Source organism: Rhodococcus qingshengii JCM 15477, from assembly GCF_023221595.1.
Lineage (GTDB): Bacteria > Actinomycetota > Actinomycetes > Mycobacteriales > Mycobacteriaceae > Rhodococcus_F > Rhodococcus_F qingshengii.
This window is the reverse complement of sequence record NZ_CP096563.1, coordinates 519,044-576,714: the sequence shown is the minus strand read 5'-3', so window position 1 is coordinate 576,714 and position 57,671 is coordinate 519,044. Positions and strand designations below refer to the sequence as shown.

Sequence of the window (57,671 nt, the reverse complement as noted above, 5' to 3'; positions counted from 1 at the left end):
CGCGTTCACGCTGGACGATGACGCGAGTGGCCACCGACTGGACGCGGCCGGCCGAGAGCTTCGGCATGACCTTCTTCCAGAGAACCGGGCTGACCTCGTAACCGTAGAGACGGTCGAGGATGCGGCGGGTTTCCTGAGCATCGACGAGGTCGGTGTCGAGTTCGCGGGTGTCTTCGGCGGCAGCACGGATTGCCGGCTCGGTGATCTCGTGGAAGACCATTCGACGAACCGGAATCTTGGGCTTGAGAGTCTCGAGGAGATGCCAGGCGATTGCCTCGCCCTCGCGGTCGGGGTCAGTTGCGAGGAAGAGCTCGTCGGCGTCCTTCAACAGAGACTTGAGTTCGGCGACCTTGCCCTTCTTTTCCGGGCTCACGACATAGAGCGGCTCGAAGTCGTGATCGACGTTGACGCCGAGACGGGCCCACGACTCGCCCTTGTACTTGGCCGGAACGTCCGCTGCGCCGCGCGGGAGGTCGCGAATGTGACCGACCGATGCCTCGACGACGTAGTCCTTACCGAGGTAGGGAGCGATTTTGCGCGCCTTGGTCGGTGACTCGACGATCACGAGGCGACGAGGGTTACCGGACGCTCCCTGACCGCTGCCGTTGTCCGCTTTAGCCACCTGCTGCCCGAGCCTTCCTTTGGACGTTCACTGCCGTCGGCAGATCTTCAGAACTAGACGTGTGGAGCAAGTTATACCCCGTGTCTCTCTTTACAGAGTGACATACCCGCAAGACATTCGTGCAGATCAGTACAGTATGGGCTCCGTCCGACACGCGGCATCAGCACCGTTGGACACGCGGCATCAGCACTGTCAGACGTGTGGCCAGGCGACCGAGGTGTCGACGTGTTTCGGCGCCTCACCGAGGTATTCGACGAGCTTTGTCAGTCTCTTCTTTCCCGACACACGGAGCCCCGGACCCGGTGTCCGGTTACCCAGTTGAGTCGGCGCGATACCAACCCTCATCAAGGCCTGAGCCAGCGGTGCGTGTGTCTCCTTCGCATGGGGGTCGAGGCCGAACACGAATCGTTCACCGCCTTCTTCGAGTCGGCCGGCGGCGACGGCCCACACTCGGAGTTGGCGAGAATTAGGAACCCACCCGACCGGCACCGCCTTCACTGCTCCCTTGGTCCATTGCACGGACAGCGGAAGGAGTGCGGGCGTCGACTGAGTTCGGACGAGTGGGCTGCCTTCTTCGCTACGCGTCACCTCGGCCCCGAGTCCGCACTGCGCGATCAACTCGGCAACGGCCTGTGCTCTCCAGTCCCGATCCACGACGATCGAGATCCGCGCGCGATCCTCCGAGGTCACGACCTGCCCCGGTCCGGCCAGCATTCCGGCAAGGTCCGTCACGGCAGGTGGAATCGACTCGGCAGAGAAAAAGGACAGTTGGCTCACAGAGTGAAACGTAAGCCACGAAGGTATCGACGGCATAGACGACCGGCCGTGGCCGAACAGCTGCGTGCATTCACCTCGGACAGGGAAAGTACTAACTCAGCCCGAAAAGATTTGTCCCCCACCGCACGGATGCGATGGGGGACAAATACTGTCCGAACTATTCGCTCAGCAAGTGAGCGGAAAAATCAGACCGCGCGAACGCCGGTAGCCTGGGGACCCTTGGTGCCCTGGCCGACCTCGAACTCCACACGCTGGTTCTCCTCGAGGGTACGGAAGCCGTTGCCCTGAATTTCGGAGTAGTGAACGAAGACGTCTGCGGAACCGTCTTCGGGAGCGATGAAGCCGAAGCCCTTTTCAGCGTTGAACCACTTCACAGTGCCCTGTGCCATGCTTTTCCTTCTCTTTCTAACACCGGATTCGGTGAACAGCCCTTACAGTCCACCGGGCCGGTTCCGACCGCTGTACGTCTTTATTTCCCCCTCAGGAAAGGCAGAGCACCGCGCCCGCAACAACGATCCTGCGAGCGTGCACTTTCTCAAGCCTACGAACACAGAAGCTGCGACCGATTGTCAGTCAACCATGTTCTCCGCGTGCACAACAGTCGAAAAGGGAACTAAAAACGTTAAAAGTTCGCTACGAGAAAAACAGCCCACGATCGTGGTTTCCCGCGCGCGCCGAGCACCCGGTTCCACCAAGACCGCCGACCGTTGCGTATCATCAAAACTGCAGGTAGCGACAGTTTCCGATTGCCGCCACACCCCAACGCCGAGCCCGGAGAGTCACGTGAACGCACCTTCCCCGACTCCCGCCCCGGGAGGGAAGCCTGGCGAGACCTACGGGCAGATGCTGCTCGATCGGGTCGTCGCCGGGGTCAGTGGAAGCGAAAAACCACTGATGTTCACCGCGCAGTTACCTGCTCGCGTAGCCGAGTTCACCGAATGGCCGGAGTGGGTGCACCCCAGCGTCGTACGTGCGCTCGCCGAACACAGCGTGCGGTCCCCGTGGATCCACCAGAGTGAGGCCGCCGACCTCGCTTACGCGGGAAAACACGTGGTCGTGGCCACCGGTACGGCGTCGGGTAAGTCACTGGCGTACCAACTCCCGGTGCTGACGGCCATGGCGACCGATCCGCTCGCAACTGCCCTGTACCTCTCCCCCACCAAAGCGCTGGGCTCGGATCAACTGCGAGCAGTGCTGTCCCTCACCGACTTCGACGTCGAACTTCGCAGCACGAACGCCAGTGCGTACGACGGCGACACTTCGCAGGAACTCCGCACTTGGGCACGTGAGAACTCACGCTGGCTCTTCACCAACCCCGACATGATCCACATTTCTCTGCTCAGAACCCATCAGCGATGGGCACACTTCTTCCGCAACCTGAAATACGTGATCATCGACGAATGCCACTCCTACAGGGGAGTCTTCGGATCCAACGTCGCGCTCGTGATCCGGCGACTACGCAGAATTGCAGCCCGTTACGGCGCCGAACCCACCTTCATCCTGGCGAGTGCGACCACAGCAGATCCCGGCGCAGCGGCATCGCGGCTGATAGGCGCACACTGCACCGAGGTCACGAAAGACGGATCGCCGCACGGCCCACGCACCGTCGCCCTGTGGGAACCACCGCTACTGGAGGCATTGACCGGCGAAAACGGTAGCCCGGTACGACGTCCCGCGGGCGCGGAAGCCGCGCGGATCATGGCCGACCTCATGATCGAAGGCGCCCGCACTCTCACCTTCGTCCGCTCCCGCCGCGGCGCCGAGCTGACCGCGATGGCCACCAAACGTCTACTCGCCGAGGTGGACCCGGACCTCGCCGAGCGAGTCGCGTCGTATCGCGCCGGATATCTGGCCGAGGACCGTCGCGAACTGGAAGCTGCGCTCGCCGACGGCACGCTGCTGGGCGCAGCCACCACCAACGCGCTGGAGCTCGGCGTCGACATCGCAGGCCTCGACGCCGTTGTCGTGGCAGGCTTCCCGGGGACCGTTGCCTCGTTCTGGCAGCAGGCCGGTCGCTCCGGGCGACGCGGCGAGGGTTCACTCGTCGTGTTGATCGCCCGCGACGATCCACTCGACACCTACCTCGTTCACCATCCGTCAGCGGTACTCGACAAACCCGTCGAGGCGACGGTGACAGATCCCGGAAATCCGTACGTCCTGGGACCACAACTTCTCTGCGCTGCAATGGAACTCCCACTTTCCGATGCCGAGGTGGACGCGTTCGGGGCTCTCGAGGTTCTGACGAGACTGTCCGAGGAAGGCAAGATCCGGCGCCGAAAGCACGGATGGTTCGTCACCGCCGATTCGAACCCCCACGGCTCTTTGGACATTCGCGGCGGCATCGGAACTCAGGTGGCCATTGTCGACGGTGAATCCGGCCGGATGCTGGGCACTGTCGACGCGGGCCGCGCTCCGGCCACAGTTCATCCCGGCGCCGTGCACATCCATCAAGGCGAGACCTACGTCGTCGACGAACTGGACCTCGACGTCGGACTCGCACTGGTGCACACCGAGAATCCGGACTGGACCACCTCGGCTCGCGAGACCACCGAAATCACGATCACCGAACAACTCGAGCACAAGAACTACGGCGACATCGCCGTCGCTCTCGTCCAGGTCGAGGTGACACATCAAGTCGTCGGGTACCTACGACGGTTGACTTCGGGTGAAGTCCTCGACTCGATCGAACTCGACATGCCCGCACACACTTTGCCCACCAGGGCAGTGATGTACACGGTCACGCCGGAAGTCCTCGAATCAATCGGGGTCCCGCCCGAACGGTTCCCCGGATCACTGCATGCCGCCGAACATGCCGCAATCGGCCTGCTGCCACTGGTGGCGATCTGCGACCGCGGAGACATCGGCGGAGTGTCCACCGCGATGCACGCGGACACCGGACTCCCGACCGTCTTCGTCTACGACGGTCATGCCGGCGGCGCCGGGTTCGCCGACCGAGGGCACAGCGAACTGTCCCGATGGCTCACCGCGACGCGCGACGCCATACTGTCCTGCGAGTGCGCTCACGGTTGCCCGTCCTGCGTCTATTCACCCAAGTGCGGCAACGGAAACGACCCACTCGACAAAGACGGCGCGGTCAAGGTTCTGACCGCCGTGATCGACACGATCAGCTGACCGGACCCGCACGCGCGTAAGCCTGCGCATCCCCGATCCCGAAGCCCGACAACAACACCGGTGCGCGTATCTCGACCAATACATCCCACCCCTGCACCTCGCACTCCGCGAGCACCGTACGCATCCGCTCCGCGATCACCGCGGACATCTCACACGCCGACTCGTCGCCGCCGTCCAAGGCGCCCGCACCGCCGAGAGCCGAAAGATCAGCGGCCGACTGAGCCGTGTGCCGAGCCACCACTGCGGAACCGACATGCAGCATCCCACCGGTCACCATCACGATCGCTGCCAGAACGCAGCACGCCAGAACCGTGGCAACACCTTCGTCGTCACGTAGGTTCACCCCTCCTCCACTCCCGACTCCACTGCTGCCACCGCCTCGGAAGAAATGTCGACCAACGGCAGCAACGCACTCTCGGCGCTGACAACGGCCACCGCAAAGCCGTCCACGATCTCCACCGAGATCGACGCATCTTCGGGTGCGATCCGGCGGGCCGTGGTGACCGCAGACTCACGATCACCACGTGCCACCAACCGCGCGGCCTCACGAGCGGCGTCGACACACCGAACCTGCATCGACACCGCCAGGACTCCGCCGATACACAGCACGACCACCGTGACGATCGAAGCCAGAGCAATCGCGGCCTCCACCGTCACGGCGCCGTCGTCGGCTTGCCGAATACCTCTCGTGGACAACATCACACAGCTGTCTTGAGCGCCTTGTCAATGATGCCTGTCAGCGCCGAGACAATGGAGTCGCCAGTGACAACCGTGTACAGGACGGCACCGAATGCGGCAGCCGCAATCGTGCCGATCGCATACTCCGCGGTGGACATGCCGTCGTCCTCCGTTACCAAAAGCGCAAATCTGGCCGACACCGTCCTCAACGTCTTCGAAATCATTTCTCCCCCTTCAATCGAAACCTGCGGCAGCACCTCTGCCGCAGGAGCTTTCACTCGGATCCGGCTCACAGCAGGCCGTTACCGAGCACAGTCGTGGCAAGCCCGATCACCACCGGGACGATGCCCAAGGCGATGAACGCCGGCAGGAAACACAGCCCGAGTGGACCGCTGATCAGCACTCCCGCGCGTTCGGCTGCGGCAGCAGCAAGATCCTCGGCGTCACCTCGACTGCGCTCGGCGAGTTCGGCCATGGACGAGGACAGCGACGAACCCGAACGGGCGGAACGCCGAGCCATTCTGGCGAGCGCCTCGGTATCGGGATCGAGAGCGGCTTCGCTCCACGCGGCGTCCGGATCGGCACCGAGCGCCAGAAGGTCGGCGACGCGACGAAGCGAGTCGGCCATCGGTTTCGGTGCCGTCGACGCCATCGCTGTGATCGCGGCGGAGACGGGAAGCCCCGCTCGTAGGCAGGCCCCGAGAAGGTCGAGACTTGCGGCAACTGCGAGTGGATCCGGCTTGTCCGGGACTGGAACCGAATCTTCTGTTGTTGTGTCCGCGAAGAGAATTTCTGCCGCCCTGGCCGAAGCACCGCGACGAGCGGGAATGATCGCGAACGCCAACGCCATCATCGCCACGGATGCCCAACTCACGACGTGACCTTCGCAGTTATCCGGTCGGTCCAGAGCAGACCAGCTGAGACACAAGCGGTTCCGATCACCAGGAGCACGCCGCCGAGCCCACCTCCGAACAGCACGCGCAGCGGCGAAGCACCCGTCAATTGCCCGAGACCGATCCCCAACAGCGGGAGAAAGGCCAACACCGCAGCGGTCGCCCGAGCGCCCGCCAACCCGGCCTCGGTACGCTGACGAAAGCGTCTACGTCCCAACATGTCCGTCCGGACGGCGCCGAGCAGTTCCGCCAGTGCCAGCCCGTGTTGGTCGGCGACCCGCCAGACGGATCCGATGCGGGAGAACTCACGCTCGATGCACGAATCCGGTACCGCGAAGGCCGCTGCGGCAGAACCACCGAGACGCGCCCTGGCCCCAGCGGAACGGAATACCGCACTCACTTCTCCGGTACATTCCTCGCCTGCAACAGAACTGGCCGCTGCAGGATGCGCGCCGACGCTCAGCTCGGCGATCAGCACCTCCAGACCGGAGAGCAGCATCTTCTGTGAGAGATCCCGGGTTTCGGCTGCATTCGCGCGTCGGCCACGGAGGATCAGGGTCCCGGCGAGGACGACAGCCGCACACCCTGCCGGAAGACCTCCGAGGATCCACGCGGCCGAAATCGCGAGAAATGCGGCAACGAACTGCCACGGAATCTGCCGGGAGGGCTTGCGGACGCTCGGGGTGTAGGTAGCGAGCCGAGCACGTGAATCCCGCACCGGCGCAATCGAGACCGCCAGTGCGAAGGCCAAGAGGGAAACTGTCACGTCCCGACCTCCCGATTGCGAAGCCGGAACATCCGCTCGAGCCGCTCACGACCCGAACCGCCGTCCGGCCACGCCTGCATGATTTGTACGTACCCGTCCGCACCGCGGTCGATGACACCGATCTGTTCGAGACGCCTCGATCCGTCAGCCAATCTGTGCACGTGCAGGATCACTTGAACCGCCGCGGCAAGTTGACTGTGCAACGCGTGGCGATCCATACCGCCGAGCGCCGCCAACGCCTCGAGTCTGGCCGGCACCTCTTCGGGCGAATTGGCGTGAACGGTGCCGGCGCCGCCGTCGTGGCCGGTGTTCATCGCCGTGAGCAGATCAGTCACCTCTGCGCCGCGGACCTCACCGACGACGATGCGATCGGGACGCATTCGTAGTGCCTGCCGAACCAGATCGCGCACCGTCACCTCTCCGACGCCCTCGACGTTGGGAGCTCTGGCGACGAGGCGGACGACGTGTGGATGCGGCGGCGCCAGTTCGGCCGCGTCCTCGACACAGACGATTCGCTCGCGCGGGTCGACCGCGCCGAGCATGGCGGACAACAACGTGGTCTTTCCCGCACCGGTCCCGCCGATCACCAGAAAAGCCAAGCGACAAGAAATGATGCGATTGAGGAGCTCCCGCGCGTCCGGTTCCACGGCGCCGTGGGCGGACAGCGCGTCGAGACCCTGGGTCGCGGGCCGCAACACTCGCAGTGACACGCAGGTTCCACCCTGGGCCACGGGTGCGAGTACGGCATGAAGTCGTACCCCGAAGTGCCCGTCGCCGACGCCCCGCAGGCGGCCGTCGACCCACGGTTGGGCGTCGTCGAGGCGTCGACCTGCCGACAGTGCCAACCGCTGCGCCAATCGACGCACAGCTGCCTCGTCGGTGAACCGCACCCCTGACCTTTCGAGGCCGACCCCGCGGTCCACCCAGACCTGATCCGGCGCGGTCACCAGTACGTCGGCGACCCCGGGTTCGTGCAGCAGAGGTTCGAGCGGCCCCGCGCCTGTCAGTTCCGTCTGGAGCACCCTGACGACCTCCAACAGATCCGTGTCCGCCAGAACGCCCGAGGACTCGGCTCGCACGGCATCGGCAACGGTGGCCGCCGTCGGCTCGCCGACCGACGACGCCGTCAATCGCTCGCGAACTCGGTCGAGCAGTTCGGCCGTGACCAACGCACTCATGCCGCAGCCCTGCGCGGGCGTGCGCCGGATTCGACGGCGTCGAGTGCCGCTGTTGCCGCCACACTCAACGGACAACCGCGGGTCAATTCGAGGCCACCACGCTCGAGCATCGGCGCCAGCGATCGGTGGCCGCGCATCACGGCCGTCAGGGGCAGGCCGAGCATGTCTGCCACATCGGTGCCGCGTAGGCCTCCCGGTGCCGGCCCACGCACGACGAGCCCGACGTTGGAGTTGTGTCGCACCACCCAGGCTCCGACCTTCTCGGCCGCGACGCATGCGGCCACGGTGGCCGGAACCACCACGAGCACCGAATCCGACATCTCCAACACGGCCTGACCTACCTCGCTGGGATGACGTGGCACGTCGCAGACCACGAGCCCGCCGGAACTGCGACCTGCGTCAAGCACGGCGCGAACGGCGGTCACTGTCGGACCGTCGATCTCCCGGCGACTGCTCGCCAGAACCCTCAGAAACTTTCCCTTCGCCGGCAGTGCATCGCGCAGCGCCTCCGGGGACAACCGCCCGCCCTCGACGGTCAGTGCACCCCAACGTAATCCGGGAGCAGTCTCGATACCCAACAGCACGTCGGCGCCGGAACCGAGTGCGTCGACGTCCACCAACAGCGTCGGGACGTGACGTGCCGCCGACGTCAACGCGACTGCCGCAGCAGTTGCCGAGGCTCCGCCGCCGCCACAACCACCCACCACGCTCACGACGGTGCCGTCACCACTGACGTCGACGTGGTCGGCCAGAACTGCGACCAGCGCGTTCTCTTCCTCGGGCAAGGACAGAACGCTGTCGGCTCCGATCGCGGTGGCGCTCTTCCAATCGTCGACGGTCGGTGTGCCGTCGCATACGAGGAACACTCGCGTTCGCTTGGGGGAACGAGCCAGAGCATCTCGCGCCGCCGACGCGTCCAGTACCACCGCCGAGGCCCGGTTCCACTGTTGCCGGGACACGGGATGTTCGGCCTCGTCCAGCCGGCGGTCCACCGCGGCAGCGACGCGTCGCACGCTCGCGAGGATTTTCGCGTCGTCGACGAGAACCAGAATGGGAGCCCCGGTTTCCTGAGAGCTGATCGTCGTGTTCATGACTGCAGAGCCTGAACGAGCACCGGCACCGAAAACAGTGGGCCGAACAACCCTGTGGACAACTGGGAGGTTGGGGAGAAACAGGCCTGAGACAGAGGACGACCCCCGCCAATGGGGGGAGGAGGCGGGGGCCGTCTGAGTTCAGCCCCGGGGGGTCGGGCTGAACTAGTTCGAACGAATCGAACAGCAACGATCTTACACCCGCCATCGGCGAGAAATGCAAGCCTGAGCTGCACTGAACTGCTGTTTTTCGCCGAAAGAGGACGCTTGCCGAAGAGCACACGAACCGCCTGTCGGACTATCCTCAATCCTGTGACCGACAAGCCTGCGAACGGACTGAATACCGGGCGGACAGCCGCTTTCTTCGATTTGGACAAAACGATCATCGCGAAGTCGAGCACCCTGGCGTTCAGCAAGCCATTCTTCGCACAGGGTCTGATCAATCGACGCTCGGTTCTCAAGAGCAGCTATGCGCAATTCCTGTTTCTACTGTCCGGCGCCGATCACGATCAGATGGAGCGCATGCGCGAGCATCTGACGGCGATGTGTGCGGGCTGGGACGTGGAACAGGTGAAGGCCGTCGTCGCGGAGACTCTGCACGACATCGTCGATCCACTCGTCTTCGCCGAGGCGGCCGATCTGATCGCAGATCACAAGCTGCGTGGACACGACGTCATCGTCGTGTCTGCTTCGGGTGAAGAGATCGTCGCACCGATCGCCCGCGCCCTCGGCGCCACCCATTCCGTCGCGACGTCGATGAGGGAGGAAGACGGCCACTACACCGGCGAGGTGGACTTCTACTGCTACGGCCCCGGCAAGGTCGAAGCCATGGAAAAACTCGCCGCGGAGTACGGTTACGACCTCGCCGCCAGTTACGCCTACTCCGACTCGGTGACGGATTTACCCATGCTCGAGGCTGTCGGACATCCGACCGCAGTCAACCCCGATCGAGCGTTGCGCAAGGAAGCGGCCGTAAACGGTTGGCCCATACTGACTTTCTCGAATCCGGTCTCACTTCGTGCCCGATTGTCGGCCCAGTCCACGACCACGGTGGCCACTACCGCTGCGGTGGGAATCGCAGCTCTGGTGGCCGGCGCCATGACCTTCGGGCTACTGCGCCGGAAACGCTGAAATCCAAGGCCCACAAACAAAAATTGGTACTTGCTGTGAGCCCGGACACAGGGTACAAAGGAGTTACGGAAGAACGGAAGGCCAGGAACGGCTCGGAAGAGAAGGACCGTTTCCCCAACCGAAATTCCTAGCACGGGCACTAGGGCACCCACGCGGAGCACAAGCCACTATAAGGGCAGAAGCGTTGTGGGCCTGCGAGATTCGTTCAATTTGAGCGAGGACCCCGCACAGGTTGCGGGGACGACCTCAGAAAGTGCGATCCCTCGCCGAGGCCACCCACACAACCCACCGAGCACGCTTGGTAACGAGTAGTCCGTGCTGACGGGCGGCGAAGTCGATTTATCGGCAGCGCCGCCCGTTCGTTATGTTCCGGCAGGGGCAATTTGCCGGACTATCCGGTAGCGGCGTCGGCAATCGAAGTCGCCTCTCGCGCACCGGCTTCGAGAGCACCACAGCACAGAATCACCCAGCTGCCGACGCCCGCCGGATTTCCCGAAGCGAATCCTGCCGCGCCGTCCGTGTACGCCTGTGGCCGCCGAAGCCAACTGACCTCGGGGACCCCGAGATTGTGCGGATCCAGCCCCGACGAGACCGCAACCAGACGCGAGGCCGCGCGGGCGACGATGCCGTCAGCGGTGCCGAACGGGCTCAGCGCCAAGAGTTCTCCGTGTACGACGGCCGCCAGAACAGGTGCCGGTGCACTGGTTCCGCCAGTAACGAGTTGGGCGAGAGCGTCCAACCGCTCCCCCACTCCGCGATCCGACCGTGGCCGCCCCAGTTGATCTGCGTCCTCGACGAGATCCGCCGCGGCCAACAGGTGCAGCCGGGCCAAAGCCTGAAGTGGGGCTCGCTTCCACGTCGACTCCATGAGCGGAAGGCTGTCGCCGTCGAGAGCCTGAGCCACGCGCAGAGCACCCGCGAGAATCGGATCACCGGCCATGCCCTCGGCCGGCAATTCGGTGGTGCCACCGGCCAGCGATGCAGAAGCGCGCGCAGCGCGAACCGCGGCTTCAGCGGCAGTGGTGGGCCAACCGCGACGGTTGGTCTTGTGCCGATGAACCTCACCCAGAGCATCGCGCGCATGATCGGCGGCGGCGCGTACGCCTGGAAGATCGACGAGGGGCTGCAAGGGGTCCGTCACGATCAACGACGGTACCCTTGCAGCCCCTCTGCGGACTTGCCTACCTACCTGTTGCGTCAGCTTCCCAGCTTGATGGACCCACCGGGAATCGCGTCGAGCAACTTGCGGGTGTAGTCCTGCTGCGGATTGCCGAACACGTCGTCGATCGGTGCCGATTCGCCGATCGAGCCACGCGACATCACCAACACGTTGTCCGCGATCTGACGAACCACGGCCAGGTCGTGCGTGATGAAGAGATACGTCAACCCGAACTCTGCCTGCAGGTCGTTCAGCAGGGTCAAGATCTGATCCTGCACGAGCACGTCGAGAGCGGAGACCGCCTCGTCGCAGATCACGACCTCCGGTTGCAAGGCCAGTGCTCGCGCGATCGCGACGCGCTGACGCTGTCCACCGGAGAGTTCGTTCGGGAACCGACGCATGACCGACTGCGGTAGACCCACCTTGTCGAGAAGTTCGCGGACGCGAGCCTCACGCTCGGCTTTGGTCCCGACCTTGTGGGTACGCAGCGGCTCCTCGATCGTGCGGTAGATCGAGTACATCGGGTCGAGTGTGCCGTAGGGGTTCTGGAAGATCGGCTGCACTCGTCGACGGAACGCAAATGTTTCCTTCGCACCGAGTTTCGCCACGTCCTGACCGTCGAAGACCACGTTGCCTGCAGTGGGCTCGAGCAGACCGAGGACCATCTGTGCGACCGTCGACTTACCGGAACCCGATTCGCCGACGATTGCAGTCGTGGTTCCGCGGCGGACCTTGAAGGACACGTCGTTCACGGCTGTGAAGTCGGTGGTCTTGCGGAAACCCTTGCGCAGCTTGAACACCTTGGTCAGATGATCGACGACAAGAACGTCGTCGGTCACCTTGCCGAAGGACTCTGCCGCACTTTCCTCGGCCTTGACCGCTTCGGCGACCTCTTCCGCCTGTTCGCGAATCTCGGCGCGCGCCACCGACGAGCTGAGCCGCTTCGACGCCAACGACGGCGCAGCCGCGACCAGCTTCTGCGTGTACGGATGCTGCGGGCGCTTCAGAATCTCCAGTGCCGGACCGGATTCGACGATACGACCCTTGCTCATCACGATCAGATGCTCGGCGCGCTCGGCGGCCAGGCCAAGATCGTGAGTGATGAGCAGAACGGCGGTGCCGAGTTCCGTAGTCAGACCGTCGAGGTGGTCGAGGATCTGACGCTGGACGGTGACGTCGAGCGCCGACGTCGGCTCGTCCGCGATCAGGAGCTTCGGACGAGCGGACAACCCGATCGCGATGAGTGCGCGCTGACGCATACCGCCCGAGAACTCGTGCGGGTACTGGCCCAACCGGCTCTCGGCTTCGGCGAGGCCGGCCTCCTCGAGCAGTTCGGCGGCCCGAACCTTGGCTGCCTTGCCCTTGGCAATTCCGTTGGCGGCCAGTGCTTCCTCGATCTGGAAGCCCACTTTCCACACGGGATTCAGATTCGACATCGGGTCCTGCGGAACCAAACCGATCTGGCTTCCCCGGATGTGGACGAAGTCCTTCTCCGAGACCTTCGAGATGTCCTTGCCGTCGAAGATGATCTCGCCTGCCGTCACCTTGCCGGTGCCGGGAAGCAGATTGATGATCGAGTGGGCGGTGGTGGACTTACCCGAACCCGATTCGCCGACGATCGCGACCGTCTGACCCGGGTAGACGGTCAGGCTGACGCCTCGAACTGCCGGAACCGGACCGGAATTGGACTGGAAAGACACCTCGAGATCACGAATCTCGAGCAACGGAGTTTCCTCCGAGGTGAGAGTTTCCTTGGTGGTCATCGTGCTCACCGCTTCCGCGACTTGGGATCGAGGGCGTCGCGCAGAGCGTCACCCATCATGATGAATCCGAGAACGGTGATCGCCAAAGCCGTTGCCGGGTAGAACAGAATGGTCGAACCCTGACGCAGCGTCACCTGAGCGTTGCTGATGTCGCCGCCCCACGAAACCTCGGTGGACGGAAGACCGATACCGAGGAAGGACAGCGTCGCCTCGGCAACGATGTACGTACCGAGCGAGATGGTGGCGACCACGATGATGGGCGCCAACGAGTTCGGGATGACGTGGCGGATCAGTGTCTTGAGCTTCGAGACACCCAACGCTTCCGAGGCCATGACGTAATCGTTGTTCTTCGCCGAGATCACCGCGCCTCGAGCGATTCTTGCCATCTGCGGCCAGCCGAAGAGCGCCAGCACGCCGACGACGGTCCAGATGGTGCGATCGGTGAACAGCTGCATCAGGACGATGGCAGCCAGGATCAGCGGGATGCCGAAGAAGATGTCGGCGACACGGGAGAGGATCGAATCGGTCCATCCGCCGTAGAAACCGGACAGCGCACCGAAGATCACGCCGATCACCAGCACCGACGCCGTGACGCCGACGCCCACGAGTACGGATGCGCGAGCACCGTAGATGGTGCGCGAGTACACGTCACAGCCCTGGCGGTCGAAACCGAACCAGTGCCCTGAGGTCGGCCCCTGCATGCTGTAGGTCAGGTCGCAGAACCGCGGATCGGTGCTCGTGAACAAGCTCGGAAACGCTGCGATGACGATGACCGCGAGGATGATGATCGTCGAGATGATGAACAGGGGGCGCTTGCGTAGGTCGCGCCACGCATCGGTCCACATGCTGGTCGGCGCCTGATCGAGTTTGACGGCGTCCGTCTCCCCCGGTGCCGCAACTTCGGGCGGTGCCACGAAATGACTTTGCCGGACTGCGCGTCCGGTCTTCACGGTCTCAGACATAGCGGATCCTCGGATCGAGCGCGGCGTACAAGAGGTCGACGAGCAGATTCGCGATCAGGTAGATCACGATCAGGATGGTGACGAACGAAACCACCGTCGGCGCTTCACCTCTGGTCACGGCCTGGTAGATCGTGCCGCCGACGCCGTTGATGTTGAAGATGCCCTCGGTGACGATGGCGCCGCCCATCAACGTTGCGAGGTCGGCACCCAGGAACGTGACCACGGGGATCAGCGAGTTGCGCAACACGTGCACGCGAACCACTCGTCCACGGGAAAGTCCCTTGGCGGTAGCGGTGCGGACGTAATCGGCAGTCAGATTCTCCGCCACGGACGTTCGGGTCAGTCGCAGTACGTACGCAAACGAGACCGAACCCAGAACCAGGGCAGGGAGCAGGAGATTGGTGAAGCTGGTGTTGCCACCGACCGTCGGCGGGACGATGCCCCATTTGACGCCGATGAAGAACTGAGCCAGGAAGCCGATCACGAAGATCGGGATGGCGATGAGAACGAGGCTGAACAGCAGGACGGTGCTGTCGAAGAATCCGCCCTTACGCAGGCCGGCGATGAGGCCGAAGCCGACACCGAAGACGGTCTCGACGATCAGTGCCATGAAGGCAAGTTTCATCGTGATCGGAAATGCCTGTGCCAGAACTTCACTGACAGGTCGTCCGGAGAACGACGTGCCGAAGTCCAGCGTGAAGATGCCCTTCAGGTACAGCAGGTACTGCTGATAGAAGGGGAGATCGAGGTGGTAGCGCTCCCGAAGCTGTGCTGCCACAGCCGGACTGAGCGCCTTGTCGCCAGCCAACGCGGCAATCGGATCACCGGGAAGCAGGAAGACCATGGCGTAGATCAGAAGAGTGGCCCCGAGAAAAACCGGGATCATTTGAAGCACTCGGCGACCGATGTACCAGAGCATCGGATCACCTCCTTGTCGATGATCGTGTACGTCAGCGGACAGTCCGGTGTGAACACGAGTTCGGGACGGCAGGCAGGGCGCCTGCCGCCCCGAACTCACGTTTCAGATGCGGATCGTTCTACGCGTCAGTTCTTTTCGATGTCTTCGTAGACCGGAACACCGTTCCAGCTGATGGTCACGTTGGAAACGTTCTCCGACCATCCACTGGCAGCGTTGCGGTACCACGTCGGAACTGCGGGCAGGTCCTTGAGCAGGACTTCCTGGGCCTGATCGAGCAGTTCCTGAGCCTTCGCCTGATCGGTCTGGCCGGCCGATTCGCGCAGGAGGCGGTCGAACTCGGGGTTGGAGTACTCACCGTCGTTGGAGCTGCCGCCGGTCTGGTAGTTCTGCGCCAGGAAGCCGTACTGCTGCGGGTAGTCGCCCTGCCAACCGGAGCGGAAAGAGCTCTGGATGGTGCGGTCGGTGGCTTCGGTGCGGATCTGAGCGAAGGTGGCGTACTGCTTGCCCTTTGCGTCGATACCGAGGGTGTTGCGGATGCTGTTCGCCGTGGCATCGACCCATTCCTGGTGTCCGCCGTCGGAGTTGTAGGCGATCTCGAAGCTGCCGGACCACGGTGCGATGGCGTCGGCCTTGGCCCAAGCAGCCTTGGCCGCCTCGGGATCGAACTTCACGTTGCTGTTACCGGTCAGCGAGTCGTTCCAGCCCTTGATTGCGGGGCTGGTGAAGTCGAGTGCAGGCGTCCTGGTCTTGTTGAAGATCTGCTGGGTGATCTGATCGCGGTTGATCGCCATCGAGATCGCCTGACGGCGGAGCATGCCCTCTTCGCCGCTGAAGTGCGGCAGGCGACCCGGGATCGTGAACGTCTCGATGGTTGCCGACGGCTGGTTGACGGTGCGTCCGGGCAGGTCCGACTCGAAGGTCGTGACGGCGCTCGGCGGAACCTGGTCGAGAACGTCGACGTTGTTGGCCAGGAGATCGGTGTACGCCGTGTCGAGGCTGTTGTACATGATGAAGTCGACGCCGGCGTTCTTCGGCTTACGGTTGCCGTTGTAGTCCGGGTTCACGACGGTGTCGATGCGGACGTTGTGCTGCCACGCGCCGGTTCCGTCGAGCTTGTACGGGCCGTTGCCGATCGGGTTCTCACCGAAGGCGGTCATGTCCTTGAACGCGACCTCGGGCAGCGGGTAGTACGCCGTGAAGCCGAGGCGATCGGGGAACGCCGACTCGGGCTGCTTGAGTTCGATGGTGAAGGTGGAGTCGTCCACAACCTTCAGACCCGACATGGTCTGTGCCGTCGGAACCTCGGCGGCAACTTCGTCGTAGCCCTTGATCGGATCGAAGAACGATGCCTGAAGCTGAGCGTTGGTGGAGAGGGCGCCGTAGTTCCACGCGTCGACGAACGACTTCGCGGTGACGGGGGTGCCGTCCGTGAAGGTCCAACCGTCCTTGAGCTTGACGGTGAAGTTCTGACCGTCGGTGCTCTCGATGGACTCGGCAACCTCGTTCTCCGTACCGCCGTCTGCGGTGTACGAAACGAGACCGGAGAACAGCGAGTCGAGGACGCGGCCGCCCATGTTCTCACTCGTGTTCGTGGGGATCAACGGGTTCTGAGGCTCGCCCGCCCAGGCGTTGACGACGCCACTGGACGATCCGCCCGACGAATCGCCGGACGAACATGCCGTGATCAGCACTGCCGTCATTCCGAGCGCGACCGCGCCCGTCGCTATGCGTGAGATACGCAAAGGAATTCCTTCCACATCTAAGTGACCCCGAGCATGCTCGCGGCCTGCCGACAGCCGTAACTGCCGGCGTCGTGTCGCCTACAACTGAAAGTGAACGTGACTTCGAGTTGTGGTCGAATAATGGTTTGACAATAGACACATCCGACGCGGGGCGCGCATCGCACCCATTGTCCGCAATTCCGAGGGAAATCTGTCCGCGCCCATTCACTCGTCGGCGGAAGCGACCACCCGTCGCATCAATTCGACCGATCGTCGCAGGACAACGGGTTGCAACGTGATGCAACGGTGCGTTTACGCGAGCTTGTGACTACCCTCACACGGAGTCAGAAAAGTGTCGATCAAAGTGGAAAGAAGGCCGTCAGCCATGACAAGCGCAGCCGAAACAGACGTCCCCCAGGCATATCCGCCGAGCGCAGAGTTCGCTGCGGCCGCCAACGCGGGACCGGAGTTGCAGGCTGCCGCAGATACCGACCGCCTCGCTTTCTGGGCGAATCAGGCTGAGCGCCTTCACTGGCACGAGAAATGGACCGACGTCCTCGACTGGACCGACGCCCCCGTCGCCAAGTGGTTCGTCGGCGGAAAGCTCAACGTCGCCTACAACTGCGTCGACCGCCACGTCGTCGCCGGCAACGGCGACCGCATCGCCATCCACTTCGAAGGCGAACCAGGCGATTCCCGCGACCTGACCTACAACGACCTCCTCGCCGAAGTCAGCCGCGCCGCAAATACTTTCACCGACCTCGGCCTCGTCGCCGGTGACCGCGTAGCGATCTACATGCCGATGATCCCCGAAGCGATCGTCACCATGCTCGCCTGCGCCCGCCTCGGCCTGACCCACTCGGTCGTCTTCGCCGGATTCTCCGCCACCGCCCTACGCTCACGCATCGACGACGCCCAAGCCAAACTCGTGGTCACCGTCGACGGGCAGTGGCGACGCGGCGCAGCAGCACCCATCAAAACAGCGGTCGACGAATCCGTCGCCGGCGCCGAATCCGTCCAGAACGTGTTGGTGGTCAACCGGACCGGCATCGACGTCGACTGGACCGACGGCCGCGACCTGTGGTGGCACGAAACCGTCGCACAGGCCTCACCCGAGCACGAGGCGCAGGCCTTCGACGCCGAGCATCCCCTGTTCATTCTCTACACCTCCGGCACCACCGGAAAGCCCAAGGGCATCATCCACACCTCCGGCGGCTACCTCACCCAGGCCTCGTACACCCACCACAACGTCTTCGATCACAAAGCGGGACAAGACGTCTACTGGTGCACCGCCGACATCGGCTGGGTCACCGGACACTCCTACATCGTCTACGGACCCCTCTCGAACGGCGTCACCCAGGTCGTCTACGAAGGCACCCCCAACTCCCCGAACGAGCACCGCCACTTCGACATCATCGAGAAGTACGGCGTCTCCATCTACTACACCGCACCCACCCTCGTGCGCACGTTCATGAAGTGGGGCCGCGAGATCCCCGACGCCCACGACCTGTCCTCGATCCGCCTCCTCGGATCTGTGGGCGAGCCCATCAACCCCGAAGCGTGGCGCTGGTTCCGAGAGGTCATCGGCGGCAACAAAGCCCCCATCGTCGACACCTGGTGGCAGACCGAGACCGGCGCGATCATGATCTCCCCACTCCCCGGTATCACCGCCACCAAACCCGGATCCGCCATGGCACCACTGCCCGGCATCTCCGCGAAGATCGTCGACGACGACGCCAAGCCCCTCGGCCCCGGCGGCAACGGCTACCTCGTCCTCGACGAGCCGTGGCCGGCGATGCTCCGCGGCATCTGGGGCGACATGGACCGCTACCGCGACACCTACTGGTCCCGCTACGCCGAAGAAGGCTGGTACTTCGCCGGTGACGGCGCCAAGTACGACGACGACGGCGCACTCTGGGTCCTCGGCCGCGTCGACGACGTCATGAACGTCTCCGGTCACCGCATCTCCACCTCCGAAGTGGAATCAGCACTGGTGAACCATCACGGAGTCGCCGAAGCCGCCGTCGTCGGTGCCGCCGACGAGACCACCGGACAGGGCATCGTCGCGTTCGTCATCCTCCGTGAAGGCGTCGAGAACACCGGCGACGTCCTCATCGCCGAACTCAAGGCTCAGGTCTCCACCGACATCAGCCCCATCGCCAAACCGCGTCAGATCACGATCGTGCCGGAACTGCCGAAGACCCGATCCGGCAAGATCATGCGCCGCCTCCTGCGCGACGTCGCCGAAGGCCGCGACCTCGGAGACACCTCGACCCTGGTCGACCCCAAGGTATTCGACGCCATCCGCGGCAAGTAGGACCTTCGGCCCCTGTGCGCCTTTTTGGTAGTCCCCACTACCGGAAAGGCACACAGGGGCGAAGCCCCTCTCGCAACTTCACTTCCTCTTTCGACGTCAGCCAGGACTCCTCGGCTACGCGAATGTCTGCGGCAACCCGCTTGTGCAAGGACTTTCCGCGCGAGGAGAGAAACACGCGTACCTTCCGGCGATCGTCCTCACCGACCTCGCGGTAGATAAGCGCCAGCGAGACCAACTTGTCCGCAACTCGCGTCAGCGTCGGAGCCGGTGTTCCCGTTCGATCGCGCAGCTCAGCCATCGTCAGCCCCTCGGTCGACGCCAGGGCTTCGAGCGTCATCCAGTGATCAAGAGTGAGATTCTCTGCCGCCAGCGCCTTCTCCGCCGCTGCCGCGGCCATTCGAGCTGCTCGGACCAGCGCAGTCGTCAGCGACGCATCAAGAATTCCGGAGTCACTTTTTCCCACTGATCGCTCCCCCGCTGTTGCGCAGTTCACACTTCTCGGGCAATACTTTCAAATGAAATGATAGTAACCCAGGCCAGGCCGCTGACTCCCGATTCCGGCGGCGACGCATGAGCGCTACCGGCGCGCTGGAACGCGCGCGCAGCGCGGTGTGGCGCCTGGGCATGGTGCTTCCCCTTCAGGGGCCGGCCGGACTGTTCGGCCCCTCCTGCGAAGCAATCAGCGAATTGGCCGCCCGCGACCTCAACAACTCCGGTGGCGTACTGGGACGCGAAGTCCAGATCGAAGTGATCGACGGCGGCGCGACGCCGAGCGTCGTCGCCGCCCGCGTGGGACAACTACTCGACGCCGGCGACATCGACGCCGTCAGCGGTTGGCACATCTCCTCGGTCCGCCACGCACTCGCACCGGTGGTCGCAGGCCGTATTCCGTACTCGTACACCTCGCTCTACGAGGGCGGCGAGGTCAGGTCCGGCATCTACTGCTCGGGTGAGACACCACGTCAGCAGATCGCGCCGGCGCTGAAGTGGCTGCGCGACAACGTCGGAGCGCGTAAGTGGTTTGTCGTCGGGGACGACTACATCTGGCCGCACAGCTCTCTCGGAGCCGTGAGGCAATTCGCCACCGAACTCGATCTCAGCCTGGTCGGCGGTTCGTTTGTCGACCTCGGGCGCGGAAACATGAAGCAGTTGGTCGAGACCGTCTCGAACTCCGGTTGCGACGGCGTGATCATGCTCCTCGTCGGCCAGGACGCCGTCGATTTCAACCGCGCCTTCGCCCGCCGCGGCCTCGACGAGTCGATGATCCGGTTCAGCCCGTTGATGGAAGAGAACATGCTGCTCGCGAGCGGGCCGAGGGCAACCCGCAACCTGTTTGCCTCCGCCGCGTACTTCCGTTCGATGGTCGACGGCAACTCCATGGATCTTCTCGGGCGCTACGTTGCACTGCACGGCGCGCACGCTCCGGCGCTGAACAATGCCGCCGAATCGTGTTACGAAGGGATACATACCCTTTCGGCCCTGGTTCGACGCGCCGACAGCACACATCCGCGTGACCTGGACGCCGTCGTCGAGGGTGCCGCGTACGACGGGCCTCGCGGAACCGTCGAGTTTCGTGATCGTGTTGCACGGCAGAAGATTCAGCTCGCCGTCGCCGACGGACTCGACTTCTCGATCATCGCCACCCTCTGAAACCTTCCCCTGAGATCCACCTCTTGACTTCTGTGGCGCGCATCACTTAGTTTCATTTGGAATCATTTCATTTGAAAGTAACCGTCCCGAAGTAACCGGAGGTGCCCGATGGGCAGTGTTGGTTTGCTTTACGTGGGAGCCGTCCTCTTCGTCAACGGACTGATGCTGCTCGGCACAGTTCCCGTTCGATCCGCCTCGGTCCTCAACCTCTTCGTCGGCGCACTTCAATGCGTCGTCCCCACCGTCATGTTGATTCAGGCTCAGGGAGATTCGAGCGCTGTCCTGGCGGCCTCAGGGCTCTATCTGTTCGGATTCACCTATCTCTACGTGGGCATCAGCAATCTCGCCGGCTTCGAGCCGGAAGGAATCGGGTGTGGTTCTCGCTGTTCGTCGCGTGCGCCGCGCTCGTGTACTCCTTCCTCTCTTTCACAGTGAGCAACGACCCCGTCTTCGGGGTCATCTGGCTCGCATGGGCAGCGCTGTGGACGCTGTTCTTCCTGGTACTCGGGCTCGGCCGCGAGAATCTCAGTCGCTTCACCGGCTGGGCAGCGGTCCTCCTGAGCCAGCCCACGTGCACAGTCCCCGCATTTCTGATCCTGACCGACAACTTCCACACCACACCCGCCGTCGCGGCCGGTTGGGCCGGAGCGCTTCTGGTTCTCCTGGGCCTGGCCAAGATCCTCGCTGCACCCAAAACCGCAGTACCCCAATCCCGTCCAGTCTTCAACTGATCGACACAACCAAGGAGTGAAAGACAATGCGACACGGTGACATCTCCTCGAGCAACGACACGGTCGGCGTAGCAGTGGTCAACTACAAGATGCCCCGCCTGCACGATCGCGCCGGTGTCCTCGAGAACGCGCGCAAGATCGCCGACATGATGATCGGCATGAAGACCGGCCTCCCCGGAATGGATCTGGTGGTCTTCCCCGAATACTCCACGCAGGGAATCATGTACAACGAGGAGGAGATGTACGCGACAGCAGCCACCATCCCGGGCGACGAGACCGCGATCTTCTCCGCAGCGTGCCGCGAAGCCGACACGTGGGGAATCTTCTCCATCACCGGCGAACAGCACGAAGACCACCCGAACAAGCCCCCGTACAACACGTTGATCCTCATCGACAACAAGGGCGAGATCGTTCAGAGGTACCGAAAGATCCTGCCCTGGTGCCCCATCGAAGGGTGGTACCCGGGAGACACGACGTATGTCACCGAAGGCCCGAAGGGGCTGAAGATCTCGCTCATCATCTGCGACGACGGCAACTACCCGGAGATCTGGCGCGACTGCGCGATGAAGGGTGCAGAACTGATCGTCCGTTGCCAGGGGTACATGTACCCCGCCAAGGACCAGCAGGTGATGATGTCCAAGGCAATGGCCTGGGCCAACAATTGTTATGTGGCAGTTGCCAATGCGGCCGGATTCGACGGCGTCTACTCCTACTTCGGACACTCCGCGATCATCGGATTCGACGGCCGGACGCTGGGTGAAACCGGCGAAGAAGAATACGGAATCCAGTACGCGCAGCTTTCCGTCTCAGCCATTCGCGACGCACGCGAGAACGATCAGTCCCAGAACCACATCTTCAAACTCCTCCATCGCGGCTACTCCGGTGTCCACGCAGCAGGTGACGGAGACAAGGGCGTCGCGGACTGCCCGTTCGAGTTCTACAAGCTGTGGGTCACCGACGCCCAGAAGGCTCAGGAACGCGTCGAGGCCATCACCCGAGACACAGTGGGTGTAGCGGATTGTCGCGTCGGAAACCTGCCGGTCGAGAAGACAATCGAAGCGTAAGGATCTCACTGTGCCTTATATCACCGACATGCTCCATGACCGGAACAGTGCAGCAGCACCACCGCCGGCCGAGGAACGAACCGAACCCGTACCGGTCGGGGCCTTCGACGCTCGCAAGCTCTCGAAAGCCCTGAGTTCCAAGATCGTCGGACAACAGGCCGCCGTCGACGCAGTGGTTCGTGCGATTTCGATCGCGCATGTCGGTGCCACGGATCCGACGCGTCCGCTCGCCAACATCCTTCTCGTTGGCCCGACCGGCGTCGGCAAGACGGAATTGGTGCGGCGCGTGGCCGCAGAACTACGGTCAGGACCCGATGATCTGTGCCGCATCGACATGAATGCTCTTGCGCAAGAGCATTATGCGGCGTCGTTCTCCGGGGCTCCACCTGGATATGCCGGTAGCAAGGAGTCCTTCACGCTGTTCGACAAGAACACCGTCGAGGGCGATCCGTACACCCCCGGAATCGTCCTGTTCGACGAAGTGGAGAAGGCCGACCCCACCGTGCTGCGTGCGCTCCTGCAGGTCCTCGACAACGGCGAACTCCGGTTGGCGAACGGTCAGCAGAAGATCTCGTTCCGCAACAGCTACGTGTTCCTGACCTCGAATCTCGGCTCTGCTGCGGTGGCAGAACGTCGGCGATCCCACCTGCGGCAGCTCGCCGATCGCGTCCGGATCGATCGACCGCGCCATGGTCATCATCTGGTGCAACGCGCGTTGGAGAAGTTCTTCGACCCCGAATTCTTCAACCGCATCGACGAAACCGTGATCCTCGACGAGTTCGACGAACAGACCGCGGAACAAGTGACCCGTCTCGAGATCGAACTGATCACGACTCGGTTGGCCAGGAGAGGCATCGACGTCGAGGTGGAGGACTGCGCCGTCGCCCTGTTGCAACGGCGCGGGTTCGACCCGGTGTACGGAGCACGTGGCCTGCGCCGCACCATCCGGAACGTCTTGGCCGACCCGGTGGCCGCCGCCGTTCTCGACCTTCGGCCGGTCGGGACGCAACCACTCGCCTTGCAGGCGCGGGCAGTTGGTGATCAGATACAGGTAAAGAAAGTCCCATGAGTGCTCGCTCACGTTGCGGATCGAATCCGCAACGTGGGCGACACATTTCAAACATGTCCGCGTAACGCCACCTCCCTAGGTTGGGTGCCTGCACCACAAAGTGCACATGCACAGGCACCCAGGGGAAGTGACGTCATGACAGCAGTGAACGAGCAGGTGTCCGCCGGCGCACCGGACAGGGCAGATCTCGGTGAGAATGCCGCACTGAAGGAGACTCTGGAGGACTACACCCTCCGATTTGCGCCACGCAGCTACCGCAAATGGGGAACCGGCGTCGTCGCGACCTCCGCGCTCGGCGGAATCGCGTATCTCGCAGACTTCTCGATCGGCGCCAACATCGGCATCTCGTACGGCACCGGTAACGCATTGCTGGGCATCGCCGTGTTTGCCGTCGTCATCATGGCGACCGGCTTCCCACTTGCCTACTATGCCGCGCGATACAATATCGACCTCGATTTGATCACTCGCGGAAGCGGTTTCGGCTACTACGGCTCGGTGGTCACCAACGTCATCTTCGCGACGTTCACCTTCATCTTCTTCGCGCTCGAAGGTTCCATCATGGCCCAGGGTTTGAAACTGGGGCTCGGGATCCCACTCTCGATCGGCTACGCGGTCTCGACCCTGATGGTCATTCCACTGGTCATCTACGGAATGAAGGCTCTGGCAAAGCTCCAAGTGTGGACGACGCCTCTGTGGCTCGTCATGATGGTGCTGCCGTTCCTGTATCTGCTGTTCAAGCACCCTGATTCGGTGAGCGCGTTCTTCGCCTTCGGCGGTGAGGACGGCGCAAACGGCAAGGGCGTCAACTTCGGATCGGTGATGCTGGCCGCGGGTGTCTGCTTGTCGCTGATCGCACAGATCGCCGAGCAGATCGACTACCTACGCTTCATGCCGCCCAAGACGCCGGAAAACACCCGCCGTTGGTGGGCTGCAGTAATTCTCGCCGGCCCCGGCTGGGTGATCTTCGGCGCGTTCAAGCAGATCGTCGGACTGTTCCTCGCCGTGTACATCATCGCGAACGTCGTCGACGGATCCTCGATCGCCAACCAGCCCGTGCACCAGTTCCTCGAGATCTACCAGGACATGATGCCTCACTGGCTGGCCATGACGCTGGCCGTGATCCTCGTGGTCATCAGCCAGATCAAGATCAACGTCACCAACGCGTACTCCGGCTCACTGGCCTGGACCAACTCGTACACCCGCGTCACCAAGACCTACCCCGGACGCATGGTCTTCGTTCTGGTCAACCTGGCGATCGCACTGATCTTGATGGAAGCCAACATGTTCGACTTCCTCAACACGATCCTCGGGTTCTACGCCAACTGCGGTATCGCCTGGGTCGTGGTCGTCGCCTCGGACATCGCGATCAACAAGTACTGGTTGAAGCTCTCCCCGAAAGTCCCCGAGTTCCGACGCGGGATGCTCTACGACGTCAACCCCGTCGGCTTCGTGTCGATGCTGCTGGCCGCGGGCATTTCGATCCTGGTGTTCTTCGGTGCTTTCGGTTCGGCGATCAAGCCGTTCTCCCCGATCGTCGCAATCGTCATCGCACTGGTGATGCCGCCGATCCTGGCCGTCGCCACCAAGGGAAAGTACTACCTACGACGCACCGACGACGGCATCGATCTGCCGATGTTCGACGAGTACGGGAACCCCTCCGGTGAAACGCTTCTGTGCTGCGTCAGCGGAATCGAATTCGAGCGTCCCGACATGCTCGCGTCGAACGTGCCCGGCCCGAACGGCGAGAAGCAGTACATCAGCTCCCTGGCCTTGAGCACCGACAAGACCGGTGAGCACGTCCTGCCTGCTCAGCTTCCCTGACAACTGCTGTGCGCCTTTATTAACCGCCGGGGGTTAATAAAGGCGCACAGCAGGGTTATGCCCCTACATCGTCGAGCGACTCACCCTTCGTCTCACGCATGACCAGCAGCGCGACAAAAGTCAGCGTCGCCGCTACGAGAAGATAGATGCCGACCCAACCGACGCCGTAGTTCTTCGCGAGGTAGACGGCGATGAACGGCGCCACCGCTGCGCCCAGAATACTGGCCGTGTTGTACGCGATTCCCGAGCCCGTGTAGCGGACGTTGGTCGGGAAGAGTTCCGGGAGAACGGCACTCATCGGGCCGAAGGTCAGGCCCATGAGCAGCATGCCCACGATGAGGAACGCCAACATGCGACCGTCGTTCATTCCGTCCGGTTCGAGGAAGACACCGAAGGTCAAGCCGAACACCATGATCAGACCGGTGATGATCAGCAAGGTGATACGACGCCCGTAACGGTCGGCGAGCCAACCCGAGACCGGCACGGCGGCAGCGAAGAACACGACTGCGATCAACTGCAGGACAAGGAAATCGGTGTACTTGAAGCCCGCACCGGTTCCACCGTCGGCCGCCGTCTTGCCGGTTCCGTGGCTGAGCACCCAGGTGGTCATGATGTAGAACAGCGTGTACGTCGCGAGCATCACGAACGTACCGATGATCAGCTGACGCCAACTGGTCTTGAATACCTCGGCGACCGGAGTCTTGACCTTCTCGCCGCGCTCGACTGCGCGCGCGAACACCGGGGTTTCCTCAAGCTTGAGCCGGACGTACAGGCCGATCATCACCATGATTGCGCTGAGCAGGAACGGAATTCGCCATCCCCAACTCAGGAAGGCACCCTCGAGGTCCGGGCTGGAATTGTCGTGGTTCATGAACAACGTGATGATCAGGAACAGTCCGTTGGCCATGAAGAAGCCGATGGGCGCACCGAGTTGCGGCCACATCGCCGCCCAGGCCCGCTTGCCTTCCTTGGCGGTCTCGGTCGCGAGCAGCGCCGCACCCGACCATTCGCCGCCGAGCCCGAGACCCTGGCAGAAACGCATGAGCGCCAACAACGCCGGGGCCAGCAGTCCGATCTGGTGATAGGTCGGCAGTAGTCCGATGAGGAAGGTCGCTATGCCCATCGTCAGCAACGAGCCGACCAGAGTTGCCTTGCGTCCGACGCGGTCACCGAAGTGTCCGAAGAGAATCGAACCGAGGGGACGGGCGACGAACGCGAGTCCGAACGTCGCCAACGACGCGAGAAGCGCGGTGGTGTCGTTGCCCTTCGGGAAGAACAGGTGCGGGAACACCGATACTGCCGCTGTTGCATAGATGTAGAAGTCGTAGAACTCGATGGACGTACCCACCATGCTGGCGACCACGATTCGGCTGCGCGGCACTCCGGCGACGGTATCTGCGTCGCCGCCCTCCGGCTTGGGTGGATTCTCACTGACTGACGTGCTCAAAACATGCTCCTGCGCCGTTATACGAAAGATGTCCAATTGGTGGGATAGAGTCCCAATCAGTAGGAATTGAACACCCGCGGGGTTTTCCGACGCAAATTCGGTTCGCGAATTCGGCTCAGCGGGCAATCCGCGATAAAATTCCGTAAAGGTGAGCCGGGAAGTCTGGTCGGCACGTGCATTCGATGCGTCACAACGTCGATCACGTTCATGTCTGTTGCATCCGAATTCGGTTGCACGAACAAAGGTCGTCCCCACGCGTGATCTCCACCCTGCGTTCCGAACTGTCCCGCTACCTCCGCACCGAAACGGTGGGCGGATCGATCCTCCTGATCGCTGCCGCCCTCGCTCTGATCTGGGTGAACTCTCCTTTCGGTGAGAGCTACATCGCACTACGTGACTTCCAGATCGGTCCGTCCGCACTCCATCTCGACCTCAGCTTGGGCACGTGGGCGCAGGACGGACTGCTTGCCGTCTTCTTCTTCGTCGCCGGCCTCGAACTCAAACGTGAACTGGTGGTCGGCGAACTCGCGGACCGCAAAGCCGCGATGCTCCCGATCATCGCGGCGTGCGGCGGCGTCCTGGTTCCCGCGATCATCGCGGCGTCCATCGGTTTCGGTACGCCCGGCATGGACAAGGGCTGGGCCATTCCCGTCGCGACGGACATCGCTTTTGCCCTCGGCGTGCTCGCGCTGACCGGCTCGAAGATCCCGGCGAGCGCCCGAGTTTTCCTGCTCAGCCTGGCCGTCGTCGACGATCTGCTCGCGATCATCCTCATCGCCGTACTGTTCACCGGTTCCCTCGCGATGTTGTGGCTGCTGACCGCGGCCGCAGCCCTGGCTGCCTACGCCTACGCCCAACACAAACGCATCACGACGCCGTTCCTCTACGTCCCGCTGGCACTACTGACCTGGTACGCGATGCACGAAGCGGGGATACACGCCACACTCGCGGGCGTCGCGCTCGGCTTACTCACCCGGGTGAGGCGCGATCCGGACGAGGAGTACGCGCCCGGTAGCCGTCTCGAGCACCGTATTCAGCCCTACTCTGCAGGCTTCTGTGTCCCCGTCTTCGCACTGTTCGCCTCCGGTGTTCCGATCAACGCGGCGGTGCTCGGCGACATTTTCACCGACCCCGTCGGGCAATCGGTTGTCGTCGGTCTTCTGGTCGGCAAAACCGTCGGAATCTTCGGAATTTCCCTGCTCGCGATCAAATTGGGGATAGCAACCAAACCCAAGACACTGGAATTGAGAGACATGTTTGCCCTCTCAGTTCTCGGTGGCATCGGGTTCACCGTTAGCCTGCTTGTAGCAGACCTCGCATTGGACGGGGTCGGCGATGGCAGCGAGGCCGAGATAGCGAAGGCCGCAGTTCTCGTGACATCGTTGGTGGCATCGCTGATCGGATCAGCGCTGCTGTGGCGACGTGGACGAGTTCATGCGGCTCGAGACGACGCTTCCACCGCCATTGCCACGGACGCGAGAGAACTACCTGGAGAGGTCGACAAGTGAGCTTGACCAACGGAGAGAGCCAGCGCTTCACCGGAGATGGAGTACCGAACACGGTCTCTTCCATCCCTCTCACCGATGTGGACGCCCGCACGCCGGGCGAGGCCACCATCGGGGCCCTCGTCAAGGACGCGACCGCACAGGTCTCCACCCTCGTGCGCGCCGAGGTCGAACTTGCCAAGGCCGAGGTGACGGGCGAGGTCAAGAAGGGTCTGCAGGGCAGCGTCTTCTTCATCCTGGCCTTCACGGTTCTGCTGTTCAGTTCGTTCTTCTTCTTTTTCTTCCTGGCCGAGATGCTCGACACCTGGGTGCCGCGCTGGCTGGCGTTCCTCATCGTCTTCCTGATCATGGTGGTGACCACCGCGATTCTGGCGCTGCTCGGTTATCTGCGCGTGCGCAAGCTGAGGGCTCCGGAGAAGACGATCGAATCGCTCAAGCAGGCCAAGAACGTCATCCCCGGCAGCCATGACGACGCAAAGCCGTCGGTCGATTTCAACGCGCGCCGGTAGCGAGTCTGATCGAAAGTGGCAGCCCCAGATCCATCCACCGTCAGGTTCGACGGCCCCTGGATTCACCGGGACATTCACGCCAACGGCATCCGGTTTCACGTCGTCGAGGTAGGCGACGCGGAGCCGGATGCTCCGTTGGTGGTCCTGTTGCACGGATTCGCCGATTTCTGGTGGTCCTGGCGCCATCAGTTGACGGCACTGTCCGAGCAGGGATTCCGCGTCGTCGCGATGGAACTTCGTGGGTACGGCGATTCCGACAAGCCCCCTCGTGGCTACGACGGTTGGACGCTCGCCGGTGACGTAGCCGGCCTCATTCGTGCGATGGGTTACGGCAAGGCCACGCTGATCGGTCATGCCGACGGCGGGTTGGTGTGCTGGGCGACCGCGCTCCTGCATCCACGCCTGGTGCGGTCGATAGCGCTGATCTCGTCACCACACCCGATGGCGCTCAAGAAAGCAGTCGTCCGCGACCCCTATCAGCGCCGCGCGCTTTTGCCCTCGTTCCTGGCCTATCAGGTACCGCTACGCCCGGAACGTCGGTTGACGGCCGACAACGGCGCCGAAGTGGAGCGTCTGGTTCGCTCGCGGTCGGGCCCCACCTGGCCGCAGCAACCCGAATTCGCAGATGTCATGAGCAAGATGCGGTCCGCGATCCGGATCCCGGGCGTCGCGCATTCCACCTTGGAGTACCAGCGTTGGGCCTTCCGCAGCCAGCTCCGCCCCGAGGGCCGACGTTTCATGCGTTTGATGGATCAGGTTCTTCGCATTCCGATCGTCCAGATTCACGGCGAACTCGACCCGTACGTGCTCACCCGTACCGTGCGTCGCGACAAGCACTGGGCTCCCGGCGAGAAACTGCGCACCATTGCCGGAGTCGGTCATTACGCGCATCAAGAAGCCCCCGAGCGCGTCAATCGCGAACTCGGGGACTTCCTCCTTACGGAGACGTGACCGCTACAGGATGCACGCGCCCGTCGGTACGGGCGTCGATGCCGAGGCAGCCGCGTTCAACTGGCGCGAGACTTCCTGCGCGGTGAGGACGAATCCGGTGTCACTGTCGTCGACGGCAGCACCGAACACGACGCCGAGGACCCGCCCCTGATCATCGACCATCGGTCCACCCGAGTTGCCCTGCCGGATGGATCCGCGGACGGTGTAGACCTCACGCTGGGTGGTTCCGGCCTTGTAGATGTCCGGCCCGTTCAGGTTGAGGACCTCACGAACGCGGGCTGCGCTGGCCGTGTACGGACCACCGCCGGGGTAGCCGAGCACCAACGCGTTGTCACCGGTCCGAGCCTGCTCCGGAGCGAACGGCAGCACCGGCGCGTCCAATCCGGGAACCGCCAGAATCGCGATGTCCACGGCGGAGTCGAAGAGAACCACCTGCGCGGGCAGTGCGCCCTCCATGGTGTCCACGGTGATGCTCTCGGTTCCGGCAACCACGTGGGCGTTGGTCATGACGCGTTCGGGGGCGACGATGAATCCGGATCCCTCGAGCGCGCGCTGGCAACTCGGTGCGACGCCGTTGATGCGGAGAACACTCGGACGCAACTGCGCCGCCAACGGACTGGCGAGAACGCTCGCGTCGGGTGCTTCGACCTCGGTGATGGGCGTGCGCCCGAACGGGCCGATGACGTCCGGCAGGCCGGAGGTGTCGAGCAGCGCCGAGAACTCGGTCGGGATGCGGCGCAGCCACTGCGGCGCCACTTCGTCCACGCTGGCGAGAACGTCCGAACCACGAACAGCGGCGGCAATGTTCGGCTGCGACGAGGAAGTGAGCGGAATCGCGAGCAGCCACGCCGCGACCACGACAGCCACCGCCTGTAGACCCGCACCGATGACGCTGTCGACGGATCGCGCCGTCGGACTGTGCATTCCGCTGCGCGCCGCGCGTCCGAGCACCATGCCGGCGACCTCGCCGATGATGACCAACACGACGATCAGCGAGATGCCCGCGAGGATGCGCAGCTTGCCTTCGGTGACGTGCACGAGCAGGTGCGGCGCCAACAGAATCCCGGCGACGGCACCGAGGATCACGCCGACGAACGCCAGCGCCGACGCCACCGCTCCCTGACGCCATCCGGACGTGGCCGCGATGAGGGCGACCAGAACGATCGCGATGTCCACCCAACGAGAACCTGTCATCGCGGCACCGCCGAATCCTCGACACCTTCACCGAACTCGGACAGCGCTGTGTCCAGGTCTCTCACGTCCTCGTAGTTCCACGGAATCTCCCAGCCCGACACCGTGAACAGCGCCGCGAGGATTCCTGCTGTGAACCCCCAGACCAGCATGCCGTCGGCGCGGAACGCCGGGCCCTGGTACCCGAGGGGATGTCGAACCTGAAACCGGTTGTCGGGGTCGAGCAACGTGCGCAGCGGCACCCGGGCCACCCGTCCGACCTCGCCCTCGTCCTGAATGCCCACCGTCGTCGGCTGCTCCCAGTAGCCGAGCACCGGCGTCACGTCGAAACCCGACGGCGGGATGAAGATCTCCGGCAGCACGGTGAGCGGCTGAACTCCGCTCGGATCGAGCCCGGTCTCCTCCTGCGCTTCACGCAGCGCGGTGCCGACGGGGCCGTCGTCGCCCGGATCGGCGGCGCCGCCAGGGAATGCGACCTGTCCGCTGTGCTGACGCATCGTCGACGCCCGTTGGGTCAGCAGGACGTCTGCGCCCTCCGGCAAGCCGCCGACGGCGAGAGGGTCGGCCTCACGCGGTCCGCCGAAGAGCACGAGCACCGCGGCCGGACGCGTCACGGTGCCGCGCGGCGCGCGACGCTCGAGGACGGGGTTGATCCGATGGGGATCGGTGGGCTGGGTGCTGGCGACAGCGCGCAACCACTCGGGAACCGGTGTACTCATACGACGACTCCCAGATATTGCGCCGCAGCGGCGGCGATCTCGTCCGCACTGCGGAAGGGTTGGGGCAAGACCTTGGCGACTGTTCCATCCGCGCGCACGAGCACCGACACCGGCAGCACCGGCGGTGCGCCCACTGCGATCCGTACCTTGCCGTCACCGTCCTGGACGCCGGGCAAACGCACCGAGTAGTCGATGAGTCGCGTCAAAGCGTTCTCCTGATTCGGATCCGAATGCACGGTCAGCACGTTGATGCTGCCGTCGGCGCGCTCCGCGAATTCCTGAAGGTACGGAAGCTCTTCGGCGCATGGCGCGCACCAGTACGCCCACAGATTGAGCAGAGTCGGCTTTCCGCCCACCGCTGCGGCAAGGTCGACGGGCGCTCCGTCGGAGACGCAGTCGAGGGTGATTCCGGCGAGAGCCGAGCCGGCAGGCGCTTCGCCGGTCGGAGTCGGGCAGGAGGCCAGAGCCGCCTGGCTACGGAGTTGATCGAGCGATTCCGACGACGGAGTGAACGTCGGCGGCTGATACGCGGACGAGGACGGGCCCGTCGAGGTGGGCGTCGTGTCGTCTCCTCCGCGCGGCCAGATCGCCACGACGAGAGCCGCGACGACCACGAGCGCAGCGAGAGACCATCTTCCGGCACTTGTCATCGGCGATCACAACCCTGCCAGGGCGAGCAGATGATCGGTCTCGGGGCCTTTCACCAGGGCCGCGGCCTCGGTTTTGTCGGTCGGGCCGAGACCGTACGACGGGCAGTCCTTGGCCAGAACACACACACCGCACGCGGGCTTGCGCGCGTGGCAGACCCGTCGGCCGTGAAAGATCACGCGATGCGAGAGCAGAGTCCATTCCTTACGTTCGATCAGTGCCCCGACGGCGTGTTCCACTTTGACGGCATCTTCTTCCTCGGTCCACTTCCACCGACGCACGAGCCGACCGAAGTGGGTGTCGACGGTGATTCCCGGAATGTCGAAGGCATTGCCCAGCACGACGTTCGCGGTCTTGCGTCCGATGCCTGGGAGTTTCACCAGATCTTCGAGCTTGTTCGGGACCTGCCCGTCGTGGCGTTCGAGTAGCGCCTGACCGAGTCCGATCAGCGACGTCGTCTTGTTCCGGTAGAAGCCGGTGGAGCGGATGTACTCCTCGAGTTCGGTCCGATCGGCTTCCGCGTATGCCTTTGCGTCGGGATAACGGGCGAAGAGTGCCGGCGTGACCATGTTGACGCGGACGTCGGTGCATTGCGCCGACAGGATTGTCGCCACTGCCAGTTCCAACGGAGTCGTGAAGTCGAGTTCGCAGTACACGTGTGGGAAAGCCACAGCGAGCTCACGATTCATCCGACGCGCCCGGCGTACCAATCCGAGGTGTGATTCTTCCTTCCGCGCACCCCCCGAACGCGGTTTCTTCCGCTGCTCTGAACTGCCTGTCGGGGTGGTCTGCACTCAGACAACTGTACGGATACGACATGAGTGGAGACTCCGTCGTGTCGATTCTGAGACCTTCGACGTGTTTACTTCCCCCTATGCAAGGACTCGCAGTAATTCTCTTTCCGCTACTGCTTATGCTCTTTGCCCTGGCGATGGAACGAGTCGAAGGGCGATTGCGTCGGCTCTCGGTCCAAGAGCATGAAGTAGAAGACTTCCTCGACCAGGCAAGTCACGACGACGTCGCCCGCCTGGCAAGCGATGGGTTTCCCCATGCGTTCGCCCGCTTCCACCGGAAGCGTAAGGGCCGTCAGTCGGAGGCTCCCGAGAGCGCCAGCCTGGGCGAAATCCGGACACAACGGGCAAGTTGACGGCCATACAAAGTAGTCACCGCAGCAGATTCCGGAAGAATTTTCGGCTCTTACGTGGCATCAATCACTCGTCGCGAGCTAACGGGACGTAGACTTCGATGCCGTACCTGTTGCATTGAACACAGATTGCATTGGACACAGTGTCTCACTCATGAGGGCTGAGCCTGTGTACGACGGTTTGTGCGCAGCGAGGGTACAAAGATAGATAGCGCAAAAATGACACCACAAACGAACAAATCCCAACAAGGAGCGCACGTGGACGACGTCCTGGCAAGAGCCGGCATCTTCCAAGGAGTCGAGCCCTCAGCGGTAGCGGCGCTGACAAAGCAGCTGCAGCCCGTCGACTTCCCCCGTGGACATGTCATCTTCAACGAAGGTGAACCCGGTGACCGCCTGTACATCATCGTGTCCGGCAAGGTGAAGATCGGTCGACGCTCACCCGACGGTCGCGAGAACCTGCTGACGATCATGGGCCCGTCCGACATGTTCGGCGAACTGTCCATCTTCGACCCCGGCCCCCGCACCTCGACGGCTACGACCGTCACCGAGGTTCGCGCCGTGAGCATGGACCGCGACGCTCTCAAGGCATGGATCCAGCAGCGCCCCGAGATCGCCGAGCAGCTTCTGCGCGTTCTCGCCCGCCGTCTGCGTCGTACCAACAACACCCTGGCCGACCTGATCTTCACGGACGTTCCCGGCCGTGTCGCCAAGGCGCTCCTGCAGCTCGCGCAGCGCTTCGGCACTCAGGAAGGTGGCGCCCTGCGCGTCACTCACGACCTCACGCAGGAAGAGATCGCCCAGCTCGTCGGCGCTTCCCGCGAGACCGTCAACAAGGCGCTCGCTGATTTCGCACACCGCGGATGGCTTCGCCTCGAAGGCAAGAGCGTCCTGATCTCGGATTCCGAGCGCCTCGCTCGTCGCGCGCGCTAGCTCTTCCGGTTCGACTCTTTCGGCCGCTCCCGCTTCGGTGGGGGGCGGCCGAAGTCGTTCACTGGACTCTTGTTGTACCTATCGGTAAAGTCTGTACCGATAGGTACATATCTGATCGAGAGGCCCCGCAATGACCGTCCGAGCACCGATTCCGCCCTTCACTCACGAAACTGCCGTCCAGAAGGTCCGCCTCGCCGAGGACGGATGGAACTCCCGCGACCCGCACAAGGTGTCACTGGCCTACACGCCGGACAGTTGGTGGCGTAATCGGTCGACGTTCGTCACCGGCCGATCCGAGATCGTCGAACTTCTGACCGAGAAGTGGACCCGCGAACTGGACTACCGGTTGATCAAAGAGTTGTGGGCACACAGCGACGACCGCATCGCAGTGCGATTCGCGTACGAGTGGCACGATCACGACGGGCAGTGGTTCCGCTCCTACGGCAACGAGAACTGGGAATTCGACGCCGACGGACTCATGCACCACCGTCATGCCAGCATCAACGACGTTCCCATCGAGGAGTCCGAGCGAAAGTTCTTCTGGGATCCGACCGGACCACGCCCGCACGATCATCCGGGCCTGAGCGAGTTGGGTCTGTGATGAAAGGATGAATCCATGGCCAGACAGGTAGCTGAACGCTCGGACACGATTCCCGCTCTCGCGAACGTATTTCGAACCTACGGGTTCGACGGAGCAAGCCTGGCCGTGATCACCGAACACACCGGTTTGGGCAAAGGCAGTCTCTACAACTTCTTTCCGCGCGGGAAGGAAGAGATGGCCGAGGCGGTGCTCGACGAGGTCGACAGATGGTTTCGCGCCGAAGTCTTCGAACCTCTTCGAGCAGAATCGGTTCCACCGAGGCAGCGCATCCAGAGCATGTTCGCTACCGCGGGCGACTACTTTCGGTCAGGGCAACGCATTTGCCTGTTCGGCGCATTTGCACTCGGTGAAGAGCGAAACCGCTTCGGCGCCAGGGTCCGAACATACTTCGACGAATGGACAGCGGCTCTCGAGGCGGCACTCGTCGGTGCCGAAGATTCCATCGGACTCGCCGAAGAAGCCGTGGCCGGGATCCAAGGGGCGATCGTGATGTCCCGGGCACTGGACGACGGTTCCGTATACAGCCGAGTGACGACGCGACTCGAAGATCGACTGGTACAGGCACTCACGCCGTAACGCATACCGCACGACCACAAAGGCATTTGTGCCGCGGCATCCACCTGGCATGCTCGAAAAAGCATGCACAAGAAGAAAGGAACCCATGCCCTCGTTCGAGACGGTGATCGCATCCACCCCTTCGGGGAAGGTCCGCGGCCGAAAGCGTGACGGTTCCTACTACTTCGGTGCGATCCCCTACGCCAGCGCACCGCGCTTCGAGAAGCCTCGACCGGTGGAACCGTTCTCCGACGTCTTCGACGCCACAGCGCTTGGAACGGTCTTCCCCCAACCACCTTCACGACTCGAACGCATCATGGGGCCACCGCTCCCCGAACCGGAGCACAGCGAGGACAGCTTCACCGTCACCGTCACAACCCCGTCGCTGACCGGTCATCGCCCGGTGATGGTGTGGCTTCACGGTGGCGGGTACTCCAGTGGCGGCGGCTCACTCCCCTGGTACGACGGCGGCGCTTTGTCAGCCGAGGGCGACGTCGTCGTGGTGTCGGTCAACTATCGCGTCGGCGTGCTCGGATACCTCCTCCTCGACGGCGTCAGCGAAGGCAATCTCGGGGTACACGATCAGATCGCGGCGCTCGAGTGGGTGCGCGAGAACATCGAGGCATTCGGCGGCGACCCAGACTCGGTCACCGTATTCGGTCAGTCGGCCGGCGCTCATTCCATTGTGAATCTGTTGAGCAGTAACAACTCTCGAACCCTGTTCCATCGAGCAATTCTGCAGAGCACCCCACGGCCGGACCTCAACTTCACGCAGGCTGCCGCGATCGAGAACGGGGAGACGTTTGCCCGACTGCTCGACGGAGATCCTCGGACCGCGCCGCTCTTCCACATTCTCGACGCATTCCGCGGCACGGCTGTCGAGTTCAGCCGGCGGTCCCCCAATGTCGTGCAACCGCCCTTCGCGCCGATCTCCGAACTGGAACCGGTGATCCGAACTTTCGAAACAGCGCCTGACGTCATCGTGGGATACACCCGAGACGAGGGATCTGCTTTCGTGCGCGACGTAGCGGGAGTACCCGATCCCGAACACGTCGCCGAAAAGGCACTGACACAGAACATGTTTGCCGAACCGGCAATGGAGCTGGCCGAGACCTTCACAGCGGCCGGCGCGTCGGTGTACACGTACCGCTTCGACTGGGCACCGACGGACGACGTCTTCGGAGCAACTCACTGCATAGAACTACCCTTCGTGTTGGGAACCGAGCAGTCCTGGCAGGGCTCACCGATGCTGGGCAGCAGCGACTGGCAGAGCATCGACGCACTGGGCCGTCGGATACGCCGGCACTGGACGTCGTTTGCGCACACGGGAAGTCCGGACAGCAGCGAAACCTGGAAGAAGTACACCTCGTCCCAATCGATCGGAATCACCTTCTCCTGAGCAACTTCGGGCGCCTACCCACCCGGAGAAATCCCGTCTAGGATTGCTCCATGGACATGCCCAAGCTCCTCGACGGGCGACTCAAACTCCGCCATCTCCTGCTCGTCGACGCATTGAGCCGTCAGGGCAGTGTGGTCGGCGCCGCTGCCGCACTTCACATCACGCAACCTGTCGCGACTCGGAGTCTGCACGACATCGAGTCCATTCTCGGCGTCTCGCTCTTCGACCGCGGCCCACGCGGCATCACCCCGACCATTTTCGGCGAGGCCTTCACAACTCATGCACGGGCCGTGATCGCGCAGCTGACCGAAGCCGGGCGACACGTCGTCGAACTTGCCGACGCCAATCGCGGAACCGTCATCGTGGGAACACATCTCGCCGGATCCAACGTGCTGCTTCCCGGCGCTATCGCGCGCCTGAAGGTTCACCACCCGTTGCTCACCGTCGTCGTGCGCGAAGGTACGCCAGAGCAGTTGCTCACCGATCTGGAAGCGGGCCGAATCGACCTGATCGTCGGCCGGCTCACCTCACCTACCGATGACACCGCGACAAGACGGAACCTCTACGCCGAATCCGTCGAACTCGTCACCCGCGTAGATCACCCGCTCGCTCACCGCGAGGACGTCCAACTCGAAGAACTACGCGGCTTCCCCTGGATCCTTCCCGGGGTCGAGACAGTGCTCCGACGCGAACTCGAGGAGTTCTTCGCCCGGAACGGCTTGCCGTTGCCCGAAAATCGGGTCGAGGCAACCTCTTTCCTCACCGTGCGTCAGCTACTGGTCGAGACCGACATGATCGCGGTACTACCGAGCCTCATCCCCCGCGACGATGCGCGCTTGACCACCCTGTCCATCACACTCGATCCGATCGGGCACAGCGTCGGCATCACCTCGTCGGCGACTCGCACGTCGAGTCCGTCCGCGCAGGCCCTGATCGCGACGCTGGAGTCCTTTGCAGCTGAGCTCATGCGACCGTGAAACGCCGATCGGCCCGTTCCCTCCAGAGGGAACGGGCCGATGTCGGATCAACCAGGACTCAGGCGTTTTCGGAGACGCGAATCTCCTCGTGCTCCAAGCCCCGCGACGAATCGGGGACAATCTTGAACAGTGCGATGGCGCCGACCAGGCTGATCGTGCACACCCCGGCGAGATACCAGGTCACACCGACCGAAGATCCGGTGGCGTCGAGCAGAGCCGTGGCGATCATCGGTGCCAGTCCACCGCCGAGAATTGCACCGCTCTGGAGGATCAGAGACGAGCCGGAATAGCGGACCTTGGCCGGGAAGGTATCGGCGATGATGCTGCCCTGGACACAATGTGTGACCGGAACGATCAGGCCCATGCCCAGGAACGCGATGACGGCGACCATTTTGTTCTCGGTGTTGAGGAGCGGGAAGAACACGATGCACCACAACAGGATTGCAGCTGATCCGCCGATGAACATGTGCCGACGCCCGTACTTGTCGGCGATCTTTGTCCAGAACGGGATGGAAAGGAACCACAGGACTGCTGCCGCGGTCACGCTGAGCACCAGGAATTGCTTGTCGTAGCCCAGATGTTGAGTTCCGTACGACAGGGTGAACACCATGAAGGCGTACGCCACGGCGGAGTTCGCCAAGCACGCGGCAAGCGTGAGAGACAAACGGGGGAAGCCGACCTTGAGCGACTCACGCAGCGGGAAGCGGACTATTTCGCCCTTCTCCATGATCCCGGCGAATGACGGCGACTCGGTGACGCGCAGGCGAATCACCAGACCGATCGCCACCAGAACGAAGCTGAGCAGGAACGGGATTCGCCAACCCCACGAAGCGAATGCCGAGTCCGACATCACGGCGTTGGTCGTCAGGAAGATGCCGTTGGCGAGAACCAGTCCGGCGGGTGTGCCCATCTGAGGGAAACCTGCATAGAGATTCTTCTGCCCCGCCGGCGCGTGCTCCATCGACATGAGTGTCGCGCCGGCGCCTTCACCGCCCAGACCGATGCCCTGAACGACGCGCATCGCCACCAGGAGGACGGGCGCCCAGAAACCGATGGAGTCGTAGTTCGGGATGAGGCCGATGAGTGTGGACCCGATGCCCATCATCACCAATGAGACCACGAGCGTGGCCTTGCGCCCGATCCGGTCACCGAAGTGCCCGAACACGAGTCCACCCACCGGCCGTGCAATGAACCCGACGGCGAAGGTGCTGAAGGCAGCCAGCGTGCCGGCCGTGGGGCTCAGGCTCGGGAAGAATTGTTTGTTGAAGATCAACGCGGCGGCTGTGCCGTAGAGGAAGAAGTCGTACCATTCGAGAGTTGTGCCGGCCAGGGTTGCCATGGCAACTCGGCTACGGGCCGCTTTCTCCGGCAACGGCTTTCCGTCGCTCGTAGTGCTGTTGGATATCTTGTCTGACATCGCGGAACCTATCGATTGGATGGGGCAGGCGGACGATGAAGTCTGTAGTCACCGACCCCGTCTTCGGGATTGTCGGTATCACGAGCGTCGTCGATCGTTGTGTTTGGAATTGTGCTCGCTCGAGACATGACTCACAAATGCCGAATTCACCGTCCGCCATACCGGAAAAGGTATAGCCGGGGCCTCAGACGAGACCCAGGAAACGTTCGGCATTCCCCCGCGAAATCAGTTGGCGCGCAGTATCGTCCAAGAACTCACTCTTGCGAACCACCTCACCGACCGGACGCTCCCCCAAGGGGTACGGGTAATCACTACCCACCATCACACGGTCCACCCCCACCGTGTCCACCAACAGTCGCAGCGCACGCTCGTCGAAGACGACGGAATCCACGTAGAACCTTCCCAGGTAGTGCGAAGGCGGGAACTGCGACGTACCGATAATGTCGTTGCGGCCGTGCCAGGCGTTTTCCATCCGGCCCAACCAGAACGCGAAAGATCCACCACCGTGCGCAAATCCGATCTTGAGACGATCGTCGATCTTGTCGAACACCCCACCGAGAATCAGTGCGAGTATCGACAGGTGCGTTTCGGCCGGCATCGCAGTGAGCCACTGCGCCATCCAGCGATCGAGGCGCGGAGAGTTGGCCATGTCCCACGGGTGCACGAATACCGGCACGTCCAGCGACGCGCAGTGCTGCAGGAACGTCACCACGCCCTCGCTGTCGAGGTCCAGATCGCCGACATGATTGCCGATCTCGACACCGCGGTGCCCGTTCGCGATGCACCGCTCCAACTCACGGCACGCTGCGTCGGTGTCTTGCAGAGGCACCTGGCAGAACGGAATCAACCGATCCTTCGCCGGCTCCACGATCTCGAGTGCGAGGTCGTTGAAGATCCGTGCAATGCGACTTGCCTGCTCACCGCTCCGGCCATAGTTGAAGAACGCCGGAGTAGGTGAGACGACCTGAGTCTGCACTCCGTCGGCATCCATGTCCCGAAGCCGCACCTCGGCGTCCCAGGCATCGGACTGGATGCGACGGAACTCCTTGGTGCCCATCATGATCATTGCTTCGGTTTCCGACTCGACCTTCAGCCACGGCGCTTGCGGCCCCGCGTCTTCGGTCAGATCCGGCCACCCGTTGGGCACGTAGTGGGTGTGGATGTCGATCAGGTTGCTCATAGCTCAGCCCTTGCCGGGATGGAGCGTGCCGCACTTGTCACACGTGCGGGCTTCTTCGCTCTCGTAGAACTTGACGAACACCGGCGGAAGGTCGGCCACGATGTCGCGCACCTGAAGTTCGACCTCGTGAATCTTGTGATCACATTCGAGGCAGTACCACTGGAACTTCTCGAGCGTGCCTTCCTTGCGGACGCGTTCGATGACCAGGCCGATCGAGCCCGCGGTGGGACGCTGCGGCGAATGCGGAATGTCTCCTGGCAGCAACCAAGTTTCACCCTCGCGAATGTCGACGCGCTGAGGACCGTCTTCGGTCATGACATTGACGTGGATGTCGCCTTCGAGCTGGTAGAACCACTCCTCGTACGGATCGAGGTGGTAGTCGGTCCGCTGGTTGGGGCCGCCGACGACCTGCACGATGAAATCGTCTCCGAGCGCCATCGTCTGATTGTTGACGGGCGGCTGCAGGAGGTGGCGGTTGTCGTCGATCCACTTCTTGAAGTCGATGACGGGAGGAATCGTGGTCATGATGCATTCTCCGTATCTTCGGACGCCGAGCGTCGGGAGGCGGGCACGTACGCCACGCCGGAAATTTCGATGAGCAGGTGAGGGTGGGGCAGCTGGTGAACAGCCACAGTCGTTCTCGTCGGACCGTTTTCGTCGAACAGTTCGGCGTACACCTCGTTGTATCCGCCGAAGTCGTTCATCGACACCAGGTAGGAGGTGACCTGAACCAGATCACTCAGTTCTCCACCCACTTCGGCGAGAATCGCCGCGATGTTCTCGATGACGGCACGCGTCTGCGCCCGAATGTCGAGCGCCGTGGTCCCCATCTCGTCGACCTCGACGCCGACAAACGTGTTGTCGGGTCGACGCGAACTGGTCCCGGAGACATAGACGAAATCGCCGACCACCTTGACGTGGGGGAACTTTCCGCGCGGCTTCGCCAGCTTCTCGATGACCTGCGCCCCACTCATCGCTTCACACCTTTCACCGTGACGGTTCCGAGTCCGTCGATCGTGCACTGTGCGACGCCCTCGTCGAGTCGCACAGCTGCTGTGGCGGCACCGGCCAGAATTACCTGCCCGGCGCGCAACGGGATTCGGCGTCGGCGGGCGATGTCGAGCAGTGCATGCAAAGCGCGCGCCGGATCGCCGAGAATGGCCGACGTGGACCCGACTACCGTCTCACCGCCGACTTCCATACGTACGGAACGGTCTTCGACGTTCTGTAGCGGCAGCCACCTCCCGATCACGTACCCGGCAGCGCTGGTGTTGTCAGCGACGACGTCGGTGTAGGTGAAGCGGAAGTCGCGGTACCGCGAGTCGATGATCTCCATTGCGGGAGCCAGTGCGTCGACGCAGGTTTCGATGTCGACGTTCGGATCGTCGAGATCGACGTCCTTCGACAGGCGGTATGCCACTTCGGGTTCGATCTTGGGATGAATGAACGTCCTCAGGTCGACTTCGCCGCCGTTGCTCACGCACATCGCGTCGGTCAACTGACCGACGATCACTTCGGAGACACCCATCTGCGCCATCTTCGCTTTGCTCGTGAAGCCGAGCTTGATGCCCACAATCGATTCACCACGGCTGGTGCGCCGTTCGAGGAGTTCGTTCTGGATCCGGTAGGCCTGGTCGATGTCGATGGTGTGTTCGTCGGCGAGGCTCGGCGTGTCGGTGCGCGTCTGCGCAGCGTCGTCGAGGCGACGCGCGAGCGCGGATACGGTGTCTTCGGGGGCTGTCATCACGCCTCGCTCATTTCTGGAAATCTTTTGCGGTTTCGATGTTCACAGTTGCACACATACATTCGTCGGTTCGGTGTAGAAGTGCAGCGAGGACTCGCCGCCCTCACGTCCGATGCCGGACAGGCCCATGCCGCCGAAGGGAGATCGCAGTTCGCGGGTGAACCACGTATTGACCCAGGAGATTCCGACGTTCATCTTCTGCGCGACGCGGTGCCCGCGGCGCAGGTCGTTGGTCCACACGGAGGCAGCAAGGCCGTACTCGGTGTCGTTTGCGAGGGCGATCGCTTCGGCTTCGGTCTCGAACGGAATGAGTGCTGCGACGGGTCCGAAGATCTCCTCGCGCACGGCGCGATCCTTGTTGGTCAAGCCTGTCCACAGGGTGGGTTCGATCCAGGATCCGCCCGACAGTTCCTGTCCGAGGTCCGGAATACCGCCGCCGGTCAGCACTTTCGCGCCTTCCTGCTCGGCGATCTCGAAGTAGTCGAGTACCTTCTTCCGGTGTGCCTGCGAAATGAGCGGTCCGGTCGTCGTTGCATCGAGCGTCGGGTCGCCCAGACGCAGTCCTGCTGCCCGCTCGACGAGTCCACCGGCGATGTCGTCGAAAATGCTGCGGTGCACGTACACCCGCTCGGTGCACAGGCAGACCTGGCCGGTATTGGTGAACACCGATTTGGTCAGGCCCGTCAGGGCTTCGTCGATGTCGACGTCGTCGAAGACGATCGCGGCGTTCTTGCCGCCGAGCTCGAACGAGACCGGACGGACTCGCGGCGCAACGGTTTTCATGACATGCGAACCCGTTGCCGAAGATCCGGTGAAGGTGACCCCGTCGATACCGGGGTGCGTGGTGAGGAACTCGCCGGCCGAGTTCGCACCGAATCCATGGACGACGTTGTAGACGCCGGCAGGCAGGCCGACCTCTTCGAGCACCTCGGCCAGCAACGACGCAGTCGCCGGGGTCTCCTCGGAGGGTTTGACCACCACGGAGTTTCCGCACGCGAGCGCGGGCGCAACCTTCCAGGTCAGGAGAAGCAGCGGCAGGTTCCACGGAACGATCACGGCGACGACGCCGAGCGGCTTGCGGATCGCGTAGTTCAGCGCCTGCTTGCCGCCCGCGAGATCCGTGACAAACGATTCCTGTCCCGCCGCGGCGACGATGTCGGCGAAGGTGCGGAAGTTCGTCAGGGCGCGCGCGACGTCGAGTTCGCGTGCCTGCGTGATCGGCTTGCCGGTGTCCGCCATCTCTGCGGCGACGAACTCTTCGAATCGCTCCTCGATCCGGTCGGCAGCGCGTCGCAGCAGAGCCGTCCGCTCTCGAACCGGCGTATCGGCCCAACCGTTGTCCAGAGCACGTCTGGCAGAGGTCACGGCCCGATCGACCAGGGCCTTGTCGGCCTCGTGGACCCGGGCGAGAACACGGCCCGTTGCTGGGTCGACCTGATCGAAGCTCGACGACTCGTCGGGTTCGACATAGGAGCCGTCCACGTAATTGCGGATCCATCCGTCGCATTGTGAGGTCATGGACTAACTATTGGCCCGTGACCCATATCAAACAAATGCAAAAACTGCCGCCAGCTATACCTCGATCGGCATAGATGGCGGCAGTTCGGCCACACAACTCAGCTCTTCGTGTCGGCGCCGAGCGCCTCAGCGTCGCAGATACGCCAACTGCACGTTGACGGATTTCTCCGCGACCGGCCACAACTTCGGGTCGACGTCGGAGTAGACGTGCTCGACTACGTCGCGCACCGAGGCCGACTCGCCCAACGTCGACAGAGCAGCCCGCACCTGATCCAGACGCTCCTCGCGGTGGGCGAGGTACTGCTGCGAAATCGCCTGCAGATCGGGTAGGTCCGGACCGTGCCCGGGAAGAACCGTCAGTCCTTCGCCGAGTGCGGCCAGCGATCGCAGCGAGGTGAGGTAGTCCCCCAGATCGCCGTCGGAGTCGTCGAGAACTGCCGTGCCGCGGCCGAGAATGGTGTCGCCCGTCAGCACGCTCGCATCGTTCTCGATGACTATCGACACCGAATCCGCGGTATGGCCCGGCGTCGCGAGGATCCGCAACTTCAGGCCCGCTACCTCGATCACTTCACCGTCGACAAGCGCCGAAGCGCCCCCGCGAAGAAAAGTTGGGTCGACGGAACGCACTGGAGCCGAAGTCAATTCGTGGAAACGGTCCACCCCGCCGGTGTGGTCGTAGTGCCGGTGCGTGATCAAGGTCAGCGCTACCGGACCGATACCAGCGACACGTTGCAGGTGTTCCTCGTCGTTGTCGCCTGGATCGACGACAACACACTCGACGCTGCCCGGAGCATGCAGAATCCAAGTGTTCGTACCGTCCAGCGTCATCATGCCCGGGTTGTTCTCGAGCAAGACCGAAGCAATGTCGGTGACGCGGCGAAGCTGCGCGTAGGCGGGATGGACAGTCGACATCAGCGAACTTCGACGATCAGTTCCACCTCGACCGGAGAGCCGAGGGGAAGTTCTGCCACGCCGACTGCCGAACGGGCGTGGATACCGGCGTCGCCGAGCACCTCACCGAGGAACTCGGATGCGCCGTTGATCACGCCGGGCTGACCGGTGAATCCTTCGGCGGATGCCACGAAGCCGACAACCTTGACGACACGAACGACGTTGTCGATGCCGACCAGGGCGTCGATGGCAGCGAGAGCGTTGAGCGCGCAGGTGCGAGCCGCGGCCTTGGCGTCCTCATCCGACACGCCCGCGCCGAGCTTGCCGCTCAGCGCCAGTTTTCCGTCGACGAACGGGAGCTGACCCGACGTGTACACGTGGTTGCCGCTGCGAACCGCGGGAACGTACGCAGCGACGGGTGCCGCGACGGCGGGAAGTGCAATGCCCAGTTCGGCGAGACGCTCCGACCAGGTCTGTGTTGCCTCTGCCATGTGATTCAGCCCTTCGGACGCTTCATGTACGCGACGTGCTGCTCGCCCGACGCGCTCGGCAGGACGGCGACGAGTTCCCAGCCGTCGACACCCCAGTTGTCGAGAATTGCCTTCGGATTGTGGACCAGCAACGGAGTCACGGTGTATTCCCAGGAAGTTATTTCGCTCATGCGGTGAGCCTATCCCGCGTACATCTTCGGCCCCAGACTTATAGGCTCGCGGTGTGGTTGCATCCCAAGATGAGCTGAGCAGGACCTGGCCCGAGTCTGCGACGAAGGCCCGCCTGCACTTTGTGTCAGGTAAAGGCGGAACCGGTAAGTCCACGGTTGCCGCCGCGTTGGCGCTCGCGTTGGCCGAAGGCGGCAAGCGCGTTCTCCTCGTGGAGGTCGAGGGCCGCCAGGGAATCGCGCAACTCTTCGACGTACCACCGCTTCCACCGCAGGAGACCAAGGTCGCGGCCGCCGAAGGTGGCGGTGAAGTGATGGCTCTGGCCGTCGACATCGAGACCGCGTTCCTCGAATACCTCGAAATGTTCTACAACCTCGGCTTCGCCGGCCGGGCGATGCGTAAGTTCGGCGCCATCGAATTCGCCACCACAATCGCTCCAGGCCTTCGCGACGTTCTGCTCACCGGCAAGATCAAGGAGTGCGTCATCCGCACCGATCGAACCGGCAAACGCGTGTACGACGCCGTTGTCGTCGATGCTCCCCCGACCGGGCGGATCGGCAGCTTCCTCGACGTCACCAAGGCGATGGCCGACCTCGCCAAGGGCGGCCCGGTGCATTCGCAGAGTGAAGGCGTCGTTCGGCTGCTGCACTCGCCGGAGACCGTCGTACATCTTGTTGCGCTTCTCGAAGCGCTGCCCGTTCAGGAAACCGCCGACGCCGCCGCAGAACTGGCGCGTGACGACCTCAACCTCGGTGCCATCATCGTCAACCGCGCCAGCCCGAGGTTCTTGCCCGAAGACCAACTCTCCGGTGCTGCAGCCGGCAACATCGATGCAGCTTCGATCCGGTCGACGCTCTCCGATGTCGGCATCGATCTGTCCGACGACGACTTCGCCGGCCTGCTCACCGAGACGATCGAGCACGCGTCGGTGCTCGAAGCTCAAGAATCCAGTGCGGAGAAGCTCCGCGAGATCGACGGCGCGCGGGTGCAACTTCCCGCACTCGCCGACGGCGTCGATCTCGGTGGGCTCTACGAGCTGGCCGAATACCTCACGGAACAGGGCGTGTGATGACCGAGACCACCGAGAACGTGACGGTCGGCAGTTCCAGGACCGGCCGACGCGCAGCTCCTGCCCTCGATATTTCGGCGATCATCAAGGACCCGACGGCCCGGATCGTGGTGTGTTGCGGCGCAGGTGGCGTCGGCAAGACCACGACGGCTGCGTCGCTGGCGTTGCGGGCAGCCGAAGAGGGCCGACGCGTAGTCGTCCTCACCATCGATCCGGCCCGTCGCCTCGCACAGGCCTTGGGTGTGGCCGAACTCGACAACACTCCGCAGCCGGTGAAGCTGGGTCCCGAGGCCACGGGCGAACTCCACGCGATGATGCTGAACATGCGTCGGACTTTCGACGAGATGGTCATCGAGCATTCGAGCCCTGAGAAGGCCGAGCAGATCCTGGCGAATCCCTTTTACCAAACCGTTGCCACATCGTTCTCCGGAACGCAGGAGTACATGGCGATGGAGAAGTTGGGGCAGCTGGCGTCGAACGACGCGTGGGATCTGGTGATCGTCGATACCCCGCCGTCGCGCAATGCGCTCGACTTCCTCGACGCTCCACAGAGGCTCGGAACATTCCTCGACGGACGGATGATCCGGCTGCTCTCGGCACCCGGCCGTGGCCTGACCAGGCTCGTGGCCGGCGCGATGGGATTGGCCCTGAAGGGTGTCTCGACCATCGTGGGAAGCCAAATGCTTTCGGATGCATCGGCATTCGTGCAGTCGCTCGACTCGATGTTCGGCGGTTTCCGTGAACGCGCCACGAAGACCTACGAGTTGCTGCGTCAGCCGGGGACTCATTTCCTGGTGATCGCAGCGGCCGAACCCGACGCTCTCCGTGAGGCGGCGTTCTTCGTCGATCGCCTTGCGGGTGACTCGATGCCGTTGGCCGGTCTGGTTCTCAACCGCACTCACCCGACGTTGACGGCTCTGCCTGCCGATCATGCGGTAACCGCCGCCGACAAACTGGAAGCGAAGGAAAATGCGACCGAGGCCGAGGCCCTCACCGCAGCCGTTCTCCGCATCCATGCCCATCGGGCAGTGATCGCGAAGCGAGAAATCGCCTTGCTGAGTCGATTCACCGCAGCTCACCCGAGGGTGCCGCTGATCGGTGTTCCGTCGCTACCGTTCGAGGTCTCGGACCTCGAGGCGCTGCGCGCGGTGGGAGATCAGCTCACTCGTAAGGGCTGATCCCCCGATCGACCTGGATCAGACTGCTGAGTGATGCTGGCGCTGGTCTTCGAAGAACTCGGACCAGGAGTCGACGTCGGGGTGCTGCTTGAGCAGTGCACGGCGCTGACGTTCGGTCATTCCGCCCCACACACCGAACTCGACACGATTGTCGAGAGCATCTGCTCCGCACTGCATGAGGACCGGGCAGTGACGGCAGATGGTGGCTGCCTTGCGCTGTGCGGCGCCACGAACAAAAAGTTGGTCGGGATCGACCTCGCGGCATCGCGCCTGAGTTACCCAGGCGATTCGTGCCTCGGCCTGCTCGATGTCCAAACGGCTACTCGGGGTGGCTGTGTACATTCTGGGTCCCCTCTACAAAGTCTGACCGTCGCCATGAGGCGAGCAGCGCACCATCTCAGCCGTCTCGCGGTAGCACGTGAAAGCTGAGACACATTCGTGATCGAGTGTTACGTCGATCACACTGATCACAATTTAGGTAAAGAACGCCCCTAACGCAAGACGGTCGGGAGCATTTTTTGGTACGGCAGTACAAAGCGCGTGTTCAGGAGGTTTTGAACACCCGCAAAACACTGAAACCGGTTCCAATGGGTGGGCACACGTACTCTGTAGATCGTGTCGATTGCAAAAACAGTGGCGAAGCTCGCCGGAAGCTCCGCATTGGCGGGTGTCCTGGTCGCAGGGGTGATGTTCCCGGTGGCCGGCGGATTCGGATTCGCGTCCAATCGCGCTGCCGATACCGTCGACAACGTCTCGGCCGAACTGGTCGAAGGCACGGTCCCCGCGGTGTCCACCATGGTCGATGCGGCAGGCAATCCCATTGCCTGGCTGTACGACCAACGACGCTTCGAAGTCCCGAGCGAGAAGATCTCCAACAACATGAAGTTGGCGATCGTCTCCATCGAGGACCGCCGGTTCCCCGACCACAAGGGCGTCGACTGGCAGGGAACGCTGCGCGCCTTCCTCACCAACACGACGACCGGTGAAGTGCAGCAGGGCGCGTCGACACTCGATCAGCAGTATGTGAAGAACTACCAACTGTTGGTCGTGGCCAAGACGGATGCCGAGCGCCGCGCTGCCATCGAGACCACCCCGGCCCGAAAGATCCGCGAGATCCGGATGGCGCTGACGCTGGACAAGGAACTCACGAAAGACGAGATCCTCACCCGGTACCTCAACCTCGTACCGTTCGGCAACGGATCCTTCGGCATTCAGGACGCGGCTCAGACCTACTTCGGCGTCGACGCCGCAGATCTGACCGTTCCGCAGTCCGCGATGCTGGCCGGCATGGTTCAGTCCAGCTCCGCGCTGAACCCGTACACGAACGTCGAGGGCGTGACCGAGCGTCGTAACACCGTGCTCGACACCATGATCACGAACATTCCGGATCGTGCCGACGAGTTCCGTGCAGCCAAGGAAGAGCCCCTCGGCGTCCTCGAAACCCCCAACAACTTGCCGCGCGGCTGCATCGCTGCAGGCGATCGCGGATTCTTCTGTGATTACGCACTGAAGTACCTCTCGGATGCCGGAATCACCCGCGACCAGATCAACGAGGGTGGTTACCTCATCAAGACCACTCTCGATCCGCAGGTCCAGGCGTCCACCAAGGCCGGACTGAACGCGAACGCGAGCGCCAACCTCGACGGCATCGCGAACGTGATGAACGTGATCAGGCCGGGCCAGGATTCACACAAGGTCATCGCGATGGCCAGCAGTCGCACGTACGGACTCAATGCCGACGCCGACGAAACCGTCCAGGCGCAGCCGTACTCCCTTGCCGGTGACGGTGCGGGTTCCGTCTTCAAGATCTTCACGACCGCTGCGGCGATGGAGAAGGGCCTCGGCATCAACGCGACCCTCGACGTGCCCAAGCGCTTCGAAGCCAAGGGCATGGGTAGCGGTGGTGCGGCAGGCTGCCCGGTCTCGACGTACTGCGTGGAGAACGCCGGCAACTATCCGCCGACGCTGTCCGTGACCGACGCCCTGGCACAGTCCCCAAACACCGCTTTCGTCAAGCTCATCGAGGCGACCGGCGTCACGCCGACCGTCGACATGGCTGTCCGCCTCGGCATGCGCTCGTACGCCGATCCCAACACCTCGGGCTTCGACGAGCGCAGCATGGCCGACTTCCAGAAGGAACAGAACCTCGGTTCGTTCACCCTCGGCCCCACCTGGATCAACCCGCTCGAACTCTCCAACGTCGCGGCCACTCTCGCCTCGCACGGCAAGTGGTGCCCGCCGAGTCCCATCGATTCGGTCTTCGACCGCTACGGCAAGCCGGTGGCCGTCACCGAGCAGGGCTGTGAGCAGGTCGTCGAGCCCGGCTTGGCAGACACACTCGCCAACGCCATGAGCCGTGACGACGTCGGCGCCGGTACGTCTGCCGGTGCCGCGAGCAGCGCCGGATGGAGCCTGCCGATGTCGGGCAAGACGGGTACCACCGAGACCCACAAGTCCTCGGCGTTCCTCGGCTTCACCAACAACCTCGCTGCGGCCGTCTACATCTTCGGCGACTCCCCGACACCCGGCGAGATCTGCTCGAGCCCGCTACGCCCCTGCTACAGCGGCAACCTGTACGGCGGTACCGAACCGGCGAGATCCTGGTTCGCGGCAATGAACCCGGTCGCCAACAACTTCGGGCCCACCTCGCTGCCTCCGATCGACGAGAAGTACGCACGGGGATCACAGAACGGCCAGGTTCCCGAGGTTGTCGGCCTGAGCCAGTCGGCGGCGACGTCGAGGTTGCAGGCGTCCGGCTTCACGGTCAATTCCGTGACCACGGCGTCCGGAGCACGCGCGGGAACGGTCACCGGAGTTTCGCCGTCCGGGTCCGCGATCCCGGGTTCGACCGTCACGATCTACATCAGTGACGGGTCCGTAAGGGCTCCGGCAGCACCCGCATCCCCGGCAGCTCCAGCAGCTCCGGCACCGGGCGCGACTCCCCCGGATGCGACTCCGCCGGGAGGCGAACCCGCACCGCCTGCGGGGACCCCACCGAACTGACGGCCCTGAAAACTGACGGCTCTGAAAACAAGAACGGCCGCGATCTCCGAGTGACTCGGAGTTCGCGGCCGTTTTCGGTTTCCGGTGGCGCGCTTCTACAAGCGGGACTTCACTGCTGCAGAGATACGTGCGCCATCGGCCTTGCCCTTGGCCAGCGCGCTGGCGGCCTTGATGACCTGGCCCATCTGACGCATACTCGGACGCTCACCGAGCTCCTCGGACACCTGAGCGAGGGCGGTGTCGACGACGTCGACGAGTTCGGCGTCGGTCAACGGCGTCGGCAGGTACTCGTCGATGATCTGAGCTTCGGCGCGCTCTTTCGCGGCAAGTTCACCGCGGCCGTTCTCGGTGTAGATCTCGGCCGATTCGCCGCGCTTCTTCGATTCCTTTGCAAGGACTTTGATGATTTCTTCGTCGGTGAGGACCCGTGCTTCCTTACCGGCCACCTCTTCGGTCTGGATGGCTGCCATGAGCATCCGAAGGGTGGCTGTACGTAGCGGATCCTTCGCCTTCATGGATGCAACCATGTCGGTTCGGAGGGTGGCTTTGAGCGATGGTGTCGTGTCGGACATGGTGGAAACGCTACGCGCTCGGCGTTTCGAGCGTGCCGATAGTTACCTCCGCCCGGACACAATTCTCTGTGGAATAGCTGTAAAAGGCGGCGAGAGCGACGCAGAAGAACGCCACACCCGTATCCTTGAGAGGTGTCTTCCCAGTTCCGCACCAATCTGACCCGCACCGCACTTGGTGCCGCGGGCGCCGCTGCACTAGGGATCGGGTACGCATCCGGCATCGAACGCAATGCATTTGCACTGCGTGAGGTGACGATGCCAGTCCTGGCGCCCGGTTCGTCGTCGCTGCGGGTCCTCCATCTCAGCGACCTGCACATGATGCCGAACCAACGGTTGAAACAGAATTGGTTGCGTGAGCTCGAAGGCCTCGACCCCGACCTCGTGGTCAACACCGGCGACAACTTGTCGCATCAGCGCAGCGTCCCGGCAGTGGTCCAGGCGCTCGGCGATCTGTTGGCTCGGCCGGGTCTGTTCGTCTTCGGCAGCAACGACTACTTCGCTCCGAAACCGAAGAATCCACTGAGCTACATCTTCAACAAGGACAAGCGCATCACCGGGGATCCCCTCCCCTGGGGCGATCTGCGGGCCGCGTTCACCGAACGTGGATGGCTGGACATGACCCACGTGCGCCGCGAACTCGAAGTGGCCGGTATTCGCATTGCTGCCGCCGGCGTCGATGATCCGCACCTGAAGCGCGATCGCTACGACACCGTCGCCGGAACACCCAATCCCGTCGCCCAGCTCAAGCTCGGCCTGACGCACTCACCCGAACCTCGAGTTCTCGACCGGTTCGCCGACGACGGCTACGACCTGGTGCTCGCCGGTCACACGCACGGTGGTCAGCTGTGCCTTCCGTTCTACGGCGCGCTGGTCACCAACTGCCAGATCGACCGATCCCGGGTCAAGGGACCGTCGAAGTGGGGCGCACACACCCAGCTGCACGTCTCAGCAGGCATCGGCACTTCGCCGTGGGCTCCGGCACGCTTCTGCTGCCGCCCCGAGGCAACTCTGCTGACTTTGGTTCCGGCGACCAGGCGCGAACCGGAGCATGTCTCCGCACACAGTTCCGCAGAGTCTCCAGCGTCGGTTCTACGCAACTGACCTGCGGATTTAATGTCAGTCGACTCGGTAATGTAAGCTAACCGAGGTTCGACACGGGGTGTGGCGCAGCTTGGTAGCGCGCTTCGTTCGGGACGAAGAGGTCGTGGGTTCAAATCCCGCCACCCCGACAGTGAAGAACAGAAATCGAGGCCCTTCCGCTTTACGCGGGAGGGCCTCGATTTCGTTGACGATAAGGTGAAGCCGTGGCATCCGAACCAGACTTCGCGCACAACGACATGGCGAGCCGTAGCCGACGTGAGAAAGCTGTCGGTCTTGCCAAGTTCGCCTGGGATCGCGATATCAGTAGTGCAGAGTTGCTCGACATGCCCGACGATCGGCTGCGCAAGCTTGCGCGGGCGGCGGGCGCCAATCCGCCGAGCACGCGGGAGACCTGGACGATCGCGGCCGGACTGCTCGACGAGAAAGCCGTGTGGGCAGCAGCCAACCCAGACCGTCCCGAAGCTCGGCGTGAGCATCCGGACGAGAAGATCATGTGGGTGAAGAAGCCGATCGAGCCCTGGCTGTGACAGCCGAATTCAGCGCAGGTGTGACAGCCGAATTGAGTGCAGCTGTGACAGCCGAATTCAGCGGAGCTGTGAAGCGGTGATCGGGCAGGTCGATGAAGTAGTTGTGGATTGCTCCGCACCAGCCCAGTTGGCGACCTTCTGGGCCGGAATCCTCGGTGGGCAGCCGGTGGAGCGGAGCGCGGAGTGGGCGTTTGTCGACCCTCCAGGATGGACTCGCCTCGCCTTCCAACGTGTACCGGAATCCAAGCTGACGAAGAATCGTCTACACATCGACGTCAGTGTGGATGACGTCGTCGCGGCGACCGAAGCTGCCGAGCGCCTCGGCGCAACTCGGGTCGGTACTGTCCAGCAGGACCCGGCCGGCACCTTTCAGGTGCTGCTGGATCCCGAGGGAAACGAGTGGTGCGTCGTCCGAAGTGCCGGAAGGTGATTTACGCTCCCGCTACGGTTTCGCGAGCCCAACGGTAGTCGGCCTTACCGCTGGGCGAGCGGAGGATCGTTGGTACGAGCACGATCGAGCGGGGGATCTTGTACCCGGCGACGTGGGTGCGGCAATGCTCCGACAATGATTCCGTCGCAACATCTTCGAATCCCGGTCGAACCTGCACCACCGCGGCGACCTTCTCACCGAATCGAGTGTCGGGCGCACCCGCCACCAAAGCGTCGAAGACTGCCGGGTGAGTTTTGAGTGCCTGCTCCACTTCTTCGGGGTAGACCTTCTCGCCGCCGGAGTTGATGCACATCGAACCGCGCCCGAGCAGCACGATGGTTCCGTCGGCTTCCATCGTGCCCATGTCCCCGAGTACCGCCAGACGCACCCCGTCGACGACAGGAAAAGTTGCAGCAGTCTTGGCCGGGTCGCCGAAGTAGGCAACGGGAACATGGCCGGCCCGGGCGATGAAACCGACTGTGTCCGAGCCTGGTTCGATGCGACGGAATTCGTCGTCGACAAGAATCATGTTGGGGTTGGATCGAATTCGCTTGGAACCGTCCTCACCGAATTCGACGACGCCGTCGTTGCCGGATTCCGAAGCACCGAATGCATCCTTGATCACCAACCCCGGTAGTCGGGTTGTCAGTTCTGCCTTCAGGTTCGGCGAGAACAATGCGCCACCCGACCCGATCAGTTGGAGAGTCGAAAGGTCGTAGCGCCCTTCGCTTGCGGCGATGGCGTCGGCGATCGGTCGAGCAATCGCGTCGCCGACGACGGTGATTCCGGTGATCTTCTCGGCCTCGACCAGTCGCAACACTTCCATCGGATCGAAGCTGCGGGTCAGCACTCGGGGCGCTCCCATGAGGAATGCCGTGAGCAGTGAATAGATTGCGGCTCCATGCATGAGCGGCGGGATGAGTAGCAGCACAGTTGGATTGGTGTTCGCTACAGCTGCATCCACAACCTCTTCGAGGCTACGACGCGGCGGCCCGCTGAGGTTCGCTCCGGACAGGGCGGCAAAGAAGAAGTCCTCGTGCCGCCACACCACACCCTTGGGCATTCCGGTTGTGCCGCCGGTGTAGATGATGAAATGGTCGTCGTTGCTGCGAGGGCCGAAGTCGCGGGTATCAGTCTGCGCGGCAAGGGCGTTCTCGTAGTCTTCGCCGACGATCAGCACGTGGGTGATCTCCGGACACTGCGGAACCACGGCCAATGCCGTCGGCGCGAATTCCTCTTCGACCAGCAGTGCCACCATTTGAGAGTTGGTGTAGATGTACAGGAGTTCTGCATCGGCATAGCGGAAGTTGACGTTGATCGGTACCGCTCTGATCTTCAAGCAAGCCAGGAGCGCTTCGACGTACTCGACGCAGTTACGCATGTGAATACCGACGTGCTGCCCAGGCTCGACGCCCACCGACTGCAGGTGATGAGCGAGTCGGTTCGATCGCAGTTCGAGTTCGGCGTAGCTCAATCGCACGTCTTCCAGAATCAAGGGAACTCGATCGGGGATCGCATCGGCAACGGCCTCGAACAGATCGGCAATGTTCAGGGTCATCGAAATCCTCACTACACGCGTCTTCGCTTACCAGTACAGGTCTTTCGCGAAGCTAACACGTTGGTCGCACCCTGTAGTCCGAATTGCGTAGCGGTCCCGCTGAGCGAGACCTGACGCGCCGCTCACCTGGCGCCAACGGTGCGGATACCTCCCTGACCAAGCCCGATAGCCTAAAGGTAGGGTAGCCTAATGCACTCACGCACCACTCTCCGGAGCCGCACGTCGGTCCGGGTCGCCATGGTTGCCTTGGCGACTGTTTTTGCCGCTACGGCCTGCGGCTCTTCCGACGCCGGCGGCAACGCGAACGGCAACACCGATGTCGCGACCGGCGGCAAGCTGTTCAGCACCGCCGACACGGAAACCGCGAAGCTCGGCAGCGATGCCGCGCCAGGCGAGTTCCCTCGCACCATCACCCATGCCCTGGGCGAGACCACCCTCGAGGCCAAGCCGACCCGCGTCGTCGTCCTCGACAGCGGTGAACTCGACGAGGTTCTCTCGCTCGGGATCACCCCGGTCGGCATCGCCAGCCCGGAAAGCGCCGCCGGTCAGCCGTCGTACCTGGCGGACAAGTTGGTCGGTGTCCCCGATGTCGGCACGACCAACAACCTCAACCTCGAGGCGATCACCGCACTGCAGCCCGATCTGATCCTCGGCAGCAAGCTGCGCCAGGACAAGCTTTACCCGCAACTCGCGGCAATCGCTCCGACGGTCTTCAGCATCCGCCCCGGCTTTCCGTGGAAGGAGAACTTCCTCCTTGCCGGTGACGCACTCGGCGAGGAGACCAAGGCCGAGCAGGTTCTCAACGACTACCAAGAGCACGCCGACAAGGTACGTGAGTCGATCGACGGTTCCCCGACCGTTTCACTGGTTCGTTTCATGTCCGGGAAGCTGCGCCTGTACGGCAATCTGTCGTTCATCGGCGTCATCTTGAAGGACGTCGGCCTGCCCCGCCCGGCGATCCAGGACATCGACGAACTGGCCGTCGAGGTCAGCCCGGAAACGATCACCGAGGCGGAGGGTGACCGAATCTTCTACTCCAGCTACGGAAATCCCGCCGACACCGGCCAGACCACGGTTGTTGCCGGACCGCTGTGGGCCAGCATGGACGCAGTCAAGGAAGGACGCGCCACCGAGGTGAGCGACGAGACCTGGTTCCTGGGTCTCGGCCCGACAGGTGCCGGCCTGGTTCTCGACGACCTGCAGGCCAAGCTCGGCAAGTAGCCGTCACCGGCACAAAGAACGCCGCCCGACTCTCCGGAGTCGAGCGGCGTTTTTTGTTCAGCGGTTGTCCTGCTCGAGGTGTTCGTTCATCGTCGAGTGAAGGTCGACGAGAAATTCCTCGAATCGACTGAGCAGTTCGGGCGGGTACTTCGCCATCATGGCGTCGAGTCGCACGGCAAGGGGCCCGAAGAACTCGTCCGCCAGGTCCTGCACATGCGCACTGCTGTGCAGCGTGACCACTCGCCGGTCTGCATTCTCTCGGGTCCGGACGATATGTCCCGCCTTCTCCAGGCGGTTGAGCAACGCGGTGGTTGCACCCGACGTCAGCGAGATCCGCTCTCCGAGGCGGGCGGGTGAGAGCGGCGTCCCCTTCTCCTCGGCAGCGGTGATTTCCATCAAGGCAGTCGCGTCGGTGGAATGCAGGCCGAGCCACGACGCGAATCGATGGCTGAATTCGGTGAACGTGCCACCGTACGCGCGGAATTCGTCCATCAGCCGCTCCCGCTCTACGGAGATGTCGCGCGGTGCCTCCACCTCGGTGATCCCACCTTTCCTGTGCCAGACGGCGGCCGGTCGAACCCAGCGCGCACGTTGACAACTTACCGCCTCAAATATACCTTCATAATAAAGTTACTTCACAATGGAGGTTTATTCGTGAATATCTCACCCACCACCCGCAAGTGGTTGGGCCTGATCGCCATTGCACTCGGCGTGGCACTGATCGTCGTCGACACCACGATCGTCAACGTCATAGTTCCCTCGATCATCGAAGATCTCGGGATCAATTCCGTTCAGGCTCAATGGATCCAAGAGTCCTACGCAATCGTGTTCGCGGCACTCCTGCTTCTGGTCGGCAGAGTTGCCGACCTGGTCGGCGCCCGTCGTATCTTCATCGCCGGTGTCGTCGTGTTCGGGGCAACGAGCCTGCTGGCCGGACTGGCGCCGAACGGCGGTCTGCTCATCCTGGCGCGCTTCCTGCAGGGCGCCGGCGCGGCCATGATCCTGCCCACGTCACTGTCGCTTCTGAACGCGATGTTCACCGGAAAGGCGCGCGGCCAGGCCTTCGCGGTCTGGGGCTCCACCATCGGCGCTGCATCCGCCCTCGGCCCATTGCTCGGCGGCTGGCTTGCCGAACATGCCTCATGGCGTTGGGCATTCGGGATCAACATTCCGCTTGCTGCGCTCATTCTGATCGGCGCAGTGCTGTTCATCGCGCCCTCACCCCGCACCGCTGGGCGCATCGACGCCACCGGAGCAGCACTGTCCATCGCCGGGCTCGGCCTGCTGGCCTTCGGCCTCGTCGAGGGACGTACGTACGGGTGGCTGACCACGAAGGAACCCTTCGATCTGTTCGGTCTTTCATGGTCCAGCGGACCGTCGCCGGTTCTGGTGGCGCTGGTTCTCGCCGTTCTGTCGCTCGGTGCGTTCGCCTACCGTCAAACCATGCTCACCCGCAGCGCCGATCCGTCGCGGGCACTGATGGACGTACGGTTGTTCTCCATCTCGTCGTTCCGCAACGGCAACATCGCGACGCTGATCATCGGGCTCGGCGAGTTCGGAATCGTTGCGGTGCTTCCTCT

The 57,671-nt window shown here is 63.1% G+C and carries 58 protein-coding genes, 1 tRNA gene and 1 pseudogene (2 of these 60 running past the window's edge); 26 read left to right on the top strand and 34 right to left on the bottom strand.

From position 1 onward, the window contains the following. From topA to cspE, 3 genes are all read right to left on the bottom strand, one after another. Positions 1-622, bottom strand: the 5' end (the start) of a protein-coding gene (gene topA / locus M0639_RS02665) for a type I DNA topoisomerase (protein ID WP_003946104.1). It extends 2,315 nt beyond the left edge of the window; the window shows 622 of its 2,937 coding nt (coding positions 1-622); the start codon lies at positions 620-622; its stop codon lies off the left edge, out of view. Positions 623-814: 192 nt separating this feature from the next. Then, positions 815-1,399 carry a hypothetical protein gene (locus M0639_RS02660; RefSeq protein WP_003946106.1) on the bottom strand — a complete coding sequence of 195 codons (585 nt, stop codon included), beginning with the start codon at positions 1,397-1,399 and terminating at the stop codon, positions 815-817. A gap of 185 nt (positions 1,400-1,584) precedes the next feature. Beyond that, entirely contained in the window at positions 1,585-1,788 is a 204-nt protein-coding gene (gene cspE, locus M0639_RS02655) for a transcription antiterminator/RNA stability regulator CspE (RefSeq protein WP_003946117.1), read from the bottom strand. Positions 1,789-2,242: 454 nt separating this feature from the next. Between cspE and M0639_RS02650 the strand changes: the two genes are divergently transcribed. Then, positions 2,243-4,531, top strand: a complete 2,289-nt coding sequence (locus M0639_RS02650) for a DEAD/DEAH box helicase (protein ID WP_064073513.1) — start codon at positions 2,243-2,245, stop codon at positions 4,529-4,531. On the opposite strand, the gene M0639_RS02645 is transcribed toward M0639_RS02650, so the two are convergent. The 7 genes from M0639_RS02645 to ssd all read right to left on the bottom strand — a co-directional run bounded on the left by M0639_RS02645 (position 4,524) and on the right by ssd (position 9,137). Beyond that, on the bottom strand, positions 4,524-4,874 hold the full coding sequence (locus tag M0639_RS02645; protein WP_064073514.1) for an Rv3654c family TadE-like protein: 351 nt from the start codon (positions 4,872-4,874) through the stop codon (positions 4,524-4,526). The two genes, M0639_RS02650 and M0639_RS02645, sit on opposite strands and share 8 nt — an antisense overlap. Then, complete coding sequence (locus M0639_RS02640) at positions 4,871-5,230, bottom strand: TadE family type IV pilus minor pilin (RefSeq protein ID WP_042446722.1); 360 nt, start codon at positions 5,228-5,230, stop codon at positions 4,871-4,873. Before M0639_RS02640 ends, M0639_RS02645 begins: the two co-directional genes overlap by 4 nt. Beyond that, positions 5,230-5,433 (bottom strand): DUF4244 domain-containing protein, encoded by a 204-nt coding sequence (locus M0639_RS02635; RefSeq protein WP_042446719.1) that lies wholly within the window; start codon positions 5,431-5,433, stop codon positions 5,230-5,232. Before M0639_RS02635 ends, M0639_RS02640 begins: the two co-directional genes overlap by 1 nt. A 65-nt stretch (positions 5,434-5,498) precedes the next feature. After that, complete coding sequence (locus M0639_RS02630; protein ID WP_007732447.1) at positions 5,499-6,083, bottom strand: type II secretion system F family protein; 585 nt, start codon at positions 6,081-6,083, stop codon at positions 5,499-5,501. After that, positions 6,080-6,868, bottom strand: a complete 789-nt coding sequence (locus tag M0639_RS02625) for a type II secretion system F family protein (protein ID WP_064073515.1) — start codon at positions 6,866-6,868, stop codon at positions 6,080-6,082. Before M0639_RS02625 ends, M0639_RS02630 begins: the two co-directional genes overlap by 4 nt. Then, on the bottom strand, positions 6,865-8,046 hold the full coding sequence (locus M0639_RS02620) for a TadA family conjugal transfer-associated ATPase (RefSeq protein ID WP_064073516.1): 1,182 nt from the start codon (positions 8,044-8,046) through the stop codon (positions 6,865-6,867). The genes M0639_RS02625 and M0639_RS02620 overlap by 4 nt, the downstream gene beginning before the upstream one ends. After that, the gene (gene ssd, locus M0639_RS02615) at positions 8,043-9,137 is read right to left on the bottom strand and encodes a septum site-determining protein Ssd (protein WP_064073517.1); all 1,095 of its coding nucleotides are present in this window, start codon (positions 9,135-9,137) and stop codon (positions 8,043-8,045) included. The genes M0639_RS02620 and ssd overlap by 4 nt, the downstream gene beginning before the upstream one ends. A gap of 312 nt (positions 9,138-9,449) precedes the next feature. On the opposite strand from ssd, the gene M0639_RS02610 reads away from it, so the two are divergent. Further along, on the top strand, positions 9,450-10,268 hold the full coding sequence (locus M0639_RS02610; protein WP_003946123.1) for an HAD-IB family hydrolase: 819 nt from the start codon (positions 9,450-9,452) through the stop codon (positions 10,266-10,268). A gap of 391 nt (positions 10,269-10,659) precedes the next feature. Here M0639_RS02610 and M0639_RS02605 read toward each other — a convergent pair whose 3' ends face one another. From M0639_RS02605 to M0639_RS02585, 5 genes are all read right to left on the bottom strand, one after another. After that, a complete protein-coding gene (locus M0639_RS02605; protein ID WP_020905979.1) occupies positions 10,660-11,409 on the bottom strand; it encodes a Fic family protein in 750 nt (249 codons plus the stop codon). Positions 11,410-11,465: 56 nt separating this feature from the next. After that, the gene (locus tag M0639_RS02600) at positions 11,466-13,190 is read right to left on the bottom strand and encodes a dipeptide ABC transporter ATP-binding protein (protein WP_156524991.1); all 1,725 of its coding nucleotides are present in this window, start codon (positions 13,188-13,190) and stop codon (positions 11,466-11,468) included. A 5-nt stretch (positions 13,191-13,195) separates the two neighbouring features. Beyond that, positions 13,196-14,152: an ABC transporter permease gene (locus M0639_RS02595; RefSeq protein WP_019746638.1), complete on the bottom strand. Its 957-nt coding sequence runs from the start codon at positions 14,150-14,152 to the stop codon at positions 13,196-13,198. Further along, the gene (locus tag M0639_RS02590) at positions 14,145-15,071 is read right to left on the bottom strand and encodes an ABC transporter permease (protein ID WP_019746637.1); all 927 of its coding nucleotides are present in this window, start codon (positions 15,069-15,071) and stop codon (positions 14,145-14,147) included. Before M0639_RS02590 ends, M0639_RS02595 begins: the two co-directional genes overlap by 8 nt. A gap of 125 nt (positions 15,072-15,196) precedes the next feature. Continuing rightward, on the bottom strand, positions 15,197-16,813 hold the full coding sequence (locus tag M0639_RS02585; RefSeq protein ID WP_007732431.1) for a peptide ABC transporter substrate-binding protein: 1,617 nt from the start codon (positions 16,811-16,813) through the stop codon (positions 15,197-15,199). 364 nt (positions 16,814-17,177) lie between these two features. Between M0639_RS02585 and acs the strand changes: the two genes are divergently transcribed. Continuing rightward, positions 17,178-19,109, top strand: a complete 1,932-nt coding sequence (gene acs, locus M0639_RS02580; protein ID WP_042446700.1) for an acetate--CoA ligase — start codon at positions 17,178-17,180, stop codon at positions 19,107-19,109. Between the two features lie 37 nt (positions 19,110-19,146). Here acs and M0639_RS02575 read toward each other — a convergent pair whose 3' ends face one another. After that, positions 19,147-19,572 carry a MarR family transcriptional regulator gene (locus tag M0639_RS02575; protein ID WP_042446697.1) on the bottom strand — a complete coding sequence of 142 codons (426 nt, stop codon included), beginning with the start codon at positions 19,570-19,572 and terminating at the stop codon, positions 19,147-19,149. A gap of 107 nt (positions 19,573-19,679) precedes the next feature. Here M0639_RS02575 and M0639_RS02570 point away from each other — a divergent pair, with 107 nt between their 5' ends. From M0639_RS02570 to M0639_RS02550, 5 genes and pseudogenes are all read left to right on the top strand, one after another. Beyond that, entirely contained in the window at positions 19,680-20,759 is a 1,080-nt protein-coding gene (locus M0639_RS02570) for a substrate-binding domain-containing protein (protein ID WP_064073519.1), read from the top strand. Positions 20,760-20,867: 108 nt separating this feature from the next. Continuing rightward, positions 20,868-21,490: pseudogene (locus tag M0639_RS02565) on the top strand (AmiS/UreI family transporter). A gap of 26 nt (positions 21,491-21,516) precedes the next feature. Then, a complete protein-coding gene (locus M0639_RS02560; protein ID WP_003946093.1) occupies positions 21,517-22,554 on the top strand; it encodes an aliphatic amidase in 1,038 nt (345 codons plus the stop codon). Between the two features lie 10 nt (positions 22,555-22,564). Then, a complete protein-coding gene (locus M0639_RS02555; protein WP_063315185.1) occupies positions 22,565-23,623 on the top strand; it encodes an AAA family ATPase in 1,059 nt (352 codons plus the stop codon). A gap of 135 nt (positions 23,624-23,758) precedes the next feature. Beyond that, a complete protein-coding gene (locus M0639_RS02550) occupies positions 23,759-25,444 on the top strand; it encodes a purine-cytosine permease family protein (protein WP_047270014.1) in 1,686 nt (561 codons plus the stop codon). Between the two features lie 55 nt (positions 25,445-25,499). Here the strand turns inward: M0639_RS02550 and M0639_RS02545 are convergent, their stop codons facing one another. Next, positions 25,500-26,891 (bottom strand): MFS transporter, encoded by a 1,392-nt coding sequence (locus M0639_RS02545; RefSeq protein ID WP_020968263.1) that lies wholly within the window; start codon positions 26,889-26,891, stop codon positions 25,500-25,502. A 173-nt stretch (positions 26,892-27,064) separates the two neighbouring features. Here M0639_RS02545 and nhaA point away from each other — a divergent pair, with 173 nt between their 5' ends. From nhaA to M0639_RS02530, 3 genes are read left to right on the top strand one after another with little or no spacing between them, the layout of a single operon-like run. Next, the gene (gene nhaA, locus M0639_RS02540; protein ID WP_007732414.1) at positions 27,065-28,399 is read left to right on the top strand and encodes a Na+/H+ antiporter NhaA; all 1,335 of its coding nucleotides are present in this window, start codon (positions 27,065-27,067) and stop codon (positions 28,397-28,399) included. Then, a complete protein-coding gene (locus tag M0639_RS02535) occupies positions 28,396-28,905 on the top strand; it encodes a phage holin family protein (protein ID WP_007732413.1) in 510 nt (169 codons plus the stop codon). The genes nhaA and M0639_RS02535 overlap by 4 nt, the downstream gene beginning before the upstream one ends. Before the next feature lie 15 nt (positions 28,906-28,920). After that, positions 28,921-29,856, top strand: coding sequence for an alpha/beta fold hydrolase (locus M0639_RS02530; protein ID WP_064073520.1), 936 nt, complete (start codon positions 28,921-28,923; stop codon positions 29,854-29,856). A 3-nt stretch (positions 29,857-29,859) separates the two neighbouring features. On the opposite strand, the gene M0639_RS02525 is transcribed toward M0639_RS02530, so the two are convergent. Genes M0639_RS02525 through nth form a run of 4 tightly spaced genes read right to left on the bottom strand, consistent with a single transcriptional unit; the run spans position 29,860 to position 33,208 of the window. Further along, positions 29,860-31,050: a MarP family serine protease gene (locus M0639_RS02525; protein ID WP_003946095.1), complete on the bottom strand. Its 1,191-nt coding sequence runs from the start codon at positions 31,048-31,050 to the stop codon at positions 29,860-29,862. After that, positions 31,047-31,766, bottom strand: a complete 720-nt coding sequence (locus tag M0639_RS02520; RefSeq protein ID WP_007732411.1) for an NUDIX hydrolase — start codon at positions 31,764-31,766, stop codon at positions 31,047-31,049. Before M0639_RS02520 ends, M0639_RS02525 begins: the two co-directional genes overlap by 4 nt. Continuing rightward, a complete protein-coding gene (locus M0639_RS02515) occupies positions 31,763-32,416 on the bottom strand; it encodes a TlpA family protein disulfide reductase (protein WP_003943500.1) in 654 nt (217 codons plus the stop codon). Before M0639_RS02515 ends, M0639_RS02520 begins: the two co-directional genes overlap by 4 nt. A 6-nt stretch (positions 32,417-32,422) precedes the next feature. Beyond that, positions 32,423-33,208, bottom strand: a complete 786-nt coding sequence (gene nth, locus M0639_RS02510) for an endonuclease III (protein WP_003943471.1) — start codon at positions 33,206-33,208, stop codon at positions 32,423-32,425. Between the two features lie 80 nt (positions 33,209-33,288). Between nth and M0639_RS02505 the strand changes: the two genes are divergently transcribed. From M0639_RS02505 to M0639_RS02480, 6 genes are all read left to right on the top strand, one after another. Then, entirely contained in the window at positions 33,289-33,561 is a 273-nt protein-coding gene (locus M0639_RS02505; protein WP_019746620.1) for a hypothetical protein, read from the top strand. 255 nt (positions 33,562-33,816) lie between these two features. After that, positions 33,817-34,491: a Crp/Fnr family transcriptional regulator gene (locus tag M0639_RS02500; RefSeq protein WP_003943506.1), complete on the top strand. Its 675-nt coding sequence runs from the start codon at positions 33,817-33,819 to the stop codon at positions 34,489-34,491. Between the two features lie 130 nt (positions 34,492-34,621). Further along, on the top strand, positions 34,622-35,092 hold the full coding sequence (locus tag M0639_RS02495) for a nuclear transport factor 2 family protein (RefSeq protein ID WP_007732407.1): 471 nt from the start codon (positions 34,622-34,624) through the stop codon (positions 35,090-35,092). A 15-nt stretch (positions 35,093-35,107) separates the two neighbouring features. Beyond that, complete coding sequence (locus M0639_RS02490) at positions 35,108-35,668, top strand: TetR/AcrR family transcriptional regulator (RefSeq protein ID WP_054827456.1); 561 nt, start codon at positions 35,108-35,110, stop codon at positions 35,666-35,668. A gap of 85 nt (positions 35,669-35,753) precedes the next feature. Next, the gene (locus tag M0639_RS02485) at positions 35,754-37,046 is read left to right on the top strand and encodes a carboxylesterase family protein (RefSeq protein ID WP_064073521.1); all 1,293 of its coding nucleotides are present in this window, start codon (positions 35,754-35,756) and stop codon (positions 37,044-37,046) included. Between the two features lie 50 nt (positions 37,047-37,096). Next, complete coding sequence (locus M0639_RS02480; RefSeq protein WP_064073522.1) at positions 37,097-38,023, top strand: LysR substrate-binding domain-containing protein; 927 nt, start codon at positions 37,097-37,099, stop codon at positions 38,021-38,023. Positions 38,024-38,081: 58 nt separating this feature from the next. On the opposite strand, the gene M0639_RS02475 is transcribed toward M0639_RS02480, so the two are convergent. The 9 genes from M0639_RS02475 to sp36 form a co-directional block, all read right to left on the bottom strand. Beyond that, a complete protein-coding gene (locus tag M0639_RS02475; protein ID WP_042446679.1) occupies positions 38,082-39,440 on the bottom strand; it encodes an MFS transporter in 1,359 nt (452 codons plus the stop codon). 184 nt (positions 39,441-39,624) lie between these two features. Continuing rightward, positions 39,625-40,620 carry an amidohydrolase family protein gene (locus M0639_RS02470; RefSeq protein WP_042922846.1) on the bottom strand — a complete coding sequence of 332 codons (996 nt, stop codon included), beginning with the start codon at positions 40,618-40,620 and terminating at the stop codon, positions 39,625-39,627. Positions 40,621-40,623: 3 nt separating this feature from the next. Next, positions 40,624-41,145, bottom strand: a complete 522-nt coding sequence (locus tag M0639_RS02465) for a 3-hydroxyanthranilate 3,4-dioxygenase (RefSeq protein ID WP_003943511.1) — start codon at positions 41,143-41,145, stop codon at positions 40,624-40,626. After that, complete coding sequence (locus M0639_RS02460; RefSeq protein ID WP_003943520.1) at positions 41,142-41,594, bottom strand: RidA family protein; 453 nt, start codon at positions 41,592-41,594, stop codon at positions 41,142-41,144. Before M0639_RS02460 ends, M0639_RS02465 begins: the two co-directional genes overlap by 4 nt. Beyond that, the gene (locus M0639_RS02455) at positions 41,591-42,364 is read right to left on the bottom strand and encodes a 2-keto-4-pentenoate hydratase (protein WP_042446669.1); all 774 of its coding nucleotides are present in this window, start codon (positions 42,362-42,364) and stop codon (positions 41,591-41,593) included. Before M0639_RS02455 ends, M0639_RS02460 begins: the two co-directional genes overlap by 4 nt. A 42-nt stretch (positions 42,365-42,406) precedes the next feature. Continuing rightward, positions 42,407-43,882 (bottom strand): 2-hydroxymuconic semialdehyde dehydrogenase, encoded by a 1,476-nt coding sequence (locus M0639_RS02450; RefSeq protein WP_042446666.1) that lies wholly within the window; start codon positions 43,880-43,882, stop codon positions 42,407-42,409. A 126-nt stretch (positions 43,883-44,008) separates the two neighbouring features. Next, positions 44,009-44,794, bottom strand: coding sequence for an MBL fold metallo-hydrolase (locus tag M0639_RS02445; protein WP_007732381.1), 786 nt, complete (start codon positions 44,792-44,794; stop codon positions 44,009-44,011). Further along, positions 44,794-45,264, bottom strand: a complete 471-nt coding sequence (locus tag M0639_RS02440; protein ID WP_064073523.1) for a RidA family protein — start codon at positions 45,262-45,264, stop codon at positions 44,794-44,796. Before M0639_RS02440 ends, M0639_RS02445 begins: the two co-directional genes overlap by 1 nt. A 5-nt stretch (positions 45,265-45,269) precedes the next feature. Then, positions 45,270-45,434 (bottom strand): Sp36 family protein, encoded by a 165-nt coding sequence (gene sp36, locus M0639_RS02435; protein ID WP_003943454.1) that lies wholly within the window; start codon positions 45,432-45,434, stop codon positions 45,270-45,272. Between the two features lie 53 nt (positions 45,435-45,487). Here sp36 and bagA point away from each other — a divergent pair, with 53 nt between their 5' ends. Then, complete coding sequence (gene bagA, locus M0639_RS02430; RefSeq protein WP_037130910.1) at positions 45,488-46,501, top strand: ATPase BagA; 1,014 nt, start codon at positions 45,488-45,490, stop codon at positions 46,499-46,501. After that, positions 46,501-47,679 carry an ATPase BagB gene (gene bagB, locus M0639_RS02425; RefSeq protein ID WP_007732380.1) on the top strand — a complete coding sequence of 393 codons (1,179 nt, stop codon included), beginning with the start codon at positions 46,501-46,503 and terminating at the stop codon, positions 47,677-47,679. The genes bagA and bagB overlap by 1 nt, the downstream gene beginning before the upstream one ends. Positions 47,680-47,697: 18 nt before the next feature. On the opposite strand, the gene M0639_RS02420 is transcribed toward bagB, so the two are convergent. Beyond that, complete coding sequence (locus M0639_RS02420) at positions 47,698-48,021, bottom strand: WhiB family transcriptional regulator (RefSeq protein ID WP_007732375.1); 324 nt, start codon at positions 48,019-48,021, stop codon at positions 47,698-47,700. A 291-nt stretch (positions 48,022-48,312) separates the two neighbouring features. On the opposite strand from M0639_RS02420, the gene M0639_RS02415 reads away from it, so the two are divergent. After that, a complete protein-coding gene (locus M0639_RS02415; RefSeq protein WP_003943525.1) occupies positions 48,313-50,682 on the top strand; it encodes a penicillin-binding protein in 2,370 nt (789 codons plus the stop codon). Positions 50,683-50,777: 95 nt separating this feature from the next. Here the strand turns inward: M0639_RS02415 and M0639_RS02410 are convergent, their stop codons facing one another. Next, positions 50,778-51,254, bottom strand: a complete 477-nt coding sequence (locus M0639_RS02410; RefSeq protein ID WP_054801212.1) for a GatB/YqeY domain-containing protein — start codon at positions 51,252-51,254, stop codon at positions 50,778-50,780. A 132-nt stretch (positions 51,255-51,386) separates the two neighbouring features. On the opposite strand from M0639_RS02410, the gene M0639_RS02405 reads away from it, so the two are divergent. The 4 genes from M0639_RS02405 (at position 51,387) to M0639_RS02390 (ending at position 53,312) form a co-directional block, all read left to right on the top strand. Then, a complete protein-coding gene (locus M0639_RS02405) occupies positions 51,387-52,355 on the top strand; it encodes a metallophosphoesterase (RefSeq protein WP_003943461.1) in 969 nt (322 codons plus the stop codon). A gap of 54 nt (positions 52,356-52,409) precedes the next feature. Beyond that, positions 52,410-52,483, top strand: a tRNA-Pro gene (locus M0639_RS02400). Between the two features lie 75 nt (positions 52,484-52,558). Then, on the top strand, positions 52,559-52,882 hold the full coding sequence (locus M0639_RS02395) for a hypothetical protein (RefSeq protein WP_003943496.1): 324 nt from the start codon (positions 52,559-52,561) through the stop codon (positions 52,880-52,882). Positions 52,883-52,958: 76 nt separating this feature from the next. Beyond that, positions 52,959-53,312, top strand: coding sequence for a VOC family protein (locus M0639_RS02390; RefSeq protein WP_042446659.1), 354 nt, complete (start codon positions 52,959-52,961; stop codon positions 53,310-53,312). 1 nt (position 53,313) lies between these two features. Here the strand turns inward: M0639_RS02390 and M0639_RS02385 are convergent, their stop codons facing one another. After that, positions 53,314-54,870 (bottom strand): acyl-CoA synthetase, encoded by a 1,557-nt coding sequence (locus M0639_RS02385; protein ID WP_064073649.1) that lies wholly within the window; start codon positions 54,868-54,870, stop codon positions 53,314-53,316. A gap of 189 nt (positions 54,871-55,059) precedes the next feature. Between M0639_RS02385 and M0639_RS02380 the strand changes: the two genes are divergently transcribed. Further along, the gene (locus M0639_RS02380) at positions 55,060-56,091 is read left to right on the top strand and encodes an ABC transporter substrate-binding protein (protein WP_003943522.1); all 1,032 of its coding nucleotides are present in this window, start codon (positions 55,060-55,062) and stop codon (positions 56,089-56,091) included. A gap of 57 nt (positions 56,092-56,148) precedes the next feature. Here M0639_RS02380 and M0639_RS02375 read toward each other — a convergent pair whose 3' ends face one another. Next, a complete protein-coding gene (locus M0639_RS02375) occupies positions 56,149-56,625 on the bottom strand; it encodes a MarR family winged helix-turn-helix transcriptional regulator (RefSeq protein ID WP_003943458.1) in 477 nt (158 codons plus the stop codon). A 120-nt stretch (positions 56,626-56,745) separates the two neighbouring features. Between M0639_RS02375 and M0639_RS02370 the strand changes: the two genes are divergently transcribed. Continuing rightward, on the top strand, positions 56,746-57,671 hold the 5' portion of the coding sequence (locus tag M0639_RS02370) for a DHA2 family efflux MFS transporter permease subunit (protein ID WP_064073524.1). Its footprint extends 691 nt past the window's final position; only the first 926 of its 1,617 coding nucleotides appear in the window; it begins with the start codon at positions 56,746-56,748; its stop codon lies beyond the right edge, outside the window.

Bases quoted from the DNA above. Each gene is read 5' to 3' on its own strand.
- M0639_RS02380 (WP_003943522.1), top strand. From the start codon at position 55,060: ATGCACTCACGCACCACTCTCCGGAGCCGCACGTCGGTCCGGGTCGCC.
- M0639_RS02470 (WP_042922846.1), bottom strand. From the start codon at position 40,620: ATGAGCAACCTGATCGACATCCACACCCACTACGTGCCCAACGGGTGG.
- M0639_RS02515 (WP_003943500.1), bottom strand. From the start codon at position 32,416: ATGACAAGTGCCGGAAGATGGTCTCTCGCTGCGCTCGTGGTCGTCGCG.
- ssd (WP_064073517.1), bottom strand. From the start codon at position 9,137: ATGAACACGACGATCAGCTCTCAGGAAACCGGGGCTCCCATTCTGGTT.
- M0639_RS02410 (WP_054801212.1), bottom strand. From the start codon at position 51,254: ATGTCCGACACGACACCATCGCTCAAAGCCACCCTCCGAACCGACATG.
- sp36 (WP_003943454.1), bottom strand. From the start codon at position 45,434: ATGAGCGAAATAACTTCCTGGGAATACACCGTGACTCCGTTGCTGGTC.
- M0639_RS02475 (WP_042446679.1), bottom strand. From the start codon at position 39,440: ATGTCAGACAAGATATCCAACAGCACTACGAGCGACGGAAAGCCGTTG.
- M0639_RS02460 (WP_003943520.1), bottom strand. From the start codon at position 41,594: ATGAGTGGGGCGCAGGTCATCGAGAAGCTGGCGAAGCCGCGCGGAAAG.
- M0639_RS02385 (WP_064073649.1), bottom strand. From the start codon at position 54,870: ATGACCCTGAACATTGCCGATCTGTTCGAGGCCGTTGCCGATGCGATC.
- M0639_RS02635 (WP_042446719.1), bottom strand. From the start codon at position 5,433: ATGATTTCGAAGACGTTGAGGACGGTGTCGGCCAGATTTGCGCTTTTG.
- bagB (WP_007732380.1), top strand. From the start codon at position 46,501: ATGACCGAGACCACCGAGAACGTGACGGTCGGCAGTTCCAGGACCGGC.
- M0639_RS02495 (WP_007732407.1), top strand. From the start codon at position 34,622: ATGACCGTCCGAGCACCGATTCCGCCCTTCACTCACGAAACTGCCGTC.
- M0639_RS02445 (WP_007732381.1), bottom strand. From the start codon at position 44,794: ATGTCGACTGTCCATCCCGCCTACGCGCAGCTTCGCCGCGTCACCGAC.
- M0639_RS02570 (WP_064073519.1), top strand. From the start codon at position 19,680: ATGAGCGCTACCGGCGCGCTGGAACGCGCGCGCAGCGCGGTGTGGCGC.
- M0639_RS02490 (WP_054827456.1), top strand. From the start codon at position 35,108: ATGGCCAGACAGGTAGCTGAACGCTCGGACACGATTCCCGCTCTCGCG.
- M0639_RS02595 (WP_019746638.1), bottom strand. From the start codon at position 14,152: ATGTCTGAGACCGTGAAGACCGGACGCGCAGTCCGGCAAAGTCATTTC.
- M0639_RS02620 (WP_064073516.1), bottom strand. From the start codon at position 8,046: ATGAGTGCGTTGGTCACGGCCGAACTGCTCGACCGAGTTCGCGAGCGA.
- M0639_RS02560 (WP_003946093.1), top strand. From the start codon at position 21,517: ATGCGACACGGTGACATCTCCTCGAGCAACGACACGGTCGGCGTAGCA.
- M0639_RS02590 (WP_019746637.1), bottom strand. From the start codon at position 15,071: ATGCTCTGGTACATCGGTCGCCGAGTGCTTCAAATGATCCCGGTTTTT.
- M0639_RS02465 (WP_003943511.1), bottom strand. From the start codon at position 41,145: ATGACCACGATTCCTCCCGTCATCGACTTCAAGAAGTGGATCGACGAC.
- M0639_RS02440 (WP_064073523.1), bottom strand. From the start codon at position 45,264: ATGGCAGAGGCAACACAGACCTGGTCGGAGCGTCTCGCCGAACTGGGC.
- M0639_RS02485 (WP_064073521.1), top strand. From the start codon at position 35,754: ATGCCCTCGTTCGAGACGGTGATCGCATCCACCCCTTCGGGGAAGGTC.
- M0639_RS02520 (WP_007732411.1), bottom strand. From the start codon at position 31,766: ATGAGTACACCGGTTCCCGAGTGGTTGCGCGCTGTCGCCAGCACCCAG.
- M0639_RS02525 (WP_003946095.1), bottom strand. From the start codon at position 31,050: ATGACAGGTTCTCGTTGGGTGGACATCGCGATCGTTCTGGTCGCCCTC.
- M0639_RS02640 (WP_042446722.1), bottom strand. From the start codon at position 5,230: ATGTTGTCCACGAGAGGTATTCGGCAAGCCGACGACGGCGCCGTGACG.
- M0639_RS02450 (WP_042446666.1), bottom strand. From the start codon at position 43,882: ATGACCTCACAATGCGACGGATGGATCCGCAATTACGTGGACGGCTCC.
- M0639_RS02650 (WP_064073513.1), top strand. From the start codon at position 2,243: ATGCTGCTCGATCGGGTCGTCGCCGGGGTCAGTGGAAGCGAAAAACCA.
- M0639_RS02600 (WP_156524991.1), bottom strand. From the start codon at position 13,190: ATGACCACCAAGGAAACTCTCACCTCGGAGGAAACTCCGTTGCTCGAG.
- M0639_RS02420 (WP_007732375.1), bottom strand. From the start codon at position 48,021: ATGTACACAGCCACCCCGAGTAGCCGTTTGGACATCGAGCAGGCCGAG.
- M0639_RS02505 (WP_019746620.1), top strand. From the start codon at position 33,289: ATGCAAGGACTCGCAGTAATTCTCTTTCCGCTACTGCTTATGCTCTTT.
- cspE (WP_003946117.1), bottom strand. From the start codon at position 1,788: ATGGCACAGGGCACTGTGAAGTGGTTCAACGCTGAAAAGGGCTTCGGC.
- M0639_RS02455 (WP_042446669.1), bottom strand. From the start codon at position 42,364: ATGACAGCCCCCGAAGACACCGTATCCGCGCTCGCGCGTCGCCTCGAC.
- M0639_RS02550 (WP_047270014.1), top strand. From the start codon at position 23,759: ATGACAGCAGTGAACGAGCAGGTGTCCGCCGGCGCACCGGACAGGGCA.
- acs (WP_042446700.1), top strand. From the start codon at position 17,178: ATGACAAGCGCAGCCGAAACAGACGTCCCCCAGGCATATCCGCCGAGC.
- M0639_RS02480 (WP_064073522.1), top strand. From the start codon at position 37,097: ATGGACATGCCCAAGCTCCTCGACGGGCGACTCAAACTCCGCCATCTC.